Source organism: Streptomyces sp. SID12488, assembly GCF_010548275.1.
Lineage (GTDB): Bacteria > Actinomycetota > Actinomycetes > Streptomycetales > Streptomycetaceae > Streptomyces.
Window position 1 is genome coordinate 115344 of sequence record NZ_JAAGLT010000004.1, and the last position, 57671, is coordinate 173014.

A 57671-nucleotide genomic window follows, 5' to 3' on the forward strand; every position below is an offset into this window, starting at 1 on the left:
TGCCCTCGGCGGACGCCCGGGAGCCGAAGGTCGGCGAGGAGCTGGTGGCCCATCTGCGCCACACCACCACGCAGTTCGACCGGATCGTCGACCGCTGACCTACCTGGCGCGGGTTGCCCGAAAGGCCGTACACGGAGTCCGTGTACGGCCTTTAACGTGGCGCTTCCAAGCCGCGTTCGCTCAGAGCGAACGTTCGTCGTCGTCCTGTACCTGCTGACTGCCCCACTCCACCTGCGGGCCGTCGAAGTGCGCGGCGTGCCGCGGCGGATGAGCCGCTGGGCCGAGTACGAAGACGTCCTGCGCGCCGTCGAGCACGCCCCCTGACGGATCGTCGTCGCCGGCCCGGCGCACCACGTCCCGCTCCGGCATGAGGATGTCCCTGACGATCACGGCGCAGAGGTACAGCGTGCCCACCAGGTGGACGCCGATGACGAATTGGTAGCCCTCGGTGGGCAGGCCTTTGTGGGCGTCTCCGCTGGTCGTGTACGCGAGGTACATCCAGATCCCCAGGAAGTACGCGACCTCGCACGCCTGCCAGATCAGGAAGTCCCGCCATTTCGGGCGAGCCAGTACGGCGAGGGGGACCAGCCACAGCACGTACTGCGGGGAGTAGACCTTGTTGGTGACGATGAACACCGCGACGATCAGGAAGGCGAGCTGGGCGAAGCGCGGACGGCGCGGGGCGGTCAGCGTGAGTGCCGCGATGCCCGCGGCCGCCGCCAGCATCAGGAGCATCGCAAAGGTGTTGACGGTCTCAGTGGTGAACGGATTGTCCGAGTGCTGGGCGAGGACCAGCCAGAATGAACCGAAGTCGACGCCCCGTTCCTGGCTGAACGTGTAGAACTTCGACCAGCCGTCGAAGGCGAAGTACATCACCGGAAGGTTCACCGCGAACCAGGCGACGACTGCTCCACCCAGCGCCTTACCGAACGGCCGCCACTTGCCCGCGCGCCAGCACAGCAGGAGCAGGGGTCCCAGCAGCAGGAAGGGATAGAGCTTGGCGGCCGTGGCGAGCCCCAGCAGGACGCCGAAGGCGAGTGACCGGCCACGAGACCACATCAGCATCGCGGCGGCCGTCAGAGCGACCGCCAGCAGGTCCCAGTTGATGGTGGCGGTGAGCGCGAAGGCGGGTGCCAGAGCGACCAGCAGACCGTCCCAGGGGCGCCGCGCGTGCGTACGTGACACGCATACGACGATGATCGCCGCGCACACCATCAGCATCCCGGCGTTGACGAACCAGTACCACTGCTCCTGGTGCTGGATGGTCCCGCTGCCGGGCGTGAGCCAGGCGGCCACCTCCATGAACACACCGGTCAGCACCGGGTATTCGAGGTACTCCATGTCGCCGGAGATCTTGTCGAAGTACGGCACGAGTCCGTCGGCGAATCCGCGGCCCTGATAGAGGTGCGGAATGTCGGAGTAGCAGGCGTGCGTGTACTGCGTGCCGGCCCCGAAGAACCAGCCGCCGTTGTAGCAGGGTGCCTTCTGGACCAGACCGAGGGCGAACATACCGATCGCCACGAGCGCGACCACTCGTACCGGAGTCCACCAGGACGCCCCCAGTAGGGCACGCCGTCCGATGGGGCCGCCGATCAGCTCACTGCCGGCCACGGCGATCTCGTCGTCCCTGGTCGGCCGTACCGGGTCCTGCTCGCGCACGCTCGCTTGCGTCGTCTCTGCACTGGGCATGGGCGACATCCTGCCGTACGCACCTAGGAACACGCCGAGGGCCGCCGCACCTGGTCGGTGCAACGGCCCCATGTTTCACGTGAAACAACGTGAATCGGATCGGTGTTTCACGTGAAACACCCGCGCTGGGCGCTGTTTCGGCGAACCGCTCGGTCAGCCGAAGATGCCTCCGTTGTTGCCACCGTTGCCGTTCGCGTTGCCATTGCTTTCTTCGTCGCTCTCCGTGGGCGAGGGACTGGATGTCACTCCACCGTCGGTAGAGCCTTCGTTCGTGCCGCCCGTATCGGTACCGGTACCGGTCCCTCCGGTGTCATCACAAGTGACGTCGAAGGGGCCGCAGCTCTCGCTCGGCGAGGGCGAGGGGGAGGGCTCGACCTCTTCCTCGGAAGGCGTCGGGCTCGGCGGCGGAGGCGGTTCCTCCGACTCCGTGACAGAGGGCGTCGGGCTCGGCAACGGGTCTTCGTCGACGACCTCGCCGTAGGGCTGGGGAGTCGGGAAGTCCTTCACCGGCGTGCCCTTGAGCGCCTGTTCCATGTAGTCGTGCCAGATCTCGGCCGGGAACGAGGCACCGTGGATCTTCTCCTGGCCACCCGTGCCGTACATCTCCAGGAACTCACGGTTCTTGTTGGTCTCGTCGTCGTCCATCCGGAACATGCTGATCGCGGTGGACAGCTGCGGGGTGTAGCCGACGAACCAGGCCGACTTGTTGCCGTCGGTGGTACCGGTCTTACCGGCCACCTCACGGCCGGGCAGCTGGGCCGCCGTACCCGTTCCGTCGTCGACCACGGTCTTGAGGACGTCGGTGACGTTGTCGGCAACCTGGGCGGTGAACATCTGCTTGGCGTTGGCGATCTTCTCGTGCTCGAAGATCGTGCCGTCCTTACTGGTGACCGTCTCGACCGAGTACGGAGTGTTCTGCTTGCCGCTGGCCGCAAAGGTCCCGTAGGCGCCTGCCATGCGGATCGCGCTCGGGTCCGAGGTACCGATCGAGAACGACGGGAAGTCGGCGCTGGCCAGGCTGCTGTCGAGCAGGCCGGCGTCGGTGGCGGACTCCCTGACCTTGTCCAGACCGACATCCATACCGAGCTGGACGTAGGCGGAGTTGGCGGAGACCCGCATCGCCTCACGCAGGTCGACCCGGAAGCTGGGCGCGTTGTACGACTCGTCGCCGTCGTTGCGCTGCAGCCACTCCTTGTCGTCCTTGTCCTTCCAGACCGTGTTGTCGTAGTTCTTGATCTTCAGCTTGTTCTTGCCGCTGTAGATGCTGTCGGGGGAGACCTGGGTCCGCTCGTCCTGTGCCTGTGTCGCCCCCAGATCCGGATCCCGGACGCCCCACTTCATCGCTGCGGCGAGTACGAACGCCTTGAATGTCGAGCCCACCTGGGCGCCCGTCGTGTCGGCGTTGTTGGTGAAGTGCTTGGTCGCGTCCTCACCGCCGTAGACGGCCTTGATCGCGCCTGTCGTCGGATCGACGGATGCCCCGCCGAACTGGACGTACTTGTCGGTCTTCGGCCGCTTGTCGGTGTCGATGTTCGCCTTGCGAACATTCGTGACCGCCTTCTCCAACGCCTGGACCTTCTTCTTGTCGAAGGTCGTGTAGATCGAGTAGCCGCCCTGCTGCAGTTGGTTGGCGGTGATCCCGGTCTTGTCGGTGTTGTTGATGAGGTAGCCCTTGGCGAGGTCGACGAGGTAACCGACCTGGCCGCTCAGCGCGGTGTTGGAACGAGGGTTCTGCATCTTCGGGAAGGTCGTGTACTTGGCGCGCTCGACCGCGGTCATGCGCCCGTCCTTGACCTCCTCGTCGAGGATCCACTTCCACCGGTACTCGGCCCGCTTGCGGTTGGCGTCAGGGGTGGCGTTCACGGGGTCGACGGACGGCGAGCCGGCCGGGTCGTAGTACGTGGCGCCCTTCAGCACCGCGGCCAGGAAGGCGCACTCGCTGGGGTTCAGGTCCTTGGCGTTCTTGTTGAAGTACGCGCGGGCCGCTGCCTGCATCCCGTAGGAGTCGCGGCCGTAGTAGGCGGTGTTCAGATAGCCGGCCATGATCTCCCTCTTGTCGACGTTGGTGCCGACCTTGATGGAGATGAACAGCTCCTTGAACTTCCGCGTGAGCGTCTGCGACTGGTCGTCCAGCCGGGCGTTCTTCACGTACTGCTGGGTGATCGTCGAACCACCCTGTGTCTGACCACCCTTGGCCATGTTGAACAGGGCACGGGCGATGCCCATCGGGTCGACACCGCTGTCGGTCTCGAACGTCTTGTTCTCGGCCGACATCACGGCGTAGCGCATCGCCGGGGGAATCTGCTCGTAGCCGATGATCTGGCGGTTCGTCTCGCCACCGGTCGCCACCATCTGGCTGCCGTCGGCCCAGTAGTAGACGTTGTTCTGGGCATTGGCGGCCTTCGCGACGTCCGGCACGCCCACCAGGGCGTAGCCGATGCCGGCCACCGCCACCAGGCTGCCGACGAAGCCGATGAACAGTCCCGTCACCTGCCGCCACGACGGCATCCAGCGGGCGACTCCGTACTTGCCCGCGCGCGGATAGTCGATGAAGCGCTTCTTGGGCGGAGGGCCCGCCGCACGGCCTCTGCCGCGCCCGGGCCCGTTCGGGCCGTTGGGACCACCGCGACGTCCGCCGCCCTCGGGCTCTCTGCGACGTGCGCCAGTACTTCTCTGCGAGGCGCGCCGGGATTCGGCGCGGCCTCCGGACTGGCGCACTTCACCTTCCGCTCCGTAGGGACCCAACCCATAGGAATCCGATCCATAGGAGTCGGAAGGAGACTCGGTTGCGCCTCGCGGCGCCGCGCGGCGGCCGGAGGACGGGCCGCGTCGGGCCTCGGCACGTCCGCCTCCCTGCGGCTGCGGCGGTTTGCGACGGTGCTCGCTCATCGAACGATTACTCCTTGGGCAGGCGCATCCGTGCGCGCCTGGAAACGGCGACTGGTTTCCGGTCCCCCCAAAGTACGGATGCGGCCGGGTTCGCATTCATCCGTACGGCACCGAGCACGACGACGTCCCCAAACGTCACTCGGTTCCCGGTGGACTGCATGGCGCACAGACTACGCACCGTCAAAACCCGCCCAGCCCCGAAGTTCACCCCAAACCAGGCAACTTGCTTCCTACGAATCGGTGATGTGATCCCGTTCACGACCTCCCCTCTTGTCGCATGCGCAGGGCCGTTCTATCGTCTAGATGTATCGAGTCGATACATCAGCTCGGCATAAACAGTGCCGGAGACCGTCACGGTGGGACCGTGGGAGAAGGGAGGCGACGATGAGCCGGCGTGCCGGGATCCTCGAGTTCGCCATCCTCGGCCTGCTCCGCGAGTCCCCGATGCATGGCTATGAGCTGCGCAAACGACTCAATACGTCACTGGGTGTGTTCCGCGCCTTCAGCTACGGCACGCTGTACCCCTGCCTCAAGACGCTGGTCGCGAGCGGCTGGTTGATCGAGGAGCCTGGCAGTGCGCCCGAGGACGTGGTCGCCGCTTCGCTCACAGGGCGCCGCGCCAAGATCGTCTATCGGTTGACGGCGGAAGGTAAGGAGCACTTCGAGGAGCTGCTCTCACAGACGGGCCCGGACGCGTACGAGGACGAGCACTTCGCCGCTCGTTTCGCCTTCTTCGGACAGACGTCCCGCGATGTACGCATGCGCGTGCTCGAGGGTCGCCGCGGTCGGCTGGAGGAGCGTCTGGAGAAAATGGGCGCCTCTCTGGCGCGCACCCGGGAGCGCCTCGACGACTACACCCTTGAGCTCCAGCGCCACGGAATGGAGTCCGTGGAGCGCGAAGTGCGCTGGCTGAACGAGCTCATCGAGAGCGAGCGGGCCGGTCGGGACCTCAAAGGTGCCGTTTCCGGGGAGCCCGACTCGCAGGACACCACATCTGGAGCGTCGGGCGGCCTGCCCCGGTCCCGGGAGGACGACTCCCGGACCGGTCCGTCCGACGACACCGCCACGTGAGGGCCGCTCAGGTCCTCACTCGTACACACAGGGAGCAACCGAATGGGTTCCATTCGCGTAGCCGTCGTCGGCGTGGGCAACTGCGCCGCGTCACTGGTACAGGGAGTCGAGTACTACAAGGACGCCGATCCGGCGGCCAGGGTCCCGGGCCTCATGCACGTGCAGTTCGGGGAGTACCACGTCCGTGACGTGGAGTTCGTCGCCGCGTTCGACGTCGACGCGAAGAAGGTCGGTCTCGACCTCGCGGATGCCATCGGCGCCTCCGAGAACAACACCATCAAGATCTGCGACGTCCCCTCCACGGGCGTGACCGTCCAGCGCGGCCACACCCTCGACGGGCTCGGCAAGTACTACCGCGAGACCATCGAGGAGTCCGACCAGGACCCGGTCGACATCACCCAGGTCCTCAGGGACAAGCAGGTCGACGTCCTCGTCTGCTACCTCCCCGTGGGTTCCGAGGTCGCGGCGAAGTTCTACGCCCAGTGCGCCATCGACGCCAAGGTCGCCTTCGTCAACGCCCTCCCGGTCTTCATCGCCGGCACCAAGGAGTGGGCGGACAAGTTCACCGAGGCGGGCGTCCCGATCGTCGGCGACGACATCAAGTCGCAGGTCGGCGCCACGATCACGCACCGCGTGATGGCGAAGCTGTTCGAGGACCGGGGCGTGGTCCTGGACCGCACGATGCAGCTGAACGTCGGCGGCAACATGGACTTCAAGAACATGCTCGAGCGCGAGCGCCTGGAGTCCAAGAAGATCTCCAAGACGCAGGCCGTCACCTCCCAGATCCGCGACCGCGATCTGGGCGCCGACAACGTCCACATCGGCCCGTCGGACTACGTGGCCTGGCTCGACGACCGCAAGTGGGCGTACGTCCGCCTTGAGGGCCGCGCGTTCGGCGACGTCCCGCTGAACCTGGAGTACAAGCTGGAGGTCTGGGACTCCCCGAACTCCGCCGGCGTCATCATCGACGCCGTGCGTGCCGCGAAGATCGCCAAGGACCGCGGCATCGGCGGCCCGATCCTCTCCGCGTCGAGCTACTTCATGAAGTCCCCGCCAGTCCAGTACTACGACGACGAGGCACGGGAGAACGTCGAGAAGTTCATCAAGGGCGAAGTCGAGCGCTGAGCGGAGTCCAGCGCCGGTCGAGCCCCAACAGGCTTGTCGCTCCTGCCCGTCGAGGGTCCCCGGGTCATCCGCCCGGGGACCCTCCTCGTATGTGAGGCTGTGCCCCATGGCTGTCGTGCGTGACCTGCGGGTACTCCTGCGTCTGAGCAACTTCCGGCGGCTGCTCGCCGTACGGCTGCTCTCCCAGGGCGCCGACGGCGTCTTCCAGGTCGCACTCGCCGCGTACGTCGTCTTCTCGCCGGAGAAGCAGACCTCGCCGGCCGCGATCGCCTCCGCGATGGCGGTTCTGCTCCTGCCGTACTCCCTGGTCGGCCCCTTCGCGGGCGTCCTGCTGGACCGCTGGCGGCGCCGACAGGTCTTCCTGTACGGCAATCTGCTGCGCGCCCTGCTGGCCTGCGTGACGGCTGTCCTGATGCTGAGCCATGTCCCCGACTGGCTCTTCTACGTCTCCGCTCTCTGCGTCACCGCCGTCAACCGCTTCGTCCTGGCCGGGCTCTCGGCGTCCCTGCCGCGCGTGGTCGACGACGAGCGCCTGGTGATCGCCAACTCGCTCTCCCCGACAGCCGGCACCCTGGCTGCCACGGCGGGCGGCGGACTCGCCTTCGTCGTACGAATCGCCGCCTCCGGCTCGGACGCCGCGGTGGTCCTCCTGGGCGCGGCCCTCTACCTCTGTGCGTCGCTCGCCTCCCTCCGCCTCGACCGGGAACTACTCGGCCCCGAACCCGAGTTGGTGCAGCCCCGGCTGGGGGCGGCGCTCACCGGCACCGCGCGCGGTCTGGCGGCAGGTGTACGGCACCTTGCCGCACCCGGGCGCCGGGAGGCGGCCTGGTCGCTGGCCGCCATGACGCTGATGCGGTTCTGCTACGGCGCCCTGACGGTCATGGTGCTGATGCTCTGCCGGTACGCCTGGTCGGACGGCTCCGACGACGGGCTGGCCCTGCTGGGCCTCGCCGTGGGCATCTCCGGGGCGGGCTTCTTCGTCGCGGCCGTACTGACACCGTCGGCGGCCGGACGGTTCGGCCCCGGCGGCTGGATCGTGGTGTGCGCCGGAGCGGCGGCGATCCTGGTGCCCGGGCTCGGCCTGGCATTCGCCGAGGTGCCCATGCTGATCGCGGCGTTCGTCCTCGGCCTCGTCACCCAGGGCTCGAAGATCGCTACGGACACGATCGTCCAATCCTCGGTCGACGACGGCTTCCGCGGCCGGATCTTCTCCGTCTACGACGTCCTGTTCAACGTCGCCTTCGTCGGCGCGGCCGGGGTGGCGGCCCTGATGCTGCCCTCCGACGGCCGCTCGGTGCCCCTCTTGGTCACGATCGCCGTTATCTACGGGGCAATTGCTATGACTATGGCCCGCTTTGAACGTCGGTAAGTGTCACATGAAGGCCACAGAGCCTCTCTGAGGTACAGAGTTGTCAGTGGGTCCCGGTAATTTACGTGCGTCTTACTTCACGCCAAGCGCACCCATACCCAAGGGGGACCCCCGAAGTGACCACTCCGCCACAGGACCAGAACCCGAACACCCCTGCTCCCGTCGAGCCGACGGCTCCCCAGCAGCCGTACCCGCCGCACCAGGGTGGCCCGTTCCAGGGAGTTCCGGTCCCGCCGCCCGCGCCGACCAACCGCTTCAGCAAGAAGCTGCTGCGCATAGGCGTGTTCATCGTTGTCGCGATAGCCATCGCCGGCGGCAAGTGGTACTTCGGTCAGAGTGACGCGGAGACGACGTCCGTGGGCGCGTGCATGCACAACGACGGTACGGAAAAGGAGCCCGACCTCAACGAAGTCGGCTGCACCTCCAGCGACGCCCAGTACAAGGTTGTCCAGAAGTTCGACAACAGCAGCGACGCCGACAAGTGCGAGGCCGTCACGGACTCGACGATCGCCTACTACCAGCAGGGCAGTAGCCACGACGTCGTGCTCTGCCTCAAGGAAGTCTGAGCAAGCAACAGCACACATGCGCGGTGGGCGGTGTTTCACGTGAAACACCGCCCACTGTCTGTTCCGGCGCGATGTTTCACGTGAAACATCGCGCCGTTTCACGCCTCAGCCCTGCTCGGCCCACCACTCCTTGAGCGCCGCCACCGCTGCCTCTCGCTCCATCGGCCCGTTCTCAAGCCGCAGTTCCAGCAGGAACTTGTACGCCTGCCCGATCGCCGGACCGGGCCTGACGCCCAGGATCTCCATGATCTGGTTGCCGTCGAGGTCGGGCCGGATCGAGTCCAGCTCCTCCTGCTCCTGGAGCTCGGCGATGCGCTGCTCCAGGCCGTCGTACGCACGCGAAAGCGCTGCGGCCCTGCGCTTGTTCCGCGTGGTGCAGTCCGAGCGGGTCAGCTTGTGGAGGCGGTCGAGGAGGGGGCCGCCGTCACGGACATAGCGGCGAACCGCCGAGTCCGTCCATTCTCCGGTGCCGTACCCGTGGAAGCGCAGGTGGAGTTCGACCAGACGTGAGACGTCCTTCACCAGCTCGTTGGAGTACTTGAGCGCCGTCATCCGCTTCTTGGTCATCTTCGCCCCGACCACCTCGTGGTGGTGGAACGAGACCCGCCCGTCCTCCTCGAAGCGCCGCGTGCGCGGCTTGCCGATGTCGTGCAGCAGCGCGGCAATCCGGAGAACGAGGTCGGGGCCGTCCTTCTCCAGCTCGATCGCCTGCTCCAGGACGATCAGCGAGTGCTCGTAGACATCCTTGTGCCGGTGGTGCTCGTCGCGCTCCAGGCGCAGGGCCGGCAGCTCGGGCAGTACGTGGTCGGCGAGGCCGGTGTCCACCAGCAGCGTCAGGCCCTTGCGCGGGTGCGGGGACAGGATCAGCTTGTTCAGCTCGTCCCGTACCCGCTCCGCCGAGACGATCTCGATGCGGCCGGCCATGTCGGTCATGGCGGTGACGACCTCGGGGGCCACCTCGAAGTCGAGCTGGGCGGCGAACCGCGCGGCCCGCATCATCCGCAGCGGGTCGTCGGAGAAGGAGTCCTCGGGCGTGCCCGGCGTGCGCAGCACCCGCCGTGCCAGGTCCTCACGTCCGCCGTGCGGATCGATGAACACCTTCTCCGGCAGTGCCACGGCCATCGCGTTCACCGTGAAGTCACGCCGGACGAGGTCCTCCTCGATGGAGTCGCCGTACGACACCTCGGGCTTGCGCGAGGTCCTGTCGTACGCCTCCGACCGGTAGGTCGTCATCTCGATCTGGAAGCCGTCCTTCTGCGCCCCGACCGTCCCGAAGGCGATCCCGACTTCCCACACCGCGTCCGCCCAGGGCCGGACGATCTTCAGTACGTCCTCGGGGCGGGCGTCTGTCGTGAAGTCCAGGTCGTTGCCGAGCCGGTCCAGCAGGGCATCCCGGACCGAGCCGCCGACCAGGGCGAGCGCGAAGCCGGCGTCCTGGAAACGGCGGGCAAGGTCGTCGGCGACCGGGGCCACCCGCAGCAGCTCACTCACCGCGTGGTGCTGCACCTGACTCAGGGCACTGGCATTGTCTTCGTTGGCGTTCGGCACAACAGAAAAGATTACGTGGCCCGGGCGACGGCCCGCGCCTCCATAAAACGTCCACGCACTCCGCAGGGGACTCCTCCGTCAATACGCGCACATAGAGGACAGCCGGCCGGTGTTCCACGATCTTGTGGAGCAGTCCGCGGCACTTCCCCTCAGCGCGCATCGTTACCATGCGTGGACGCACATTCCGACGACCACTGACGACGAGGGACGGGCGAACGCGTGGCCGAGGCGGCAGACTTCCCGGGGCTGACTCCCTCTCCCGCGCGCCGGTGGCTCCGGCGAGCCGGAGTGCTGCTCACAGGGGCGCCCCTGCTGGCCGGTCTGCTTCAACTACCCGCCGGACAGCCCGCTTATGCCGCGGGGTCCGACCCCGTGGTCGTCTCCATCGATTCGCTCACGCCCAGCGCCCCCACGGACGGGGACACGGTGACCGTGTCCGGCACGGTGACCAACAAGGGCAAGCGTGCGGTCTCGGACGCCCATGTGGACCTGCGCGTGGGCCAGCTGCTGACCACCCGCTCGGGGATCGACGACGTCGCCGCGCGCACCGACTACGTATCGGGCGCCGACGGGACGGAGGTCGGCGGCAAGTACGTCGAGAAGTTCTCGAAGCTCACTCCGGGCGTCGCCCAGCCGTTCACCATCTCCGTTCCGGTCGACAAGCTGGACCTCGGCCAGGACGGTGTCTACGAACTCGGCGTCTCACTGTCGGGCGAGACCTCCGCCGAACCGTACGAGCGGGTGCTCGGAATCAAGCGGACGTTCCTGCCGTGGCAGCCCGAGGAGGCGGACACAAGGACACGGACGACGTATCTGTGGCCGCTGATCTCCACGGTCCACATGACGGCGGAGACCGGCCCCGGCGAGCAGCAGACGCCCGTCTTCCTCAACGACGACCTCGCCGCGGAGATCTCCCCGGGCGGACGCCTGGAGCAGATGCTCTCCCTGGGCAAGGAACTCGACGTCACCTGGGTGATCGACCCCGACCTGCTGGCCTCCGTCGACGCGATGATCGGCAGCTACGGCGTCCAGGGCGCCGACGACACCAGTACGCCCGGCACCGGTCAGGCGGTCGCCAAGCAGTGGCTCGCCGAACTCCAGGACGCCGTGGAGGGCAAGGAAGTCGTCGCCCTCCCCTTCGCCGACCCCGACCTCGCCTCCATCGCGCACAACGGCAGGAACGTCACAGGCCTGAGCCATCTCAAGAGCGCCACGGACGTCGCCGCCACAACGGTGGAGACGATTCTCCACGTCACGCCGAGCACCGACTTCGCGTGGCCGGTGAACGGCGCGCTCGACCCGTCGATCGTCAAGATCGCCACCTCGGCGGGCGCCGACAAGGTGATCGCGCGCAGCGACAGCCTGAAGGAGACCGGCGAACTGCCGTACACGCCCTCCGCGGCCCGCCCCATCGGCGGCGGCACCACGGCGGTCGTCGCGGACACGCGACTGTCCACGGCCTTCCAGGGCGACATGACGAATGCCGGCCGCTCCACCCTCGCGGTGCAGAAGTTCCTGGCCACAAGCCTGACGACCACCCTCCAGACAGACAAGCAGCGCACTGTCGTCGTCGCCCCGCAGCGCATGCCGTCCGCGAGCCAGGCCCAGACGATGGCGGAGGCGATCACCGCCCTCCAGAACTCGAACTGGTCCCAGCCCCAGGAACTCACCGCGACCGCCGACACCAAGCCGGACCCGGGCGCTACCACCAAGGTGCCTTCGGCGTACTCGAACCCCGCACTGGCCAGCCAGCAGTTGCCGGCGTCGGCGTTCACGACGACCCCGGGCTCGCAGAGCAGTATCGCGGGCACGCAGAGCATTCTCGACAAATTCAAGATCATCCTTACCGACAAGACCCGCGTGGAGACCCCCTTCGGACGGGCCATCAACCGTGAGATGTCCACGTCCTGGCGCGGTGAGCCCGCTGCGGCCGACAGTTTCCGCAACGGCGTGGAGTCGTACCTCAAGGACCTGACCGAGCAGGTCAAGCTGATCAAGAAGTCCGAGACGAAGCTCTCCGGCGGCAGCGCCACCATCCCGGTGACCGTCCAGAACAATCTCGTCCAGCCGGTCGAGAACCTCGTACTGCGGGTCACCTCGACGAACCCGACCCGGCTCAAGATCGGTGGCAACGACTACCAGGAGAAGCCCGTCTCCGTCTCCGGCGGGCACAGCCAGTCGGTGAAGTTCACCACGTCGTCCAACGCCAACGGCCCGATCCAAGTGATCGCCCAGCTGTACACGAAGGACGGTCAGAAGTACGGAGATGCTGTGCCCTTCGACGTGCGGGTCACCGAGTTCACGGCCATGGCGATGCTGGTAATCGGCGGCGGCTTCCTCCTGCTCGTACTGGCCGGCCTGCGCATGTACACCCAGCGCAAGCGCGCCGCCGCCCGGCGCTCCGAGGAGGCCGGCAACGGGCACGAGGACGAGACCACGGATGAGAACGCCGGAGCCGACGAGAACCACGACGGCACCGAGAGCCGTCCTCAGGGGGAGTCGGACGCAGCGGTGCGGGCAGACGCCACGGAGCAGCCGAGTGACCCGACTCCGAACACCGCACCGGAAAGCGCCGGCCCGTCCGGGACGGGTGAGAGAGTGGACCGTTGAGCGATGACGTCGTGGCCGGTGGGCCCGGTGAACGATGAGGTGGGGTAATCCATGAACGCGCCGTACGACGGTGACCGCGGTCAGGGCGCGGGCGACTCGGGCTCTCCCGAGGGTCCGCCGCCCGAGGACGGCCAGGTGCCGGCGCAGTCCCCCGCGGACATGTATCTCCAGGACGCCTACACCCAGGACCCGTACCGGGCCCAGGACCTCTCCGCCCAGGATCCGGTGGCCGAGGCGCTCTACGACCGCGCCGCGCATCCCCCGCCGCCGCCCGGCACCTATCAGCCGCAGCCCCCGCTCTACGGACAGCCCGCCCAGTCGCCGTACGCCCCCGACCCGCACGTGTGGGCCCAGACCCCGGCCCCCGAGCCGGACGGAGCCACGCAGTACCTGCCGTACGGCGACGATCCCCGCACCACCCAGTACGTGGGCGTCGACGCCCTGGTCTCCCAGGCCGGGGAGCAACGGCACGAGCCGGACGCTTTCGCGCATCTCTTCCGGGACCAGCAGCAGGGCGGCGGACAGGGGCCCGCGGAATCTCCGGTCGTACCCGGCCCGTCCCCCTCGCCGGCTCCCGTCCCGCGGGCCCAGGCCCCGGCGGCCGACGCCACGATGCAGCTCACCCCCCAAGCAGCGCCCGCTCCCGCCCCAGCACCGGCGGCCCCCAAGAAGGGCGGTCGGGCCACTGGCCTGCTGAAGTCGAGCGCCGTGATGGCGGCGGGCACGATGGTCTCCCGGCTCACCGGCTTCGTCCGCTCGGCGCTGATCGTGTCGGCCCTCGGCCTCGGCATGCTGGGCGACTCCTTCCAGGTCGCCTACCAACTGCCCACCATGATCTACATCCTGACCGTGGGCGGAGGCCTCAACTCGGTCTTCGTGCCGCAGCTCGTACGCGCCATGAAGGAGGACGACGACGGCGGCGAGGCGTTCGCGAACCGTCTGCTGACCCTCGTCATGTTGGCCCTCGGCGTGCTCACCGCGCTCGCGGTGTTCGCCGCGCCCCTGCTGGTCCGCGCTCTGTCGGTGGAGATCGCCGACGATCCGGCGGCCAACGAGGTCGCCGTCACCTTCACCCGATACTTCCTGCCCACGATCTTCTTCATGGGTATCCACGTCGTGATGGGGCAGATCCTCAACGCGCGCGGGAAGTTCGGCGCGATGATGTGGACGCCGGTCCTGAACAACGTCGTCATCATCGTGACCCTCGGCATGTTCATCTGGGTGTACGGCAGCGCGGCGGACTCCGGCATGGAGGTCACGACCATCCCGCCGGAGGGCCAGCGGCTTCTCGGCATCGGCGTACTGCTCGGCCTCGTGGTCCAGGCCCTCGCGATGATCCCATATCTGCGCGAGACCGGCTTCAGGATGCGGCTGCGCTTCGACTGGCGGGGCCACGGCCTCGGCAAGGCCGCGATGCTCGCCAAGTGGACGGTTCTGTTCGTCCTCGCCAACCAGGCGGGCGCTCTCGTCGTCACCCAGCTGGCCACCGCCGCCACCGGAGAGAACCCGAAGGTCAAGGGCACCGGCTTCGCCGCCTACGCCAACGCCCAGCTCGTCTGGGGTCTGCCGCAGGCCATCATCACAGTCTCCCTGATGGCCGCCCTGCTGCCGCGGCTGGCCCGCTCGGCCCACGAGGGCGACGGCGGCGCGGTCCGCGACGACATCTCCCAGGGGTTGCGCACCACCGCCGTCGCGATCGTGCCCATCGCCTTCGGCCTCGTGGCTCTCGGCATCCCGATGTGCACCCTGATCTTCGGCTCCTCGGGCACCACCGGGGCCACCAACATGGGCTTCATGCTGATGGCCTTCGCCCTCGGCCTGATCCCCTACTCCGTGCAGTACGTCGTCCTGCGCGCTTTCTACGCGTACGAGGACACCCGCACACCCTTCTACAACACGGTGATCGTGGCCGCCGTCAACGCGACGGCCTCCGCCCTCTGCTTTTTCGTGCTCCCGGCCCGCTGGGCCGTGGTCGGCATGGCCGCCTCGTACGGCCTCGCGTATGCGATCGGGGTCGGCGTCGCCTGGAACCGGCTGCGCAAGCGCCTCGGCGGCGACCTCGACGGCACCCGCGTCCTGCGGACGTACGCCCGGCTGGCCATCGCCTCGGTACCGGCCGCGCTCCTCAGCGGCGCGGCCTGCTACGGCATCGGCCACACTCTGGGCCAGGGCGTCGGCGGCTCGTTCGTCTCCCTGCTCGGCGGCGGTGCCGTCCTGCTCGGCGTCTTCTACGTCGCCGCCCGCCGTATGCGCATTGAAGAACTGAACTCACTGGTGGGTATGGTGCGCGGGCGACTGGGGCGATGAGTCTAGGGAAACCGCACAACCATCGTCCGCCACCGCGTGTCGTGCAGAGTGGCGGACTGTGGGCACAATTGGGTTTGGCGTCGGAGAGCTCGCAAAGGATGGGGAGGCAGGAGCGACGGTGGCGGAACGGAGCACGGCTGCCGTCGACGTGGCAGGCAACAGCGGCGACGAGCCGTTGACCGCGCAGGCGGACGAGTCCACGGCCGACGGCGTGGCCCAGAACCGGGAGCGGGACACGGACAACGACGAGGCACAGGGGAGCGGCGGGACCGAGAGTCCCGGAAAGGCCTCACCGCCCGAACTGCACAGCGGTCACAAACTCGCCAGGCGCTACCGCCTGGAGGAGTGCGTCACCCGTCTGGACGGATTCAGCAGCTGGCGCGCAGTCGACGAGAAGCTGCGTCGCGCCGTCGGCGTGCACATTCTGCCCGCGGACCACTCACGGGCGCGTTCCGTGCTGGCCGCGGCCCGCTCCTCGGCGCTGCTCGGCGACCCCCGCTTCGTGCAGGTCCTCGACGCCGTCGAGGAGAACGACCTCGTGTACGTCGTCCACGAGTGGCTGCCGGACGCGACGGAGCTGACCGCACTCCTGGCCGCCGGCCCGCTGGAGGCGCACGACGCCTACCAGATGGTCAGCCAGATCGCCTCCGCCATGGCAGCCGCACACCGGGAGGGCCTCGCGCATCTGCGCCTGACCCCGGGCACCATCCTGCGGAGTTCGTCCGGCCAGTGGCGCATCCGCGGTCTCGCGGTCAACGCCGCCCTGCGCGGCATCACTTCCGACACCCCGCAGCGCGCCGACACGGAGGCGGTCGGCGCCCTGCTGTACGCCTCGCTCACCCAGCGCTGGCCGTACGAGAGCGACGCCTACGGCCTGTCGGGGCTGCCCAAGGGTGTCGGTCTGATCGCGCCCGACCAGGTGCGGGCCGGAGTCCACCGCGGCCTGTCGGAACTCGCGATGCGCGCGCTCGCCAACGACGGTGCCACGGCCTCACGCCACGAGTCCGCGTGCACGACACCCGAGGAACTAGTCAAGGCGATCGGCGAGATGCCCCGCATCCGCCCGCCTGAGCCGGTGTTCACGGCCCCGCCCGACTACCAGCACACGACGTACCAGCAGGGCTCGTACGGCCGCCAGGCGCCTCGCCCGGGCCTCACCCAGCCCCTACCCACCCCGCCGCCCCCGCTGCAGAGCCGCACGGGCAAGGCGCTCAAGTGGGCCGTTTCCGCGCTGCTGATCGCCGCGCTGGGCCTGGGGAGCTGGCAGCTGGCTGACGCGCTCATCGACCGCAGCGGCTCCGACGACACCAAGCAGACCCAGACACCGGACGACAACGACAAGAACACCGACAAGGCCAAGCCGGTCACCACGCTGAAGATCCAGGGTGCGGAGGAGTACGTCGCCAAGGGCAAAGCCCAGCACCCGGGGGACGTGGACAAGACGTACGACAACGACAGCTCGACGTACTGGCGCACCGCGAGCTACACAAACGGTCCGGACATGAACCCGGCGTACAAGCCCGGCGTGGGCATCGTCTACGACTTCGGCTCGGCCAAGGAGGTCTCGGCCGCTTCAATAGGGCTCCTCTTCGGCGGAGACCACACCACGGTCACGCTGTACGCGACGGATTCATCGAGTTCGTCGGTCCCTCTGACCTCGATGACGAAGCTCGGTACGGTGACGACCAAGGACACCACCGCCAAGGTCACGGTCGCCAAGCCCGTGAAGAGCCAGTACGTGCTGGTCTGGTTCACCGCCCTGCCGTATGCATCCGGTGACTCGTTCAGCAACGCGGGCTTCAAGCAGGCCATAACAGACCTCAAATTCACGGGCTGACGATCCACCGAAGGGAAGGGGGCCCATGGCGGAAGGCGCCGCGTTCGACGGAGTGAGCGATCAGGACCTCCTCGCCCGCCATGTCGACGGTGACCCCGACGCCTTCGGTGAGATCGTCCGTCGGCATCGTGACCGGCTCTGGGCGGTGGCCCTGCGGACGCTGGGAGACCGCGAGGAGGCCGCTGACGCCGTCCAGGACGCCCTCGTGTCCGCCTACAGGGCCGCCCACACCTTCCGGGGTCAGTCGGCCGTCACGACCTGGCTGCACCGCATCACGGTGAACGCCTGCCTGGACCGCGCCCGCAAAGCCGCGTCCCGCAAGACCTCACCGGTCGACGACACCGAACGGCTGGAGCAGCTGCTCGAACCGCACGAGTCGGCGTCGGCCCCGGCCGAGCGCAACGATCTGCACCGCCAGCTCATCGAGGCGCTCGGCACCCTCCCGCCCGACCAGCGCGCCGCCCTCGTCCTGGTGGACATGCAGGGCTACCCGGTCGCGGAGGCAGCCCGCGTCCTCGACGTCCCCACCGGGACGGTGAAGAGCCGCTGCGCCCGAGGCAGAGCCAGACTGCTGCCGCTCCTCAGCCATCTCCGGCCGGAAAAGGCCGGTGGCGGCAAGGAATCGGGTGACGGACGGAACCGGACGCAGGGGACATCCGTCCCACCCGCAGCGGGACCAACGGATGCAGGGCCAAGCGATTCAGCTGCTGTGAAGGGCGGAGGTGGGCGAGCGTGACATCCACGACCGACACGGCCGGACACCCGGACGTCACGGAGATCTCCGACCTCGCCGAAGACCTGCTCACACCGTCCCGGAACGCGGACGTACGACGGCATCTGGACGAGTGTGTCCTCTGCGCCGACGTGTACGCCTCCCTGGAGGAGATCCGCGGCCTCCTCGGCTCGATGCCGAGCCCTGTGCACATGCCGGACGACGTCGTCGGCCGTATCGACGCCGCTCTCGCCGCCGAGGCTCCGCTGAACGCCCCGGTGTCGGTCGGCGCTGCCGGTGCCGTGTCCGGCGAGACCGAGGGCGCGCATGTTTCACGTGAAACATCGACTCCCGCCGAGCGACCCACAGGCCGCCCCACCGGGCACGCCCACGCTGCTAGAGGGCCCGGGCGTAAGAACAGTGCGCGACGCGGACGGCGCCGGACCGTTGTCCTGGGAACAGTCTTCACTGCTGCCGCTCTGGGGCTCGGCTCGCTGCTGATGTCCTCACTGGGCGAGGAATCCAAGCAGCCCGAGGCTGGGGGCACGAGCACGTTCTCCGGGCAGAAAGTCGAGACCCAGGTCGCCGAACTCCTCAAGGGCCAGGGCGGCAAGAGGAGCTCTGACATCGAGGGCATGCAGGCCACGGGCGGCCCCAGCACCTTGCACGTTCCGTCGGTCCCCCCCTGCATCACCAAGGGAATCGGTCGCAGCGGCACGCCCGTCCTCGGCGTCAAGGAGGGCTCCTACGACGGCACCGACGCCTATCTCGTAGTGCTCCCCGCAGCGGGCGACAACACCCGCGTCACTGCCTACGTCGTCGACTCGGCCTGTGTGCAGGAATCGTCGGCCGCTCCGGCAGAGATTCTGCTGACGCAGTCCTACGCGCGTTCCTGAGCGCGGACCCTTCGACTCCTCCCTCCGCGGTCTCCCCTACCCGGTGGCGCCCCTGTGTGCCCGGACACAGCGGGAATGCGGGCCCCGTAGGATCCGTTGGGTGGGGTGAGAGTTCTGAGAGAGGCTCCCACCGGTCGTACGAAGCCGTCCAGAAACGAGGAAACACGCCGTGAGCGACGTCCGTAACGTGATCATCATCGGCTCAGGGCCCGCCGGCTACACGGCGGCGCTCTATACCGCACGCGCGTCGCTGAAGCCGCTGGTCTTCGAGGGCGCCGTGACCGCCGGTGGTGCGCTCATGAACACCACCGAGGTGGAGAACTTCCCCGGCTTCCAGGACGGCATCATGGGTCCGGACCTCATGGACAACATGCGCGCCCAGTCCGAGCGCTTCGGCGCCGAGCTTGTCGCGGACGACATCATCGCCGTAGACCTGACGGGTGACATCAAGACCGTCACGGACACAGCGGGCATCGTGCACAAGGCGAAGGCCGTCATCGTCGCCACCGGCTCGCAGCACCGCAAGCTCGGACTGCCGAACGAGGACGCCCTGTCCGGCCGTGGCGTCTCCTGGTGTGCGACGTGCGACGGCTTCTTCTTCAAGGACCAGGACATCGCCGTGATCGGCGGCGGCGACACCGCGATGGAGGAGGCCACCTTCCTCTCCCGCTTCGCGAAGTCGGTGACGATCGTCCACCGCCGGGACACCCTGCGCGCCTCCAAGGCGATGCAGGAGCGCGCCTTCGCCGACCCGAAGATCCGCTTCGTCTGGGACAGCGAGATCGCGGAGATCCAGGGCGACCCGAAGCTCGCCGGGCTGAAACTGCGCAACCTCAAGACCGGTGAGCTGTCCGACCTGGCCGTGACGGGGCTGTTCATCGCGATCGGCCACGACCCGCGTACCGAACTCTTCAAGGGGCAGCTGGACCTCGACGAAGAGGGCTACCTGAAGGTTGACGCGCCCTCGACGCGCACCAGCCTCAACGGCGTCTTCGCTGCCGGTGACGTGGTCGACCACACCTACCGCCAGGCGATCACCGCGTCCGGCACCGGCTGCTCCTCCGCCCTGGACGCCGAGCGCTTTCTCGCCGCCCTGGCGGACAGCGAGGAGCAGGCCGAGCCCGAGAAGACCTCTGTCTGATCCCCGTTCGCCCCACCGCAGCATCGAATTAAGGAGCCCCCTGTGGCCGGCACCCTGAAGAACGTGACCGACGACTCCTTCGACGAGGACGTCCTCAAGAACGACAAGCCTGTCCTGGTGGACTTCTGGGCCGCCTGGTGCGGACCGTGCCGCCAGATCGCGCCGTCGCTCGAGGCGATTGCCGCCGAGTACGGCGACAAGATCGAGGTCGTCAAGCTCAACATCGACGAGAACCCGGGTATCGCCGCCAAGTACGGCGTGATGTCCATCCCGACCCTGAACGTCTACCAGGGTGGCGAGGTCGCCAAGACCATCGTCGGCGCCAAGCCGAAGGCCGCGATCGTGCGCGACCTCGAGGACTTCATCGGCAACTAGTCGACGCAGCAGCAGATGTTTCACGTGAAACATTGAGTGGGCCGACCCTTTCGGGTCGGCCCACTCGTTTTACCCACTCGCTTTGTGTCAGTTCTTAGAGCGGACGAAGCACCGGCTCCTTCTGCACTGCTCCCAGCAGCCGGTCGAGCGCCAGCTCCACGTCTTCCTTCCAGGAGAGCGTCGTCCGCAGTTCCAAGCGAAGCCGAGGATGCAGGGGATGGGGCCGCACCGTCTTGAAGCCCACGGCGAGGAGATGGTCCGCAGGAAGGACGCAAGCCGTCTCCTTCCAGCGAGCGTCACCGAAGGCCTCGATCGCCTTGAAGCCCCGTCGCAGAAGGTCCTTGGCGACCGTCTGCACCATCACGCGCCCCAGTCCCTGCCCCTGGTAGCCCGGCATGATGAAGGCGGTCATCAGCTGCACCGCGTCCGGCGAGACTGGACTCGTAGAGAACGCCGTGGACCGGGGAACGTAAGCCGGAGGAGCGTAGAGCACGAACCCCACCGGGTTGGCGTCGACGTAGACGACACGGCCGCAGGAACCCCAGTCGAGCAGAACGGCCGAGATCCACGCTTCCTTCTCCAGCGCGGATGTCCCCGCCTTCAGCGCGGCTTTTCCGCTGACGGGATCCAGTTCCCAGAAGACACACGCGCGACAGCGCTTGGGAAGGTCCTGAAGGTTGTCCAGCGTGAGCGGTACGAGCCGACGCCCCATGAAGGCTGTTCCTCGCTTCCTTCGCCCGCTGCGTCGCGAGCGGCTGTCAGTGCGCTCCGTTCCCTGAGCAGACTGCCGACGAACCCGCCGACGGCGCCCAGTCCCAGACCCGCGCTCACCAGTCCGGTGCGGCTCACCGTTCGCATGGCTCCCGCCTCCCCAACTCAGAGGTGCTGCCAGGTGGATCCGCCATCCCGAACGCATCGTATCCACGAAGCGATTGCATCGATACCGCCTGTAAGCAAAGAGCGGGCTGTGTCCGGTGTGCACCGGGCACAGCCCGCTCCGGCCGCCGATCGAACGGAAACCGCCCGGCCGCCTGAGGTCTCAGTCCTCCGAGTCCTCGGAGTCGTCGCCCAGAAGACTCTTCTGAAGAACCGGACCCTCTCCCGGGGCGAGAGAGCTGAGGATGCGCTCAAGGTCTTCCATCGAGGCGAACTCGACAGTGATCTTGCCCTTCTTCTGTCCCAGGTCGACCTTCACCCGTGTCTCGAAGCGGTCCGAGAGACGACCGGCGAGATCGGTGAGTGCCGGAGACACCAGGGCTCCGGCACGTGGCCCCTTGGACCTCGTAGCCGCCGTCGGCCGCGAGCCCATCAGGGTCACGATCTCCTCGACGGCCCGGACCGAGAGCCCCTCGGCCACGATCCGGTGAGCCAGCCGGTCCTGCTCCTCCGAGTCGTCCACGGAGAGGAGCGCCCGGGCGTGCCCGGCGGAGAGGACTCCGGCGGCGACACGGCGCTGAACCGGAGGCGAGAGCTTCAGCAGACGCAGAGTGTTGGAGACCTGCGGCCGGGATCGGCCAATGCGGTCCGCCAGCTGATCGTGCGTGCAGTGGAAGTCCTTGAGCAACTGGTCGTAGGCCGCCGCCTCTTCCAGCGGGTTCAGCTGAGCCCTGTGGAGGTTCTCCAGCAGCGCGTCCAGGAGGAGCTTCTCGTCCTCCGTGGCCCGCACGATCGCCGGGATCGCCTCAAGGCCCGCTTCACGGCAGGCCCGCCAGCGTCGCTCGCCCATGATGAGCTCGTAGCTGGTAGCACCCACCTGCCGGACGACGACGGGCTGGAGGAGACCGACCTCCTTGATCGAGGTGACCAGCTCTGCCAGCGCGTCCTCGTCGAACACATCACGCGGCTGTCGCGGGTTCGGCGTGATGAAGTCGATGGGCAGCTCGGCGAAGTGAGCACCGATGGGAGGTGCCGGGACCTCCCCGAATTCGTTGAATTCGTTCGACGAGGCATCCTCTGTTTCACGTGAAACAGGCGGCAGAGTGGTCACCCTCGCCGCGGCCACTCCTCGCTCGGCAGTAAGTACGGGGACCGCCGCCGGTGACGTGGAAGCGGTGCCCCCCATCGCCGGTGGCATCGGCCTGTCTCCTGTTGGTGCAGCTGGGATCAGTGCGCCGAGACCACGGCCCAACCCCCTCCGTCGCTCGCTCACTGGATACCCTCCACGATGCTCTGTTCGCTCTGTGCGCCGATGTGGGCGTGCTGCGCGTCATAGCTGACGCCGACACCCTTCAACGCGATTTCCCGGGCGGCTTCAAGGTAGGACAGGGCCCCACTCGATCCTGGATCGTAGGTGAGCACCGTCTGTCCATAGCTCGGCGCCTCGGAGATTCGGACCGAGCGCGGAATGCTCGTCCGCAGCACCTCGTCACCGAAGTGGTTGCGCACCTCGTCCGCGACCTGGGACGCGAGGCGCGTCCGGCCGTCGTACATGGTGAGCAGGATCGTCGTTACTTGAAGGTCACGGTTGAGATGGGCCCGCACCAGATCGACGTTGCGCAGCAGCTGGCCCAGGCCTTCCAGTGCGTAGTACTCGCACTGGATCGGGATGAGCACCTCTGCACCGGCGACCAAAGCGTTGACCGTCAGCAGACCGAGCGAGGGCGGGCAGTCGATGAGGATGTAGTCCAGAGGCTGCTCATACGCCTGGATCGCTCGCTCGAGCCGGCTCTCTCGTGCCACCAGTGACACAAGCTCGATCTCCGCACCGGCGAGATCGATGGTGGCGGGTGCACAGAAGAGGCCCTCGACGTCGGGGACCGGCTGAACGACTTCCGAGAGTGGTCTGCTGTCGATCAACACGTCGTAGATGGAAGGAACATCGGCGTGATGGTCGATCCCCAGAGCCGTGGAAGCGTTGCCCTGAGGGTCGAGGTCCACGACCAGGACGCGAGCCCCGTGCAGGGCCAGCGAGGCGGCGAGGTTGACGGTTGTCGTCGTCTTCCCCACTCCGCCCTTCTGGTTGGCGACCACCATGACGCGGGTCCGCTCCGGCCGTGGCAGGCCCTCGCCGGCCCGCCCCAGAGCCTCCACCGCCAATTGGGCAGCACGACCGATGGGAGTGTCGTCCATCGGGGGCGGTGTTTCACGTGAAACATCCTCCCCAATCGACTCGGTTCGGGGACCGGGGACCGGATCGGTCATCGGTCCCGCGATGTTGGCGTTGGACCGCAAGGATTCACTCTCCTCGACTTCAGGCTCGCAATGCACAGAGCCTGCCATGCCTTCGGGGTCGTGAACCAGTGAGGCCTGGTGTTCTGTGGAGAAATCCACCTCTGTGGACAACTCCGTTACCTCTCCGGGTGAACCGAGAGGCTTTCGGTCGCGGGGTGCGGCCGCGGCCCGGCCGCGGCTGATGATGCCGTGCAGCAGTGAGCGACGTTTCACGTGAAACAAGATGCCCAGCTATGAGCTCCCTGGCCGCGCGACACTCCGAGATGCGTAGGTTAGGCAGCTTGTGTGGAGTACGTCTCGTCCTCAGGACGGATCAACGAACGGGAAGATCAGCGCCGACGTCGTACCCGCCCCGTCCGGGCCGCCTTGGCCCGCTTCGCCGCGAACCGCACTCCGCCGGGACTCTCCCCGACCACGACCCGCACGACGGTCGACAGCGGGTCCACCACACCCTCACCCACATGCAGGATGGACGTCTCGACCGCCCCGAGCTTGCTCAGCGCCGTGGCCGAGGCCTTCAGCTCCTCCTCGGCGGTGTCCCCCTTGAGCGCCAGCATCTCCCCGTACGGACGCAGCAAAGGAATGCCCCAGGTGGCCAGACGGTCCAGCGGGGCCACGGCACGTGCCGTCACCACATGAACCGGCTGGAGCGTCCCCATGACCTCTTCCGCACGGCCACGAACGACCGTCACATGGTCCAGGCCCAGCAGCTCGACGACTTCGCTCAGGAAGTTGGTCCGCCGCAGCAGCGGTTCGAGCAACGTGATCTTCAGGTCCTCCCGGACCAGCGCCAGTGGGATACCGGGCAGGCCGGCGCCCGAACCGACATCGCACACCGTCACGTTCTCCGCCACGACCTCGGAGAGCACCGCACAGTTCAACATGTGCCGCTCCCACAGGCGGGGCACCTCACGCGGGCCGATCAGACCACGCTGCACGCCGGCCTCAGCGAGCAGTTGCGCGTATCGGACCGCGTCCGCGAAGCGATCGCCGAACACCTCGCGCGCCTGCTCGGGCGCCAGGGGGAGCTCCGCTGCCTCCGTCACGGGGACCGTCCTTCCGTACCGCATGAGCGCACTGGGCGCTGATCACCAGGACTACAGGGACTGGAGCTGTCGAAGACCGCACAAGGGCGGACAGGGGGCCGACAGCTGCCGGGAACTACAGGCTGACAAAGTTCGGCCCCGTCTGCGCAACAGACGGGGCCGGAGGGACCTACGTACCGATCAGGCGGGAAGGACGACGACGAAGCGCTGGGGCTCCTCGCCCTCGGACTCGCTCCGCAGGCCTGCGGCCTTCACCGCGTCGTGCACGACCTTGCGCTCGAACGGGGTCATCGCCTTCATCTTGACGGGCTCGCCGGAGCTCTTGACCTCGGCCGCGGTCTTGGCGCCCAGCTCCGAGAGCTCCTCACGCTTCTTGGCGCGGTAGCCCGCGATGTCGAGCATCAGCCGGCTGCGGTCCCCGGTCTCCCGGTGCACGGCCAGGCGCGTGAGCTCCTGGAGGGCCTCCAGTACCTCGCCGTCCCGGCCGACCAGCTTCTGCAGATCTCGGCCGCCGGCGTCACTGATGATCGAGACAGCAGCGCGGTCGGCCTCGACGTCCATGTCGATGTCGCCGTCGAGGTCGGCGATGTCCAGCAGACCCTCGAGGTAGTCCGCCGCGATCTCGCCCTCCTGCTCCAGGCGGGACAGGGTGTCTACACCCTCGGCTGCGGCGGAGGTGGTGGTGCCTTCCGTCACGGGATGGACTCCTTCTTACTTCTTGGACGGGGACTTGGGGCGCTGCGGACCCTTGCGCTGTCCTGACTGGGCCTTGCTGCGGGTACCGGACGCGGACTTGGAGCCGGCCTGCTTGGCAGCTCCTCCGGCCGGCTTGGCGTCCTCGGGCTCGCCGGACTTGCTCAGCGACACCGTGGAGGTGTCCGGCTCGGCACCGCCTGCCGCCCTGGTGCCCGACTGACGCTGGGACTTACTCTGGCGCTTGGGCTGCTGGCGCTTGGCGGTGGCGCCGGCGGGCGTACCATCCTCGGTCTCGGCGATCTCCGGGTTCACGCCCTTCGTCACCGTGCCGTCGGGCTGGGCCGCGAGGCCCGCCTTGTTCAGACCGTTGATGAACTTGCGCTCGAACTCGTTGCGGTCACGGCCCTTGGCGACGATGGCCTTCACGACGGCACGCTCACCACGGCTGCGGGTCTTGCCGTGCTGCGTGACGTGCTTGTGGAGGCGCTCCAGGTGAGCGGCCTGCGCCTTGCTGCCCGGGGTCGGGTTGTTGCGGATGACGTACATCTGCTGGCCCATGGTCCACACGTTGGTGGTCAGCCAGTAGACGAGGACACCGACAGGGAAGTTGATGCCGAAGACGGCGAACATGACCGGGAAGACGTACATCAGCATCTTCTGCTGCTGCATGAACGGGGTCTTCACCGTGGTGTCGACGTTCTTCAACATCAGCTGGCGCTGCGTGTAGAACTGCGACCCCGACATCAGGACGATCATGATCGCGGTGACAACGCGGACGTCGGTGATCGAGGCACCGAGCGCCTCCACCTTCGACGCGCTCTCGGTGAACTTCGCGGCCAGCGGAGCGCCGAAGATGTGCGCCTTCCGCGCACTCTCCAGCAGCTCGGCGTTGATGACGCCGATCTTGTCGCCCGAGGCGATGCCGTTGAGCACGTGGTACAGGGCGAAGAAGAACGGCGACTGCGCCAGGATGGGAAGGCATGAGGAGAGCGGGTTGGTGCCCGTCTCCTTGTACAGCTTCATCATCTCTTCGGACTGACGCTGCTTGTCGTTCTTGAAGCGCTCCTGGATCTTCTTCATCTCGGGCTGCAGCGTCTGCATGGCCCGGGTCGCCTTGATCTGCTTCACGAAGAGCGGGATCAGGCAGATGCGGATCAGGATCACCAGGGACACGATGGACAAGCCCCAGGCCCAGCCGGTGTCAGGCCCGAAGATCGCGCCGTACACGCTGTGGAACTGGACGATGACCCAGGAAACGGGTGTCGTGATGAAGCTGAAAATGCTGGCAATCGTGTCCACTAATCATGCTCCTTGGACATGGGACGGGGTCTCGGCGGCCGGACTCGAAGGACTCTGTCCCTCGATGGCCGCGCCGGCGGCGGAGGTCCCGCCCTTGCGTGCATGCCAGGTGTTGCGCAGCATTTCGTGCCACCGCGGACGCTTGCGCGGCGGGACATGGTCCACACCACCGAGCGACCACGGGTTGCACCGCAGGATGCGCCAGGCGGTCAGTGCCGTCCCCTTGACCGCACCGTGCCGGTCGATGGCCGTATGGCCGTAGTGGGAGCACGACGGGTAGTACTTGCACACGGGCCCGAGCAGCGGACTGATCGTCCACTGGTACAGCTTGATCAGAGCCAGTAGCGGGTACTTCATCGCGCGCCCCCTCCCAGCAGCCGCTGCAGAGCGGCGTCCAGGTCTCGGGCCAGCTGTGCATGGTCGGCGTCGCCCGCGCCGGGCAACGCTCGTACGACTACCAGGCTACCGGGGGGCAGCCCGGCGACTCGGTCGCGCATCAGGTGGCGAAGCCTGCGCTTCACCTTGTTGCGGACGACCGCGTTGCCGACTGCCTTGCTGACAACGAAACCCGCACGCGTCGGGGGAGCGCTCTCCCCAGGCGCGTGCGGGTCCGTGGTACCGCTACGAAGATGGACGACGAGGAGCGGACGGCCGGCCCGGCGGCCCCGTCGTACCGCGGTCGCGAATTCCTCGCGCCGCCTCAGCCGATGCTCGGTAGGCAGCACGACGTCATGACCTGATCAGGATCAGGCGGACAGGCTCGCGCGACCCTTGCCACGGCGGTTCGCGAGAATCGCGCGACCGGCACGGGTACGCATCCGCAGGCGGAAGCCGTGGGTCTTGGCGCGGCGACGGTTGTTCGGCTGGAAGGTGCGCTTGCTCACTCGGGGGCTCCAGAAAGAATCGGTAGATACCGGGGTGCCGTCTTGGCTGTCACCGTGCGCCCACGAGTAGCTCGCTTACGCCCGATTGCACCGCTCCCGATCACTGAAGGGTGCCCTGGTAGGAGCACTCGTACGTGATCTATGCCCATCGGAGGCAGGCGGCAGCAGCCATCGACAACTCGACCTGGTCACGGTACGCGGGGCTACGCCATCCGGTCAAACCAGCACCCTGGGTCCGACACTATCCACAGCCTGGGGACAACAACTTGAACCGCACCCGTCGCCCTGACTACCGTGGCCGGACTCCCTATCGCCCGTCCCACCCGAAGTACATCCCGATACGTCCCAGAACCACACGTTCGTGGGACCCGTGAGAGAGCGTGCCCTGTGGCTGACGTACCTGCCGATCTTGCCGCAGTGTGGCCACGAGTGCTGGAACATCTCCTCGGTGAGGGCCGTGGACAGGGCGTCGAGGTGAAGGACGAGCGCTGGATCAGGCGCTGCCAGCCGCTGGCCCTGGTCGCGGACACCGCACTGCTCGCCGTACCGAACGAATTTGCGAAAGGCGTGCTGGAAGGCCGCCTGGCGCCGATCGTCAGCGAGACACTCAGCCGCGAGTGCGGCCGGCCGATCCGCATCGCGATCACCGTGGACGACTCCGTCGGCGAGCAGCCCGCGCCCTCCGCCCCGCCGCAGTCGCGCTACGAGGAACCCGAGCACCCGCCGGCCCGCGACCCGTACCAGGGGTACGGCCGCCACCGCGCCGACGACCACTCCCAGACGCGCGACGGCCAGCAGCCCTCCCACGCGGACCAGCTCCCCACCGCCCGCCCCGCCTACCCGTCCGAGTACCAGCGCCCCGATCCCGGCGCCTGGCCCCGGCCGACCCAGGACGACTACGGCTGGCAGCAGCCCCGGCTCGGCTTCCCGGAACGCGACCCGTACGCGTCACCGTCCTCGGACTACCGCCCGCAGCCACCGCGCGACCGCTCACCGTACGAGCAGCAGCGTTCCGACTACGAGCAGCAGCGAGGCGACTACGGACAGCCGCGCTCGGAGTACGAGCAGCGCGCCGGCCGCCGCGACCTGTCGGACTCCCCGTCCAACGGCGGTCACGACCACCGGGGCGGCCCCGGAGGCTCCGTGCGCCCCGGCGGCGGCGCACCCGGCTCGCCGGCTTCGCGGCAGACCCCGGCACCGGGCCCCGGCGAGCCGACCGCACGCCTCAACCCCAAATACCTGTTCGACACGTTCGTCATCGGGGCGTCGAACCGTTTCGCCCACGCGGCGGCCGTCACCGTCGCCGAGGCACCCGCGAAGGCGTACAACCCTCTCTTCATCTACGGGGAGTCGGGACTCGGCAAGACGCACCTGCTGCACGCCATCGGGCACTACGCGCGCAGCCTCTATCCCGGCACGCGCGTGCGATATGTGAGCTCGGAGGAGTTCACCAACGAGTTCATCAACTCCATCCGCGACGGCAAGGGCGACAGCTTCCGCAAGCGCTACCGCGAGATGGACATCCTGCTCGTCGACGACATCCAGTTCCTCGCGGACAAGGAGTCGACGCAGGAGGAGTTCTTCCACACCTTCAACACGCTCCACAACGCCAACAAGCAGATCGTGCTGTCCAGCGACCGGCCGCCGAAGCAGCTGGTCACGCTGGAGGACCGGCTGCGGAACCGTTTCGAGTGGGGCCTGATCACCGACGTCCAGCCGCCCGAGCTGGAGACGCGGATCGCCATCCTCCGTAAGAAGGCGGTCCAGGAGCAGCTCAACGCTCCGCCGGAGGTCCTGGAGTTCATCGCCTCCCGCATCTCGCGCAACATCCGCGAGCTGGAGGGCGCGCTGATCCGGGTGACGGCGTTCGCGTCGCTCAACCGGCAGCCGGTTGACCTCGGCCTCACGGAGATCGTCCTCAAGGACCTGATCCCGGGCGGCGAGGACTCGACCCCCGAGATCACCGCGCCGGCCATCATGGCGGCGACCGCCGACTACTTCGGCCTCACGGTCGAGGACCTCTGCGGCAGCTCACGCGGCCGTCAGCTGGTCACGGCCCGGCAGATCGCCATGTACCTGTGCCGCGAGCTCACGGACCTCTCGCTCCCGAAGATCGGCGCGCAGTTCGGTGGCCGCGACCACACGACCGTCATGCACGCCGACCGCAAGATCCGCGCCCTGATGGCCGAGCGCCGCTCCATCTACAACCAGGTCACCGAGCTGACCAACCGCATCAAGAACGGCTGACAGCAGCGCGGTCACGGCACCGAAGCGCCCCCAGGACACGTCCTGGGGGCGCTTCGACGTTCTCCGGCGGCTCCCCGAGGGGTGCCGGCCGGTTCCCCCGCCGGTTTCTGCGCGCGTCGGGCGTTGCCGTACTGCAACCCAGTGTTCGAACGCGCGCCGAGTTACGGCCACCCTCCACAGATTCGGTGACTTTCTCGCGTCCACACCCTGGGGACCCAGAAGTTGTCCAGACTGTGTCCACAGGCCGGGCTGGTGATAGACCATCAGACCAGGTCAGGTGGTTGTGGATTGGTGGACAAAAGATGTCCACAGGCTGTGGACAAAGAAATGATCCACAGGCTGTGCACGGAGTTGTCCACCGGCAGCCCACAGGCTGCGGCCCGTTGTCCCCAGCGATCACCGGCTTCTCCACACCTCTGTCCACTGTTCGGCAACACAACGGGCCTGCTCACCACGTCGAGTGAAAGGCGTCACATCGAGCTGCCTGGTTGGGCTGTGGGAAACGTGGGTAAAGCTGGGGACGGCGCTGGGGAGAAGTACCCCCCGCCTGTGCATGGAGTGTGCAGAACTTTCTGTTCTCCACAGAGAGGCCTGGTTATCCACCGCCTCCGCCCACAGGGTCAGTGGACAAAATTTGCCGCCTGAGCTGCGAAAACGGGGTTATCCACGGTATCCACAGCCCCTACTACTACTGACAACTTGAGAGAGCTGGATATCCGTTTCGAAGTGGGTCCTGTGCACAACTCGCTCTTGGCAGCCCGGCTGTCCCTCGTCACGACTTGACCCGAGAGGCACCTACTGTCAGTGCTGTGCGTCAGACTGTTCCCCGGTGTCCTTCCCAGCACAGGGACCGACGACACCGAGACAGACGACGAAGCCAGGCAGGCCGAGAAGCGCCGGCAACAGCAGGAGGCGGCAACAGTGAAGATCCGGGTGGAACGCGACGTACTCGCGGAGGCAGTTGCCTGGGCGGCGCGCAGCCTCCCGGCCCGTCCACCGGCCCCTGTCCTCGCCGGCCTCCTGCTGAAGGCCGAGGAAGGCCAGCTGAGCCTGTCGAGCTTCGACTACGAGGTCTCCGCGCGGGTGTCGGTCGAGGCCGAGGTCGAGGAGGAGGGCACGGTCCTGGTGTCCGGCCGACTCCTCGCGGACATCTGCCGCGCCCTTCCCAACCGCCCGGTGGAGATCTCCACAGACGGTGTACGGGCGACGGTGGTGTGCGGCTCCTCCCGCTTCACCCTCCACACGCTGCCTGTGGAGGAGTACCCGGCGCTGCCGCAGATGCCGACCGCGACCGGCACGGTGCCCGGTGAGGTCTTCGCCTCCGCCGCCGCCCAAGTGGCCATCGCGGCCGGCCGTGACGACACGCTGCCCGTCCTCACCGGTGTGCGCATCGAGATCGAGGGCGACAGGGTGACGCTGGCCTCGACCGACCGCTACCGCTTCGCGGTCCGCGAGTTCCTGTGGAAGCCGGAGGACCCGGAGGCGTCCGCGGTGGCCCTGGTGCCCGCCAAGACGCTCCTGGACACCGCCAAGGCGCTTACGAGCGGCGACAGCGTGATCCTGGCGCTGTCCGGCTCGGGCGCGGGCGAGGGCCTCATCGGTTTCGAGGGCGCCGGCCGGCGCACGACGACGCGTCTGCTGGAGGGCGACCTCCCGAAGTACCGCTCGCTGTTCCCGACGGAGTTCAACTCCATCGCCGTGATCGAGACCGCCCCCTTCGTGGAGGCCGTCAAGCGTGTGGCCCTGGTGGCCGAGCGGAACACCCCGGTGCGGCTCAGCTTCGAGCAGGGTGTGCTCATCCTGGAGGCCGGTTCCAGCGACGACGCACAGGCTGTGGAGAGGGTCGACGCCCAGCTGGAGGGCGACGACGTGTCGATCGCCTTCAACCCGACGTTCCTGCTGGACGGCCTGAGCGCCATCGACTCCCCGGTCGCCCAGCTCTCCTTCACGACGTCCACGAAGCCCGCGCTGCTCAGCGGCAAGCCGGCGGTGGACGCCGAGGCGGACGAGGCGTACAAGTACCTGATCATGCCGGTGCGTCTCAGCGGCTGAGTCTTCTGACCGACTGATCAGCTCCGACGAGGAACATCGCAGGTGGGGGCATACGTTTGAGCGCGTATGCCCACGGATGTGCGTGACCGTCCGGGTTTAGGCTCGGACGTGGGTACGAGCAACAGGAGTGCCCTCATGCCACGTCGCAACCTAAGGAACAACTGATGGAGCTCGGTCTCGTCGGCCTCGGCAAGATGGGCGGCAACATGCGCGAGCGGATCCGCCGCGCAGGTCTCACCGTCATCGGATACGACCGCAACCCGGATGTATCCGATGTGCACAGCCTCAAGGAGCTTGTGGACGGGCTCAGCGCCCCGCGGGTGGTGTGGGTGATGGTCCCGGCCGGTGCCCCGACCCAGTCCACCGTCGACGAGCTGGCCGAGCTGCTGGAGCCCGGTGACGTCGTGGTGGACGGCGGCAACTCGCGCTGGACGGACGACGAGAGGCACGCCGAGGAGCTGGCGGCCAAGGGCATCGGCTTCGTCGACTGCGGTGTCTCCGGCGGCGTCTGGGGCCTGGAGAACGGCTATGCGCTGATGTACGGCGGCGCCGCCGAGCACATAGCCAAGGTGGAGCCGGTCTTCGAGGCCCTCAGGCCCAAGGGCGAGTTCGGTGCGGTGCACGCGGGCAAGGTGGGCGCCGGGCACTTCTCGAAGATGGTCCACAACGGCATCGAGTACGCCATGATGCAGGCCTACGCCGAGGGCTGGGAACTGCTGGAGAAGGTCGACTCCGTCACGGACGTGCGCGAGGTCTTCCGGTCCTGGCAGGAGGGCACCGTCATCCGCTCCTGGCTGCTCGACCTGGCGGTGAACGCCCTCGCGGAGGACGAGCACCTGGACAGGCTGCGCGGGGTCGCCGCGGACTCCGGGGAGGGCCGCTGGACCGTGGAGGCCGCCATCGACCACGCGGTTCCACTGCCCGCGATCACCGCGTCGTTGTTCGCGCGGTTCGCGTCCCGGCAGGACGACTCCCCGCAGATGAAGATGATCGCGGCGCTGCGCAACCAGTTCGGCGGCCACGCGGTCGAGTCGAAGTAGTCCACAGGGCCGCTCAGCGGTCCACGAGTCCGGGGGAGGTCGGCGAACGACCATGCACGTCACGCATCTGTCGCTGGCCGACTTCCGTTCGTACGCCGGGGTCGAGGTCCCGCTCGAGCCGGGCGTCACCGCGTTCGTGGGCCCCAATGGCCAGGGCAAGACCAACCTCGTGGAGGCGGTCGGCTATCTCGCCACGCTGGGCAGCCACCGGGTCTCCTCGGACGCGCCCCTGGTCCGCATGGGCGCCGACCGGGCGATCATCCGGGCGCAGGTCAAGCAGGGTGAGCGGCAGCAGCTGGTGGAGCTGGAGCTGAACCCCGGCCGGGCGAACCGCGCCCGCATCAACAGGTCGTCGCAGGTCAGGCCGCGTGACGTGCTGGGGATCGTACGGACGGTGCTGTTCGCGCCGGAGGATCTCGCCCTGGTGAAGGGTGACCCGGGTGAGCGGCGGCGGTTCCTCGACGAGTTGATCACCCTGCGCTCCCCGCGGATGGCGGGTGTGCGCTCCGACTACGACCGGGTCCTCAAGCAGCGCAACACGCTCCTCAAGTCGGCGGCGCTGGCCCGGCGGCACGGCGGTCGCACGATGGATTTGTCGACCCTCGACGTGTGGGACCAGCATCTCGCGCGCGTGGGGGCCGAGTTGCTGGCCCAGCGGCTCGACCTGATCTCCTCGATCCAGCCGCTGGCCGACAAGGCGTACGAGCAGCTGGCGCCGGGCGGTGGTCCGCTCGCCCTGGAGTACAAGCCGTCGGCGCCGGGTGAGGCACACGCGCGTGAAGAGCTGTACGAGCAGCTGATGGGGGCTCTGGCCGAGGTGCGCAAGCAGGAGATCGAGCGGGGTGTCACCCTCGTGGGGCCGCATCGGGACGATCTGCATCTCAAGCTCGGGCAGCTGCCCGCCAAGGGGTACGCGTCCCACGGTGAGTCGTGGTCGTACGCGCTGGCGCTGCGGCTGGCCTCGTACGACCTGCTGCGGGCCGAGGGCAACGAGCCGGTGCTGGTCCTCGACGACGTGTTCGCGGAGCTGGACACCCGGCGCCGGGAGCGGCTGGCCGAGCTGGTGGCGCCCGGCGAGCAGGTGCTGGTGACGGCCGCGGTCGACGACGACGTACCGCACGTACTGGCGGGGGCGCGGTACTCGGTGTCGGACGGGGCGGTGGAGCGCGTATGACGGCCGACCGGTCCGCGTCCGGGCAGAGCCCCGATGACACGTCTGTGTCCCCGGTATCCCCCAAGGCCGTCCCCGAGCCCTCCGGGGTGGATCTCGCGCGGGTGGCTCTCAGGGCGGCGAAAGAGGCGGCACGCGCGCGTGGGGACGCGGCCCAGCAGAAGAAGCAGTCACGGCGCGGGGGTGGTCTGCGTTCCGGTTCGGGTCGTGACGGACGTGATCCCATGGCGCTCGGGGCGGCGATCAACCGGCTGGTGACGGAGCGCGGGTGGGAGGCGCCGGCCGCGGTGGGCGGGGTGATGGGCCGCTGGCCGGAGATCGTCGGCGAGGACCTGGCCAATCACTGCGAGCCGGAGTCGTACGACGAGGACGAGCGGGTGCTGACCGTGCGTTGCGACTCGACGGCGTGGGCGACGAACGTACGGCTGCTCGCGCCGCAGCTGGTCGCACGGCTGAACGAGGATCTCGGGCAGGGCCGGGTGCGGCTGATCAAGGTGCTCGGCCCCCATGGCCCGGTCCGCCGTTTCGGCCCGCTGCGGGCGCCCGGGAGCGTTGGTCCCGGTGACACCTACGGGTGAGCCCCGCCACTCCCTGTAGGTGAGCTGTGTCACATGGAAAGTGTGGCGGGGGCGTGCGGACGGTGGTGCGCGCGTTCGCGAATCTCTCCTTGACTCCCCGGTAGCCAAGGGTTGACACCCGGAAGCGCTGAGTGCCACTCCAAGCCCCTTGGAGCCCCGCTCCGCATATGGGGACTCGGGAGAGACCGGTTGCGGGCGGCACATGCGGACTCAGGTACCGGCAAACCCCCATCACTGTCGGCGCTACCGGTAGACTGGGAGCTAATCCCGCCCCATTGGAGGGGACCACCGGGAAATGGTGTGCACCGCTGACTAAGGCTTACCAACGCAACACGCCGCAGCCGCTCCGGCCAATCGTCGGGAGCTTGGCTTGTGCTGTGCCAGAAAGGGCGCTTCGTGGCCGATTCCGGCAACCCCAACGAGAACATCCCGTCCACCGACGACGCCGGCGCGACCGTCGAGGCGATCTCCATGAACGGCGAGGTCACCGCCTCGTACGACGCCAGCGCCATCACCGTCCTCGAGGGTCTGGACGCGGTCCGCAAGCGACCCGGCATGTACATCGGTTCGACCGGTGAGCGTGGTCTGCACCACTTGGTGCAGGAGGTCGTCGACAACTCCGTCGACGAGGCGCTGGCCGGTCACGCGGACACCATCGACGTGACGATCCTCGCCGACGGTGGCGTACGCGTCATCGACAACGGCCGGGGCATCCCGGTGGGCATCGTCCCGTCGGAGGGCAAACCGGCCCTCGAGGTCGTGCTGACGGTGCTGCACGCGGGCGGCAAGTTCGGCGGCGGCGGCTACTCGGTCTCCGGCGGTCTGCACGGCGTCGGTGTCTCCGTCGTGAACGCCCTGTCCAGCAGGGTCGCGGTCGAGGTCAGGACGGACGGCCACCGCTGGACGCAGGAGTACAAGCTGGGCGTCCCGACGGCCCCGCTGGCCCAGCACGAGGCCACGGCCGAGACCGGCACGTCGGTCACCTTCTGGGCCGACGCCGACATCTTCGAGACGACCGTGTACTCCTTCGAGACGCTCTCGCGGCGCTTCCAGGAGATGGCCTTCCTCAACAAGGGTCTGACGATCAACCTCACGGACGAGCGTGAGGTGGCGAAGGCCACGACCGGGGCGGACGAGGCGGGTGCCGACGAGAAGGACGAGGTCAGGACCGTCTCGTACCACTACGAGGGCGGCATCGTCGACTACGTGACGTACCTCAACTCCCGTAAGGGAGACGTGGTGCACCCGACCGTCATCGACCTGGAGGCGGAGGACAGGGAGAGGAGCCTGTCCCTCGAGGTCGCGATGCAGTGGAACAGTGGTTACACGGAGGGTGTGTACTCCTTCGCGAACATCATCCACACGCACGAGGGCGGTACGCACGAGGAGGGCTTCCGGGCCGCGTTGACCTCGTTGATCAACAAGTACGCGCGCGACAAGAAGCATCTTCGCGAGAAGGACGACAACCTCACGGGTGACGACATCCGCGAGGGTCTGACGGCGATCATCTCGGTCAAGCTGGCGGAGCCCCAGTTCGAGGGTCAGACCAAGACCAAGCTGGGCAACACCGAGGCGAAGACCTTCGTGCAGAAGGCGGTCTACGAGCACCTCAACGACTGGTTGGACCGCAACCCGAACGAGGCCTCGGACATCATCCGCAAGGGCATCCAGGCGGCCACCGCGCGCGTGGCGGCCCGCAAGGCCCGTGACCTCACCCGTCGCAAGGGTCTGCTGGAGACCGCGTCCCTGCCGGGCAAGCTGTCCGACTGCCAGTCGAACGACCCCGTCAAGTGCGAGATCTTCATCGTCGAGGGTGACTCCGCCGGCGGTTCGGCCAAGTCCGGCCGCAACCCTCAGTACCAGGCGATTCTCCCGATCCGGGGCAAGATCCTCAACGTCGAGAAAGCCAGGATCGACAAGATCCTGCAGAACCAGGAGATCCAGGCGCTGATCTCCGCCTTCGGTACCGGGGTCCACGAGGACTTCGACATCGCGCGGCTGCGCTATCACAAGATCATCCTGATGGCGGACGCCGACGTCGACGGGCAGCACATCAACACCCTGCTGCTGACCTTCCTGTTCCGCTTCATGCGCCCGCTGGTCGAGGCCGGACACGTGTTCCTCTCCCGTCCTCCGCTGTACAAGATCAAGTGGGGCCGGGACGACTTCGAGTACGCGTACTCGGACCGTGAGCGCGACGCGCTGATCGAGCACGGTCGGCAGAACGGCAAGCGCACCCGGGACGACTCGGTCCAGCGCTTCAAGGGCCTCGGTGAGATGAACGCCGAGGAGCTGCGCATCACGACGATGGACCAGGAGCACCGGGTCCTCGGCCAGGTCACGCTCGACGACGCCGCGCAGGCCGACGACCTGTTCTCGGTCCTGATGGGCGAGGACGTCGAGGCGCGCCGCGCGTTCATCCAGCGCAACGCCAAGGACGTCCGCTTCCTCGACATCTGAGTCGGTCTCAGCTGACCGCACCAGAAAGGATCTTCACCAGCAATGACCGACGAGACGCCTCTTTCCCCCACTGGTCCGGGCACGCCCGAAGAGGGCCAGATCACGCTGCGAGTCGAGCCCGTCGGGCTCGAGACCGAGATGCAGCGCTCGTACCTCGACTACGCGATGTCCGTCATCGTGTCGCGCGCGCTGCCCGACGTACGGGACGGTCTCAAGCCCGTCCACCGCCGTGTCCTGTACGCCATGTACGACGGCGGCTACCGGCCCGAGAAGGGCTTCTACAAGTGCGCCCGTGTCGTCGGTGACGTCATGGGTACCTACCACCCGCACGGCGACTCCTCGATCTACGACGCGCTGGTCCGTCTCGCGCAGCCGTGGTCGATGCGGATGCCGCTGGTGGACTCCAACGGCAACTTCGGTTCCCCGGGCAACGACCCGGCCGCCGCCATGCGGTACACCGAGTGCAAGCTGAAGCCGCTGTCCATGGAGATGGTCCGTGACATCGACGAGGACACCGTCGACTTCACGGACAACTACGACGGCCGGAACCAGGAGCCGACGGTTCTGCCGGCGCGCTTCCCGAACCTGCTGATCAACGGCTCGGCGGGCATCGCGGTCGGTATGGCGACCAACATCCCGCCGCACAACCTCCGCGAGGTCGCGTCCGGCGCCCAGTGGTACCTGGAGAACCCCGAGGCCTCCCACGAGGAGCTCCTCGACGCCCTGATCGAGCGGATCAAGGGCCCGGACTTCCCAAGTGGTGCCCTGGTGGTGGGCCGTAAGGGCATCGAGGAGGCGTACCGCACGGGCCGTGGCTCCATCACGATGCGCGCGGTCGTCGACGTCGAGGAGATCCAGAACCGCCAGTGCCTGGTGGTCACCGAACTCCCCTACCAGGTCAACCCGGACAACCTCGCGCAGAAGATCGCCGACCTGGTGAAGGACGGCAAGGTCGGCGGTATCGCCGACGTCCGCGACGAGACGTCGTCCCGTACGGGGCAGCGCCTGGTCATCGTCCTGAAGCGGGACGCGGTCGCCAAGGTCGTGCTGAACAACCTCTACAAGCACACCGACCTGCAGACGAACTTCGGCGCGAACATGCTGGCGCTGGTGGACGGCGTACCGAGGACCCTGTCCCTGGACGCGTTCATCCGGCACTGGGTGACGCACCAGATCGAGGTCATCGTCCGGCGTACGCGGTTCAGGCTGCGCAAGGCCGAGGAGCGCGCGCACATCCTGCGTGGCCTGCTGAAGGCCCTGGACGCCATCGACGACGTCATCGCGCTGATCCGGCGCAGTGACACCGTCGAGATCGCGCGCGAGGGCCTGATGGGCCTCCTGGAGATCGACGAGATCCAGGCCAACGCCATCCTCGAGATGCAGCTGCGCCGACTGGCGGCTCTGGAGCGCCAGAAGATCGTCGCCGAGCACGACGAGCTGCAGGCGAAGATCCGCGAGTACAACGCGATCCTGGCCTCGCCCGTGCGCCAGCGGGGCATCATCAGCGAGGAACTCGCCGCGATCGTCGAGAAGTTCGGCGACGACCGTCGCTCCAAGCTGGTTCCGTTCGACGGTGACATGTCCATCGAGGACCTGATCGCCGAAGAGGACATCGTCGTCACGATCTCGCGCGGCGGCTACGTCAAGCGGACCAAGACCGAGGACTACCGCTCGCAGAAGCGCGGTGGCAAGGGCGTACGCGGCACGAAGCTCAAGGAAGACGACATCGTCGACCACTTCTTCGTGTCGACCACCCACCACTGGCTGCTGTTCTTCACCAACAAGGGCCGTGTCTACCGCGCGAAGGCGTACGAGCTGCCCGACGCCGGTCGTGACGCGCGTGGCCAGCATGTCGCCAACCTGCTGGCCTTCCAGCCGGACGAGGCGATCGCGGAGATCCTCGCGATCCGCGACTACGAGGCGGCGCCCTACCTGGTGCTGGCCACCAAGGGCGGTCTGGTGAAGAAGACGCCTCTGAAGGATTACGATTCCCCGCGTTCGGGCGGTGTCATCGCGATCAACCTCCGTGAGACGGAGGACGGTTCCGATGACGAACTGATCGGAGCAGAACTCGTTTCGTCCGAGGACGATCTCCTGCTGATCAGCAGGAAGGCACAGTCGATCAGGTTCACGGCGACGGACGACGCGCTGCGTCCGATGGGCCGTGCCACCTCGGGTGTCAAGGGCATGAGCTTCCGTGAGGGAGACCAGTTGCTCTCGATGAATGTTGTTCGACCCGGTACGTTCGTGTTCACTGCTACCGACGGCGGGTATGCGAAGCGGACCAACGTCGACGAGTACCGCGTCCAGGGGCGTGGCGGCCTGGGTATCAAGGCTGCCAAGATCGTCGAGGACCGCGGTTCTCTCGTCGGTGCGCTGGTGGTCGAGGAGACCGACGAGATCCTCGCCATCACGCTCTCGGGCGGTGTGATTCGTACGCGGGTCAATGAGGTCAGGGAGACGGGCCGTGACACCATGGGCGTCCAACTGATCAACCTGGGCAAGCGCGATGCCGTGGTCGGCATCGCACGTAACGCCGAGGCGGGAAGCTTGGCCGAGGCGGTCGACGGCGAGGAAGCCGTGGACGAGTCGGCCGAGGGTACCGCGACCATCGGCACGGACGAGGGCGATCAGTCCTCGCCGGAGTAGCGCGAGGAGTGAGTCATCGTGAGCGGAGCCACGGGCGCCGGTTCGTCCGGCAGTTCGTCCGGTCCCTCGACCGGTTCGGACAAAGACGGCGGCGGTCGTGGCTCCGCCGCGCGTGCGACCGATGGGCAGCAGGGTGCGAGGGACGCGCAGAGCGCGACAGATCCGCACACGACCAACCTGCAGGCCATCAAGCCGCGTACGACCGGCAAGGGCTCGCCAGACACACATGGATCCCAGGGATCCCAAGGATCCCAGGGGGGAACCGTGACGGACGCCAGAGGTCCGCAGACCCAGCAGTACGGGGTCGGCAAGGGCCCGGGAGCCCTGGGCGCCATGCCGGGGGCGGAACCCTCCGCGCAGCGCGCGCCCGCGCCGCCGCAGCAGTCGCCGTTGCCCGGCGAGCGGCAGCCGCAGCAGCCCGCGGGGCCCTACCACCCGCCGCAGGCCTACCCGTCGGCCGCTGCTCCGGCAGTCCCTGCGGCCCCGGTCCAGGCGCCCGCGCAGTCTCAGGCCCACAGTCCGGCGGGGGCCGTACGGCGCCCGCGTACGGGGGCGAGCACCCTGCCCCGTACGCGCAAGGCACGTCTGCGCGTGTCCAAGGCCGACCCGTGGTCGGTGATGAAGGTCAGCTTCCTGCTGTCGATCGCGCTGGGCATCTGCACGATCGTGGCGGCGGTGGTCCTGTGGATGGTCATGGACGCGATGGGCGTCTTCTCGACGGTCGGCGGCACGATCTCGGAGGCCACGGGGTCGAACGAGTCGAACGGCTTCGACCTCCAGTCCTTCCTGTCCCTCCAGAACGTCGTGTTGTTCACGTCGGTCATCGCGGTCATCGACGTCGTCCTCGCGACGGCGCTGGCGACGCTCGGCGCGTTCATCTACAACCTCTCCGCGGGCTTCGTCGGCGGTATCGAGCTGACGCTCGCCGAGGACGAGTGAACTGAGCAGTGAGCCGGTGAAGTGCAGGTGAGGGGCGTCCTCGAACGCCCCTCGGCCGGCGCCCGACTATCGATTTTGGGACTGGCCGCGTCGTGCGCTAATCTTCAGAGGTCAGCGCGCGGGACATACACCGCAGAGCGCGGCGGGGCTATAGCTCAGTTGGTTAGAGCGCATCCCTGATAAGGATGAGGCCACAGGTTCAAATCCTGTTAGCCCCACAGTGAAAAGAACCCCAGCCAGAGATGGTTGGGGTTCTTTCGTCTGTCCTGGTGCTTCTCCGTGTGGCTTTGTACGCAAGTTCGCCGCTACATGGGGAGGGGATCACACGAGGATCATGCGAGGCATGCGTGGGCTGTCCCGCGAGCGGGGTCAGGATGGCGGCTGGGCCGCCGTCTCGGCGTCCGTGCCGGTCTCCTGGCCGGTTTCCGTCTCGGCGTCCGTGTCCGCGGGTGAGCGGTGGCGGCAGCTCGGGGAGGAGCCGTGGGCCTCGGCTCGGATGCGCTGCTTCATCGTGGGGGGCAGTGAGCGGGCGTAGGACCAGGCCCAGTCGGCTGTTGGTACCACCGCGGGGGCGGTGCAGTTGCGCGCCGGGTGGCTCTCGGCTACCGCCGCGGTGGCGGTCGTCGTGATCAGGCCGAGCGTCGTGCAGAGCGCCAGGAAGGCGGTGACGACGACGGTCCACAGCTTCATGACCTTGTTCTGGGCCATTGCCCCTCACTTTCAGGTTGGGCGATTTGCGTACTTTCCTCATGATGTGTATGGAGGCTGCGAAGTGGTGGACCGACGCCCGTGGCGCGTCGATCTTCAGATGAACACCACTCGGATGGGTGCAGGAGGGGTGAAAGGCGAAAGAGAGGGCGGAAAACGGGGTGCAGTAGGGCGAATAGTCACGGTACGTGGAGATGTGATCACCCTCCGATCGGAGCGGTGTCGTCCGCTTCTACTGCTGTATGCCGGGGGGGAGTTGGGGGCCGGCGCAGGTCACCGATCGGTCTCGGTCGAAGGGTATAGTCGGCCTCCAGAGGTCCCCTACGTCAAGGAAAGACGAGGTCGCACGGTGAAGAAGCTTCTCCTGGTCGCACTGGCCGCCATCGGCGGGCTCCTCGTGTACCGCCAGATCCAGGCGGATCGCGCCGAGCAGGACCTGTGGACGGAGGCGACCGACTCCGTGCCCACGGGTTCGTGAGTATCGACAGCAGTCTGTGAACAGACCCCGGCCGCCGACGCGGTCGGGGTTTTGTGTTGTCGGGGTCGGCGGCCGGGGTGGTGGACAGTTCGCCGCCGCGAACGAAGTGATTGCTGGGGCGAATTGAATACCTTGGGGCGGGTTGATTCGGGCGCTCGTACGAATTGAGGGCGTGCAGGGACGCCCGGCGGGGCAGGATGGGCGACGGTCCGGGCAGAGACTGTGCCCGGGTGCGGCGCGGACGGTGGACGGCTCGGGCACGGCGGGGCATGACGAGGGGTGGCGCGTGATGGGGCGGCGCACGGTGCGTGGCGCGGTCGTGGCGGCGGTGCTGTGCGCTGTGGTGGGCATGGGGGCGGGCCCGGGGGCAGTCTCCGAGGCGGTCGCCGCGCCGGACGCGTACGCGTACGACTTCGCCGAGGGCGCCCAGACCGTCGAGGGCGCCGCGAGCACCACGGACGCTGTGGGACTCGAACCCGGCGGGACCTACCGCACCACCCTCCCGGTCAACGGAAGGATCTACTTCCGCCTCGCACTTGACGCCACGTCGAACGCGTACGTCTCCGCCACCGCCGTCCCCAGACAGGGCGCCACGGTGTCCTCCTCCGACGGCGTCAAGGTGGACGTGCAGGACGCCGACGCCCGCTCCTGCTCGTACGACAGCACACGCTTCGGGGCCTCCCGCAGCCCGCACCCGGTCGCCGCCTGGGCGTCACGCGTGACCGACGGCGAGACGACGGGGTGTCAGGAAGCCGGTACGTACTACGTGGTCGTGGACCGCATCGACTCGGCGGGCTCGTCGTCGGGCGACTGGGAGCTGGAGCTGACGTACGTGTCGGAGCCGGGCCTCGTGAGCAAGGCGGCGACGACCGCTCCCGAGTCACCCGAGTCCTGGGACTCCGCCGCGCCCGACCCGCTCCCCGGCGACGCCGTCCGCCGCGAGGGCGGCGGCGGCTTCGCCACGGCCGTCCCGGTCGGGCAGGGAGTCTGGCAGGACGACATCACGCCCGGCGAGACGCTTTTCTACCAGGTGCCGGTCGACTGGGGGCAACAGCTCAATGCGGTTGTCGAACTGGGCAGTTCCAGCAGTGGTTCCAGCGCCGGGTACGTCAGCAGCGCGCTCGTCATGTCCCTCTACAACCCCGCGCGCGGGTACGTCGACGACGAGGGCCTCGTCTATGACGGCAGCCAGAGCTCGGCCGCCCTCGATCCGCTGCCACCCGTCGACTACGCCAACCGTTACGGCGTCGGCGACCGGATGAGCGGGATGCGCTTCGCCGGCTCCTACTACCTCGTCGTCCATCTCGCCGAGCAGGTGACGGAACGATTCGGCGCGGGGCCGTACGGGCTGACGCTGCGAGTGCAGGTGAGCGGTACGGCACAGGACGCCCCCGGGTATCTGGGGCAGTCCGTGCCCCGGGACACCTTCGCGGTCACGGCACAGGACCGGGCGTCGGCCGGCGGATGGACGTCCGGCGTGGTGGCCGGCGGTACGGGAGCCGACGGGGCTGACCGGAGCCGCGGGGGCGGTGGCGCCGCGATGCGGGTCGTCGCGGTGAGCGGCATCGGGGCGGGGAGCGCGCTGGTCCTGGTCCTGGGACTGTGGACGGTGGTCGCTCGGCGGCGGGCCGCACGCGCCTAGCTCAGATGCGAAACAGGGCCCAGAAACCTACGGCGTAGCAGGCCAGGGCGAGGAACAGGACCGGTATCGCCACCTTCGCGGGCGGACCGGGGCGACGCTGACGGCGCCGGCCGCGGTGCTGCGGAACCGCCTGCGGGGAGAGCGCGACCTGCGTGGACCGGGCGGCGTAAGCAGAGGACGAGGCGTACGCGTCCTGCCGCAGCGTCGGAGTCGCAGTCGCGGTCGGGGTCTGGGTGGCCGTCCGGGGTGTGTGCGGCTGGGGGGAGTGCACATGCGCGGGCTCGAAAGCCGGGGTCCCGAAGGACGGGACTTCGAAGGGCGGGGGCACGTGGACCGCGGCCGGCGCCGGGAGCGGGACAGCCGTGGGGGGAGTGGGAGGCTGCGCCGGCCGGTGGTGGGCGTGCTCGTGCTGCGGTGTGCCGGAGTGGACGGTGACTTGGGGAGGGGGCAGGTGGAAGCTCCCCGTGTCCGACATGCTGGACGGCTGGGGCGGGATTACTGCCGGGGGGTGAGGGGGCCGCGGAGGTGTGGCGTCCGGCTGGGGCGGGGCGCCGTTCCGCTGAGCGGGGTGAGCGGGGGGAGCCGGGTAGGCCGGCTGAGCTGATGAAGCCTGCGGTCCCTGTTCGAAAGCGCCCGCGCTGTCCGGCCCCGGAGGACGGCCCGGTACGGAATCGGCTCCGGGCCGGATCGGGGCCTCACCGGAGGAATGCCAGGATTGCCCGGCACCGGAACCGGTGCTTGAGGGCGTGGGGTCCTTGACCGGCCTGGCGGGCACGGCACCCGTACCTGGACCTGACGGCGGGGAGATGCTTCCCGGTGCCGGCCTGAGTCCCGGTCCTGTGCGCGTGCCGCCGGTCGCCGGGCCGGTGGGCGTGCCGTCCGGGTTCGGTTCGCGGTACGGGTCGTAGCGGCGGGCTGCTCCCGGGCCGGTCTCCATGCCCGCGTGCGGGCCGTCCGGCTCGTCGCGTCCGGCGCCGGTGTCCGGCCTGCCTGTGGCTTCGGCGGTGCGTGCGCCGCCTTTCGTGGTCACGCCCGGGGCCGGTTTGAGGGGGCCGGTCGGGGCGAAGCCCTTGGGGAGGGACCCGAGTTGGTCGAAGATCTCGATCAGTTCGTCGTCGGGGCCGGGCTCGGGCAGGAGTTCGGCGGCCTGGGCGAGGGCCTTGCGCGCGCCCGTGGCGGTGCGGAACCGCGCCTGCGGGTCCGGTTGCAGCAGGGTGGCCACGACCTGCCAGAGCGGCTCGGGTATGCCCTGCGGGGCGCTGGGCGTGCCGTGCGCCGCGAAGTACTCGATGAGGGCCTTGGAGTCCGGCTTGGCGCCCTCCAGGAGATAGAGCGCGACCAGGCCCACGGCGAACAGGTCGGAGGGGAAGTCCGGGTCCGCGCCCAGCATTTGCTCGGGGGCGAAGTAACCGGGCGTGCCCACCACGTAGTCGGTCTCCGTCAGTCGGGGCTCGCCCAGCCGCATCGCGATGCCGAAGTCGGACAGCCGCAGCCGCGGACGACCCGTGCCTGTCGCTTCGAGCAGCACGTTGGCGGGCTTGATGTCCCGGTGGACGACGCCTTCCGCGTGCACGGCGGCGAGGCCGGAGAGGAGCTGGTCGATGAGGGTGCAGACGAACGCGGGCGGCAGGGGGCCGTAGTCGGCGATCAGGTGGACGAGCGAGCCTCCGGCGACCAGATCCATGGTGAACAGGACCTTGTCGTCGTCGGCGGCCCAGCTGGCCGGGGCGAGGACATGCGGGTGGTCTATCCGCAGGGCCTGCTCACGGACGAAGCGCAGCAGTGAGTGGGCGTCGCTCTGCTGCAGGACCTTGGCGGCCACATACCGGCGGCGGCGGTGGTCCCAGGCGCGCCAGACCGCGCCGACTCCCCCACGCCCGATCGGATCGGCCAGTTCGTACCGGCCGGCGAAGACCTCACCCATGGCTCTGCGTCGATCCCCCTTCGGATCACCGCTCGGTCGGTTCCGGACCGGCGGGTGGTACGGCCCCTCCTACCCCACTCAGGAGCCCGCTGTCACCCTGCTCACCCAGAACCTGTCTCCATACCTGTTTCCCTGCCCGCCTGCCTTTGCCGCTGTCCGCCCCCCGGGGTTCATGTCGTGGCCTGCGTGCTCCGCTTGTCCGAGCCTGGTCTCGTGCGCCCGCCCCGCTTGTGCCCCTGAGCCGTAGCCCGGCCGCCGAACCCCCGGTCGGCGGCCGGGCCGGCGGCTCAGCTCTGGTGGGACTGGTAGTGCGTCACGGCGTCAGAGGTGCGGCCCGCGCCGTACACCCGGAGGAACTCTGCCAGTTCCGGGTGGGTCGAGGCGAGAGTGTCCGCCGCGTCGATGATGTCCCCGGCGGCGGACACCGAGCGCAGCAGCGACTGGATCTCGCGGACCACCCGCTTGACCGTGGGCGCCCCCGAACTCGTCGTCGACTGCGTGGTGTTGCTGAGCACCGATCCCCCCTGCGACTTCTTGATCTCGTCCATCCGCTCGGTCGCCTCGGCCGCGCTGACGCTGCCGTCCGCGACCTGACCGGCCAGATCCTGCAGCAACTGCACGCGCTGCACCACTGCCGGATTGCCGATCTTGGCCCGCTGGCCGCTCATGAGCTGTGACAGCATCGGCGCGGACAGCCCCAGTACCCCCGCGAGACGAGCCTGGTTGAGTCCAAGATCGTCGATGAGCTTACGGAAGAGCGCCCCCAGCGGCTCCCCGTACCAGTTCCGCTGAAGCTCCCGCGCTCTTGCGGTGGCTTCCTGCTGTGCGGCATCCATTGCGTCTCCCCATCGCTTCCCCAAATACCGCGGTTCGCTGTAGCGAACCACGTCGAGCATCTTACGGAGAGTGGTCGTCGACGGGGACCCCCAATCCTTTTGCGAGATACCGGGGGTGACCCGGTACTCTTGTCGTCGGCGCCCACCAGTACCTGGTTGTTCTGGGCGGACGCCTTCCATTCGGGGCCTTAGCTCAGTTGGTAGAGCGCTGCCTTTGCAAGGCAGATGTCAGGAGTTCGAATCTCCTAGGCTCCACATCTGAAATGCCCTCTGAACTGCGGAAACGCGGTCCAGAGGGCATTTTTTCGTAACGCTCGGTCTCCTGGTGCCCGGTGTTGACCGCGTGTGGTGTGCGAGGCCGTGGTCCCGGGTGGAACGGGCTCGGCCACGCCCCTCCGAGACGCGGAAGGACGTGGCCGGGACGAGTGCTTCTGCCGTACTCGTGTCAGAGGCTGCTCAGTGGATGCTCTCCCCCGGCTCTCATCCTGCGAGGAACAGGGGAGTTGAGGCCGTCGTACGGACGGCTGTCGCCCCACCCGGTGGTGCCTCCCGGGCATTGGAGGTAGGGCTGGCCACACCCCCGGTTGGGGAGCACGCGTCATCGTTTCCCTGAGCGCGCGACGGCATCGTTGAACCCGGTTGATCCCCGTGATCCACAGAGGTTCACAACCCGCCGCCCGTAAGGAAACCGCCGTGAAGTCGCTGCTCCCGTCGAAGCCCAGGACGACCGGCGACGCGCTGTGCACAGAGGTGTCCGGCACGGTGGAGGCAACCGGTGCCTCTCCCGGGCCGCTCGCCTCCTTCGCGCGGTTCGTTCTGTGCGGCGGTGGCGTCGGACTCCTCTCCAGCGGTGCCGTGGCGCTGCTCGCCGCGACGATCCCCTGGGCGCTGGCGAACGCGCTGATCACGGTCGCCTCGACCATCCTGTGCACCGAACTCCACGCCCGCTTCACCTTCGGGGCCGGCCGACGTGCCGGATGGCGCCAGCACTGGCAGTCGGCGGGCTCGGCCACCGCCGCCTACATCGTCACCTGCGTCGCGATGTTCGCCCTGCACCTGCTCCAGTCCTCGCCGGGCATGCTGACCGAGCAGATCGTCTACCTCAGCGCCTCCGGCCTCGCCGGCATAGGCCGATTCCTCGTCCTGCGCCTGTTCGTCTTCGCCGTAGGCCGGAACAAGCCGGTCCGCCGCGACATCCGCCGGACACCGGCCCTGAGGAGCATCGGCGGTCTGAGGGTGAGCACCCGGCTGGCCGTCTCGGCTGTCTCCTGACGAGGGGACGCCGCCGGAGGATCGCCGCCGACGGTGTTTCACGTGAAACACCGTCCCGCCACCTCACGCCGTCATGTTTCACGTGAAACATCGCTGTGGGGCGGGAAGTCCTCAGACTTCCCGCCCCACAGCGATGTCATGAACGGCAACGGCACCACACATGAACCGTCAGCGGTGGTTGTCGTCGTCCTCCGCAGCCTCCGACTCGGCCTCCTTCACCTGGACCTCGGGATCCAGGACCGACTGACCAGTGCCGTCCACGGACGTCAGGCGGCCCGCCTCGGGAACCTCGGTCGCGGCAGGCGGCTCGACCAGCCAGTCGGGGTTGGCCTGCTTGTCCCACCACTTCCACGCGGCAAAGGCGCCGCCGGCCAAAATGCCCGCCATGGCCAGCCCCTTGGCGAGCCGGCCGGCCCGGGCCCGCCGCTGGTGCTTGCGGGCCAGCTTCCTGATCTCCTGCGGTGTGACCTGACCGCGCAGCGCGGCCAGTGCGGCGGCACCGCGGGCGGCGGCTTCCTCTCGTACGGGTCCGGCTGCCGCGACCGCGCGCTCCACGCGCGGCGCGGTGTAGTTGGCGGCCTGGCGGGCGGCCTTGGCGGTACGGGCGGCGGCTTCATGGGCGGCGTGGTCGACCTTCGGCGGCACATGGGTACGGGCCTGCTCCAGCCGCGGCGCGAGATGCGCGCCGTACTGGACACGGGCCTGTTCCGCAGCCTGGGACACCTTGGGCGCAAGCCGTACGCGTGCCTCGTGTGCGTACTGAGTGGCCCTGTCCTTGGCCGTGTCGGCGTAGGGAGCCACCACGTCCGCGGCGTGCAGGACGCTGTCCTTGGCCGAGCCGGTAGCGGCACGCACGCTGTCAATGCGGGTCACGGGTTCCTCCTCGTCGGTGGCGTACGGTTATCGACTCTCCACCCTTTTACGGATCATGCCCGGCAATACGTCGTGAGGCATGTGAGGGCGGGCATCCGGGTCAGGGACGGCCGAACGCGCGGGACTGCCGGTACCGAACCGATCGCATGTGACAGCGGATGACGATCACATGCAATAGCGATGAATTCAGGGCATCGGGAGCTTGTCGTCGACAATGCCACGGATCGCGGCGCCATGTCCCCGTCCCGTGCCTACTCGGCCGGTTTTCTCCGAAGCGGCGAAGCGCGAGCGAATATGCCGGATTCTCGCGCGGAGGATGGCGCCGGGCGATGCTCGGCGTGGACCGTGCGAGGATCTGGGAGGCACAAGAGGACAACGGAAGGCAGATCGTGGCTGAGCAGCTCTACGCCACCCTGAAGACCAGTCACGGCGACATCGAAGTCCGGCTCCTGCCGAACCACGCGCCCAAGACGGTCCGGAACTTCGTCGAACTCGCCACCGGCGAGCGTGAGTGGACGAACCCGAGCACGGGGACGAAGTCCAGGGACAAGCTCTACGACGGCACGGTCTTCCACCGGGTGATCCGCGGGTTCATGATTCAGGGCGGTGACCCGCTGGGCAACGGCACCGGTGGGCCCGGCTACCAGTTCGAGGACGAGTTCCACCCGGACCTCCGCTTCGACAAGCCGTACCTGCTGGCCATGGCCAACGCCGGACCGGGCACCAACGGTTCGCAGTTCTTCATTACCGTCTCCCCGACGGACTGGCTGTCCCGCAAGCACAGCATCTTCGGTGAAGTCACCGACGCGGCCAGCCAGAAGATCGTGGACACCATCGCGACCGCGTCGACCAACCCGCGCACCGAACGCCCGGTCAACGACGTCGTCATCGAGTCGGTCGTCATCGAGACGCGCCAGGGCTGAGACCCCAGAGCCCTCCCACAGCCTCTTTTCCCCGGGGATCGCAGTGATCCCCGCAGGGAAAACTCAGGGAACCAAACGCCCCGCCCATCCGTAAGGATGTGCGGGGCGGTGCACTGCACGGACGACGCATCGACGGAACGACGGATCGACGTATTTGGGGGACCCCATGGATCAGGCGCCAGGCAGCCCGCCGGGACCGCAGGACGCCCAGAGCCTGCCCACCTGCTACCGCCACCCGGACCGCGACACGGGCATCCGCTGCACCCGCTGCGAACGCCCGATCTGCCCCGAGTGCATGGTCAGCGCCTCCGTCGGCTTCCAGTGCCCGGAATGCGTGCGCAACGGCTCCGGCACGGGACACGCGCCCGACGCCTCCCGGCCGCGCACCCTGGCCGGCGGCACCGTCACGGCCGACCCCAGGCTCCTCACCAAGATCCTCATCGGCCTCAACGTCGCCGTCTTCTTGCTCCAACTGTCGATCGGCGACGACTTCACGCAACGCTTCGAACTCGTCGGCAGCGCCTACTACGAGAGCTACGGCTCGCTGGAGGGCGTCGCGGAGGGACAGTGGTACCGGCTGCTCACGTCGATGTTCCTGCACGGCAGCCCCATGCACATCATCTTCAACATGCTCAGCCTGTGGTGGATCGGCGGACCCCTGGAAGCCGCTCTCGGCCGCGCCCGCTACCTCGCGCTGTACCTGGTCTCCGGCCTCGCGGGCAGTGCGCTGACGTATCTGATCGCCGCCCAGAACCAGCCGTCGCTCGGTGCCTCCGGTGCCATCTTCGGCCTCTTCGGCGCGACCGCCGTCCTGATGCGCCGCCTCAAGTACGACATGCGGCCGATCCTCGCCCTGCTGGTGATCAACCTCATCTTCACCTTCGGGATGAGCAACATCGCCTGGCAGGCCCACATCGGCGGTCTGGTCGGCGGCGTCGTCATCGGCTACGCCATGGTCCACGCCCCGCGCGAGCGCCGGTCCCTGGTCCAGTACGGCGTCTGTGGAGTGGTCCTGGTCGCGGTGGTCGTCATGACCCTGATCCGCACGGGCCAGCTCGTCTAGCAGCCCGTTCAGCCCGTTCAGCCCATCCCGCCTGTCACTGAGTGCCTGTTGTCCACAGTCCGTGGCCCTGCCTGTGCACAGTGTGCGGGAACAGCTGTGCCCCCTGTCACCGACTGGAGTTTTCCCAGGTCAGGCAGGGGGCGAACAAGCTTGCGATTACCGGTGTGCCAGTCGTACCAGCGTCAACACTCGCTGAGTTATCCACAGATCGTCGTCTTTTCCCCAGGCGGGGTGTGGAAAATGCTACCTGTCTGTGGATAACTCAGCGAAAGGCCCTGGGGAGAGCCCTACTTCCACTGCGTGGAGACACCGAATCCGGCGGCGATGAAGCCGAAGCCCACCACGATGTTCCAGTTGTCTAGTGAGTCGATCGGCAGCTTGCCGTCGGTCACATAGAACAGAACGATCCAGGCCAGGCCGATGAGGAACATGGCCAGCATGACCGGTGCGACCCAGCCGCGGGTGTTCAGTTTGATGGCCGTCGCCTGCTTGGCGGGCGGCGGCGTGTAGTCGGCCTTCTTGCGGATACGTGACTTCGGCACGAGGGTCTCTCCTGTCGATGCGCTGCGTGGCCGCGCAGGTAACTGGGTCGGGCTCCGGGGCAGCGTACAAGGGGAGTCCTGGTGCTCCCCCGGGCGTCCGTTAGCGTAGTGCTTCCGCGGCGCCGAAGGAGATAAGGGTACGTTGAGCAATTCTGCCGACTCTCCCGGGAGGGATCCCAGTCCTACCCGTAACCGCCGATTCCGCCCGGTGCGGGTGCTCACTGTGGGGGTCTTCGCCCTCGCGGGGCTGATTTTCTTCACGAGCTTCGACACCGCCAAGGGCACGAACATCCGCACGGACGCCTCCCTGCTGAAGCTTTCGGACCTCATCCAGGACCGCAGTCACAAGAACGGCCGGCTCGACGAGTCCCTCGCGGCCCTGCGTGACGACGTCGAGGCGCTCGCTGAGCGCGACGACGGCAGCACCGAGGCCGAGGACGCCAGGCTGGCGGCGCTGGAGAAGGCCGCAGGCACCCAGAAGCTCAAGGGTGAGGCGCTCACGGTCACCCTCAACGACGCCCCGCCGAACGCCACCGCGAAGCTCCCGGGTTACCCCGAGCCGCAGCCCGACTATCTGGTCATCCACCAGCAGGACCTTCAGGCCGTCGTGAACGCCCTGTGGCAGGGCGGGGCCAAGGGCATCAAGGTCATGGACCAGCGCCTGATCTCCACCAGCGCGGTCCGCTGTGTGGGCAACACCCTGATCCTCCAGGGCCGCGTCTACTCACCCCCGTACAAGATCACGGCGATCGGCGACCCGGAGAAACTGAGGAGCGCGCTCACGGCGTCCAAGGCGATCCAGAACTACATGGTGTACGTCAACGTCTACGGGCTCGGCTGGCAGGTCGACGAGGACGGGACGGTGACTCTGCCCGGTTACTCGGGCACAGTGGACCTGCACTACGCGAAGCCTGTGGAGTAGCTGGAACAGCGGCTGAAGCAGCCGGTAGCTCATCGCTGGGGGGCCTGTGTCGGTGCGCGTGATCATCAGGACGGTCAGCGAACTGTGCGTCACGGTGGGCACGGTGATCGTGCTCTTCGTCGTGTACGTGCTGTTCTGGACGGGCGTGAAGGCCGACGACGTCATGGGCGACCAGATCCACCAGTTGCAGGAGCAGTGGTCCAAGGGCGCGGTGACGCAGGCGCCACCGGCGACGCCGGCCAACCCTGCGGGCACCACGAGTCCGACGAGTACGACGACCGGAGCGAAGCCTCCCGGGCCCTATACCTCGGGAAAACCCTTCGCGATCATGTACATCCCGAGGCTTGGTTTCACGTGGAACAAGCCCGTGCTCGAGGGCACCAGGACGAACACCCTGAAGAAGGGCCTCGGTCACTACGCCACCACCGCGCGGCTCGGCCAGCAGGGCAACTTCTCGGTCGCCGGCCACCGGCGTACGTACGGCGATCCGTTCAAGGACTTCCCGAGGCTGCGCCGTGGGGACGCGGTGGTGCTGACGGACGGGACGACGTGGTTCACGTATCGGATCGACAAAGGCCCCTACAAAACCGTGCCCACGGACATTGAGGTGATCGACCCTGTGCCACGTAAGAGCGGGTACACGCATCCGGGTCGCTATCTCACGCTGACCACGTGCGATCCGGAGTGGGGACACAGTCATCGGCTGATCGTCTGGGCGCACCTGGATTCCACACAGCCTGTGGAGGCCGGGAAACCCGCGGCGCTGCGCCGTTAATCTGGTGAGGTACGGCGTGAGTCCGGTGCCGCGAGTCGGGTGCCGTGGGCGACGGAAGGGACGGCATGTACGGCTGGATCTGGCGGCATCTGCCGGGGAACGCGTGGGTGAGGGCGTTGCTCTCCCTCGTGCTGGCGCTGGCGGTTGTCTACGTGCTCTTCCAGTACGTCTTCCCGTGGGCCGAGCCTCTCCTCCCCTTCAACGATGTGACGGTGAACGACCAGTGAGCGCACGGATTCTCGTCGTCGACAACTACGACAGCTTCGTCTTCAACCTGGTCCAGTACCTGTACCAGCTGGGCGCCGAGTGCGAGGTGCTGCGCAACGACGAGGTGTCGACGGCGCACGCGCAGGACGGCTTCGACGGTGTGCTGCTGTCGCCGGGCCCGGGTACGCCCGAGGAGGCCGGCGTGTGCATCGAGATGGTCCGCCACTGCGCGGCCACCGGGGTGCCGGTGTTCGGTGTCTGTCTGGGCATGCAGTCGATGCAGGTGGCGTACGGCGGTGTGGTGGACCGTGCGCCCGAGCTGCTGCACGGCAAGACGTCCCTCGTGGAACACGAGGGCAAGGGCGTCTTCGCGGGTCTGCCGAGCCCCTTCACGGCGACCCGCTATCACTCCCTGGCGGCGGAACCGGATACGGTCCCGGCCGAGCTCGAGGTGACCGCGCGTACGCACGACGGCATCGTCATGGGCCTCAGGCACCGCGAGCTTCCCGTCGAGGGTGTGCAGTTCCACCCCGAGTCGGTGCTGACGGAGCACGGTCACCTGATGCTGGCCAACTGGCTGGTGGAGTGCGGTGACCGGGGCGCGGTGGCGAGGTCTGTGGGGCTCGCCCCGGTGGTGGGCAGGGCCTCGGCGTGACCGCCGTGCGCCCCGAGCGCGAGTCCGGTTCCGCCTACGGCGGAGACACCGGCGACCAGGGAACCTCGTACGGGCAGCAGCAGCCGTACGGGGTGCCGGGCGCGTTCGAGGCGGCGGTGGACGGCCTGGCGGATCCGCTGAGCGATCCGTTGCCGGGCCAGCGGAACGATCCGCCTGCTCCGGCTCCTGCGCCTCCGTCGGCTGCGCGGGGTCGGCGGAGGCGGCGCAGTCATGCGCGGCCCTATGACGCCTCGGCCGAGCAGGGTGCGGCGGAGCACCGGGACCCCGGACCCGAGTCGGGGTACGAGGCACGGGGGTACGCGCAGGACTGGCAGGTGGGGGTGTACGAGGAGCAGGTGCCGTACGCGCCTCCCGCGGCCTCTCCGGTGACGCCTCCCGCGCGCCCAGCTGTCGTCCCCCCGCCCGTCGACGAGGAGACGGTGGCGCTGCGGCTGGCGGACCTGCCTGCCGATCTGCGTCCCGAGGCGCCGCGAATAGGTGGCGAGGTCTCGACATCCGCAGGGGCCCCGGCCTCCCCACAGGCCGCAGGCGCCTCTGGGGGCCCTTCTGTGGCCGGTGGGCGGGCAGCGCGCCGGAAGGCCGCCAAGGCCCGTCACGGGCGCCCTGAGGGCCCACAGGAGGCATCGGAGGGCGTGGCCGCCGAGACGGTGGCGGAGGGAGCGCCCCTCTCGCGGATCGCGGCGCGGCAGGCGGCGCGGGCGCAGAAGCCGGGCATGGCGGTGATGGCGAGCCGGGCGGTCGGTGAGGTGTTCATCACCACCGGCGTACTGATGCTGCTGTTCGTGACCTATCAGCTGTGGTGGACGAACGTACGGGCGCACGCGCAGGCCGGGAACGAGACGCACAGCCTCCAGGACGACTGGGAGAGCGGGAAGCGTACGCCGGGGGTGTTCGAGCCCGGGCAGGGCTTCGCCATCCTGGACATCCCCAAGCTGGACGTGGTGGTGCCGATCGCCGAGGGCACCAGTAAGAAGCAGGTGCTGGACCGGGGCATGGTCGGGCACTACGCGGAGGGCGGCCTCAACACGGCGATGCCGTCCGCGGCGACCGGCAACTTCGGGCTCGCGGGCCACCGCAACACGCACGGTGAGCCGTTCCGGTACATCAACCGGCTGAAGAAGGGCGACGCGATCGTCGTGGAGACGCAGGACAAGTACTACGTCTACAAGATGGAAGCGATCCTGCCGGTCACGTCACCGAGCAACACGAGCGTGCTGAACCCGATTCCGACCGGCTCGGGTTTCACCAAGCCCGGCCGCTACATCACCCTCACGACATGCACGCCGGAGTTCACGAGCAAGTACCGGATGATCGTGTGGGGCAAGATGGTCGAGGAACGGCCGCGCAGCAAGGGCAAGCCGGATGCGTTGCTGCAGTAGTTGTTGCAGCGGTGGTGGCGGTGGCGGGCTCGTGCAGTAGCAGTTAGGGCAGATGAAGAGTGGCAGCGACGACGGACCACGACGAGCAGACCGCCGACGCCCCGGTTTCCCCGTCGCCGGCCCGCGCGCGGAGGCCGGTCGGCAAACTGGCCACCGCGGTGAGCCTCTTGGGTGAACTCCTCATCACGGCCGGCCTGGTGCTGGGCCTGTTCGTCGCGTACTCGCTCTGGTGGACGAACGTCGTCGCGGACCGCGAGGCGGACAAGCAGGGCGACGAGGTACGCGACCACTGGGCCGACGCGAACTCGGGCCCGGGCGCCCTGGACACCAAGGACGGCATCGGCTTCCTGCACGTCCCGGCGATGAGCAACGGCGAGGTCCTGGTCAAGAAGGGCACGTCGTCGAAGGTCCTCAACGACGGCGTGGCCGGCTACTACATGGACCCGATCAAGTCCGCGCTCCCGCAGGCCAAGCAGGGCAACTTCACCCTGGCGGCCCATCGGGACGGCCACGGCGCCAAGTTCCACAACATCGACAAGTTGAAGAAGGGCGACCCGATCGTCTTCGAGACGAAGAACGACTGGTACGTCTACAAGGTCTACGACACCCTTCCGGAGACCTCGAAGTACAACGTCCAGGTACTGTCCGCGATCCCGAAGGAATCGGGGAAGCGGAATCCCGGCCGCTACATCACGCTGACGACCTGCACGCCGGTGTTCACGTCGGAGTACCGGTACATCGTGTGGGGGGAGCTGGTTCGGGTGGAGAAGGTGGACTCGAAGCGGACGGTGCCGGAGGAGTTGCGGTGAGGTGACGGAGTTCCTGCAAGGAACTCCGTCACCTAGCATGACGAAGGCCCGAAGCCGCAACTATCCTTTGCGGCTTCGGGCCTTTGCTGCGCTATGCCGTGGTTACTCCAGGATCTTCAGCACTGCTCCGGCACTCCACTCCTCCAGCAGCCCACGGTGTACGGCGGTGATGCCGCCGTCGGCGGCGATGCTCAGGGCCTCAGAGGTGAAGGGGCAGGTCGCCACGTAGAGGGCTACTTCCGCGGCGTACAGCACCTTGGCCGAGCCGACGAACTTCTGGACGTCGGGGCTGGTGATGTTGAGGTAGGGCGCGAACCTCTTGCACTGGACGACGAGTCGTCGCCCGTCGGCTGTGAGCGCGATGATGTCGACGCCCCGGTCGCCCTGACCGCCTTGTACGACGACGTTCGTACACCCGTCGCGGCGCAGCAGCTTGGCGATGTGGCGTTCGAACGTGCGGCCGTTCATGGCGTCCATGAAGGCCATGACTCCGGGGAGGGGGCGGCCCTCGTACGGGCTTTCGAGCCTCTGCAGCCGGGCATGGTGGTGCCGGAGCCGCTGCTCGACTCGCTGGACGCCGGCCCGCAGGGCGAGCAGTTCCCTGCGGTGCTCGCCCGACGTTTCGATGAGGGCGTTGAACATCGGGACGACGGTCTTGCCGAGGATGTGGGTGATGCGTTGGTCGATGCGGTCGTCGAGGGAGGCGACGTCCTTCTGGACAGAGTTATCCACAGGCTGGTTGCGTGCCAGGTGCTCCATGTCCAGGAGGTACACACGCACCTGACGTGCGACTTCGCTGTCACGGAGGAGCATGGCGACGTTGAGGACGGCCCGGCGGGAGAAGAGAGCGAGGTTGCGTGTGCGGGACTGGACCCCACTGAGCTCCTTAAAGGAGCTCAGTTCTGAACCTGTCAAAACCCGATAGCCGCTGGCTCGCAGTTCCGCGTCGTGGTCGAGGACGAGGGAGCGGATGGCCTTGATGCCGACCTGGAAGTACGTCGCCACCATCGCCGTGGTCACATGCATCCCGTCCGGCAGCAGCGACAGCGCCTTCACCCTGTCGAGCACGTCCGTACGTTCGAGCGCGCTGTCTCGCAGTGCTTTCGACTCCAGCAGTGCCGTTTCGTTGATCACGTTCCGTTTCTCCTCAACTCGTCGGATTTTCCTCACCCGTCCAACGAGTTCAGGTATATGAAGTTCTGGTCGGATTTCGCACATGGGTATGAGTGAGCCCCGACGCCTTTTGTAGGTGCCGGGGCTCACTCGTGTGACAGGCGGGGTCAGCCGAAGAGGCCGCCGTTGTCGTTGTCGCCGTTGTTTCCACCGTTGTTGCCGTTGCCGTTGCCGAAACCGACGCTCTGGAGCGTGATCTGGGTGTTCCCCGGGTCTTCGACCTCGGTGTCCCGCTGCGGGTCCTGGCCGGTGACGAACGCGGTGTCGCTCTGGTCGCTGCCCTGGGTGAACTGGATCTGGGTGAAGCCGGCCGCCTGGAGGGTCTGCTTGGCCTGTCCCACGGTCTGTCCGACGACGTTCGGGACCTTGGTCTTCTGCTCCTCGGCCTTCTTGCCGATCTGGATGGTCACCTTGGAGCCCGGGTCGGCCTGTGTGTTGGCCTGCGGTGAGGTCGCGATGACCTTGCCGTCCTGGTTGTCGTCGTCGGTCGGGACCTCCGTGCACTCGCCGACGAGGTCGTTGTCCGCCATCTGCTGCTTGGCGGTGTCACAGTCCTTGCCGGTGACGTCCGGGACCGTCGACTTCTTTTCCTCCTTGGCGACGGTGAGGGTGATCGTCGTGCCCTTCTCCACCTCGTCGCCGACATCCAGAGACTGTTCCAGGACCTTCCCCGGGTCCTCGGGGGATTCCTTGGTCACCGTCTTGACGTCGAGCTGGTACTTGTCGCCCTCAAGTTCCTTCGTGGCGTCGTCGACGTTGTCGCCGAGCACGCTCGGTACGACCACCTTCGGCGCCCCGGTCGAAACCACCAGCGCGATCGTGTCGTTCTTCTTCACGTCGACGCCAGCCGCGGGCACCTGGGAGCAGATGTTGCCCTTGGGCTCGTTCTCGCAGGGCTTGTCGGTGAACGTGAGCTTCAGCTCGACGTTCACCGCCGCCTGCTGCGCGTCCTTCTTGGACTGGCTGACGAAGTTGGGGTTCTTGAAGGCGCTGTCGTTCACGGCCTGGCCGTCGAACACCCACTTGCCGATCAGGATCGCGCCCACCAGCACCAGCACGCCCGCCACGGCCAACAGGATCGTCGAGGTGTTCGACTTCTTCG

Annotated in this window: 50 protein-coding genes and 2 tRNA genes (2 of these 52 cut by a window edge); 33 read left to right on the forward strand and 19 right to left on the reverse strand. The window is 67.8% G+C overall.

Going from position 1 to position 57671, the window contains the following annotated elements:
• On the forward strand, nucleotides 1–98 hold the 3' end of the coding sequence (locus G3I56_RS08680) for an alanine racemase (RefSeq protein ID WP_164315897.1). Its footprint begins 937 nt before the window's first position; only the last 98 of its 1035 coding nucleotides appear in the window; its start codon lies off the left edge, out of view; the stop codon is at nucleotides 96–98.
• A gap of 82 nt (nucleotides 99–180) precedes the next feature.
• Here G3I56_RS08680 and G3I56_RS08685 read toward each other — a convergent pair whose 3' ends face one another.
• Both G3I56_RS08685 and G3I56_RS08690 read right to left on the reverse strand, forming a co-directional pair.
• A complete protein-coding gene (locus G3I56_RS08685) occupies nucleotides 181–1689 on the reverse strand; it encodes a glycosyltransferase 87 family protein (protein ID WP_203689478.1) in 1509 nt (502 codons plus the stop codon).
• Between the two features lie 153 nt (nucleotides 1690–1842).
• The gene (locus G3I56_RS08690; RefSeq protein WP_164408310.1) at nucleotides 1843–4578 is read right to left on the reverse strand and encodes a transglycosylase domain-containing protein; all 2736 of its coding nucleotides are present in this window, start codon (nucleotides 4576–4578) and stop codon (nucleotides 1843–1845) included.
• 384 nt (nucleotides 4579–4962) lie between these two features.
• On the opposite strand from G3I56_RS08690, the gene G3I56_RS08695 reads away from it, so the two are divergent.
• From G3I56_RS08695 to G3I56_RS08710, 4 genes are all read left to right on the forward strand, one after another.
• Nucleotides 4963–5649 carry a PadR family transcriptional regulator gene (locus G3I56_RS08695; protein ID WP_164408311.1) on the forward strand — a complete coding sequence of 229 codons (687 nt, stop codon included), beginning with the start codon at nucleotides 4963–4965 and terminating at the stop codon, nucleotides 5647–5649.
• 42 nt (nucleotides 5650–5691) lie between these two features.
• The gene (locus tag G3I56_RS08700) at nucleotides 5692–6774 is read left to right on the forward strand and encodes an inositol-3-phosphate synthase (protein WP_164408312.1); all 1083 of its coding nucleotides are present in this window, start codon (nucleotides 5692–5694) and stop codon (nucleotides 6772–6774) included.
• Nucleotides 6775–6880: 106 nt separating this feature from the next.
• Nucleotides 6881–8143, forward strand: coding sequence for an MFS transporter (locus G3I56_RS08705; RefSeq protein ID WP_164408313.1), 1263 nt, complete (start codon nucleotides 6881–6883; stop codon nucleotides 8141–8143).
• Nucleotides 8144–8259: 116 nt separating this feature from the next.
• The gene (locus tag G3I56_RS08710; RefSeq protein ID WP_164408314.1) at nucleotides 8260–8709 is read left to right on the forward strand and encodes a hypothetical protein; all 450 of its coding nucleotides are present in this window, start codon (nucleotides 8260–8262) and stop codon (nucleotides 8707–8709) included.
• Between the two features lie 105 nt (nucleotides 8710–8814).
• Here G3I56_RS08710 and G3I56_RS08715 read toward each other — a convergent pair whose 3' ends face one another.
• Nucleotides 8815–10257 carry a CCA tRNA nucleotidyltransferase gene (locus tag G3I56_RS08715; RefSeq protein ID WP_164408315.1) on the reverse strand — a complete coding sequence of 481 codons (1443 nt, stop codon included), beginning with the start codon at nucleotides 10255–10257 and terminating at the stop codon, nucleotides 8815–8817.
• A gap of 219 nt (nucleotides 10258–10476) precedes the next feature.
• Between G3I56_RS08715 and G3I56_RS08720 the strand changes: the two genes are divergently transcribed.
• From G3I56_RS08720 to trxA, 7 genes are all read left to right on the forward strand, one after another.
• Nucleotides 10477–12867: a DUF6049 family protein gene (locus G3I56_RS08720; protein WP_164408316.1), complete on the forward strand. Its 2391-nt coding sequence runs from the start codon at nucleotides 10477–10479 to the stop codon at nucleotides 12865–12867.
• Between the two features lie 51 nt (nucleotides 12868–12918).
• Entirely contained in the window at nucleotides 12919–15174 is a 2256-nt protein-coding gene (murJ, locus tag G3I56_RS08725; protein ID WP_164408317.1) for a murein biosynthesis integral membrane protein MurJ, read from the forward strand.
• A 118-nt stretch (nucleotides 15175–15292) separates the two neighbouring features.
• The gene (locus G3I56_RS08730) at nucleotides 15293–17011 is read left to right on the forward strand and encodes a protein kinase family protein (RefSeq protein WP_164408318.1); all 1719 of its coding nucleotides are present in this window, start codon (nucleotides 15293–15295) and stop codon (nucleotides 17009–17011) included.
• A gap of 25 nt (nucleotides 17012–17036) precedes the next feature.
• Nucleotides 17037–17747 carry an RNA polymerase sigma factor SigM gene (gene sigM, locus G3I56_RS08735; RefSeq protein WP_164408319.1) on the forward strand — a complete coding sequence of 237 codons (711 nt, stop codon included), beginning with the start codon at nucleotides 17037–17039 and terminating at the stop codon, nucleotides 17745–17747.
• Nucleotides 17744–18619 (forward strand): hypothetical protein, encoded by an 876-nt coding sequence (locus G3I56_RS08740; RefSeq protein WP_164408320.1) that lies wholly within the window; start codon nucleotides 17744–17746, stop codon nucleotides 18617–18619. The genes sigM and G3I56_RS08740 overlap by 4 nt, the downstream gene beginning before the upstream one ends.
• Nucleotides 18620–18788: 169 nt before the next feature.
• A complete protein-coding gene (gene trxB, locus G3I56_RS08745) occupies nucleotides 18789–19760 on the forward strand; it encodes a thioredoxin-disulfide reductase (RefSeq protein WP_164408321.1) in 972 nt (323 codons plus the stop codon).
• 42 nt (nucleotides 19761–19802) lie between these two features.
• On the forward strand, nucleotides 19803–20135 hold the full coding sequence (trxA, locus tag G3I56_RS08750) for a thioredoxin (RefSeq protein WP_164408322.1): 333 nt from the start codon (nucleotides 19803–19805) through the stop codon (nucleotides 20133–20135).
• Nucleotides 20136–20229: 94 nt separating this feature from the next.
• Here the strand turns inward: trxA and G3I56_RS08755 are convergent, their stop codons facing one another.
• The 9 genes from G3I56_RS08755 to rpmH all read right to left on the reverse strand — a co-directional run bounded on the left by G3I56_RS08755 (nucleotide 20230) and on the right by rpmH (nucleotide 27231).
• The gene (locus G3I56_RS08755; RefSeq protein WP_164408323.1) at nucleotides 20230–20847 is read right to left on the reverse strand and encodes a GNAT family N-acetyltransferase; all 618 of its coding nucleotides are present in this window, start codon (nucleotides 20845–20847) and stop codon (nucleotides 20230–20232) included.
• Between the two features lie 327 nt (nucleotides 20848–21174).
• A complete protein-coding gene (locus G3I56_RS08760) occupies nucleotides 21175–22284 on the reverse strand; it encodes a ParB/RepB/Spo0J family partition protein (RefSeq protein ID WP_164408324.1) in 1110 nt (369 codons plus the stop codon).
• Nucleotides 22281–23354: an AAA family ATPase gene (locus tag G3I56_RS08765; protein ID WP_164408513.1), complete on the reverse strand. Its 1074-nt coding sequence runs from the start codon at nucleotides 23352–23354 to the stop codon at nucleotides 22281–22283. The genes G3I56_RS08760 and G3I56_RS08765 overlap by 4 nt, the downstream gene beginning before the upstream one ends.
• A 281-nt stretch (nucleotides 23355–23635) precedes the next feature.
• On the reverse strand, nucleotides 23636–24352 hold the full coding sequence (rsmG, locus tag G3I56_RS08770) for a 16S rRNA (guanine(527)-N(7))-methyltransferase RsmG (RefSeq protein ID WP_164408325.1): 717 nt from the start codon (nucleotides 24350–24352) through the stop codon (nucleotides 23636–23638).
• Between the two features lie 180 nt (nucleotides 24353–24532).
• Nucleotides 24533–25048, reverse strand: a complete 516-nt coding sequence (locus tag G3I56_RS08775; RefSeq protein WP_164315879.1) for a R3H domain-containing nucleic acid-binding protein — start codon at nucleotides 25046–25048, stop codon at nucleotides 24533–24535.
• A gap of 15 nt (nucleotides 25049–25063) precedes the next feature.
• Nucleotides 25064–26347 carry a membrane protein insertase YidC gene (gene yidC / locus G3I56_RS08780; protein ID WP_164408326.1) on the reverse strand — a complete coding sequence of 428 codons (1284 nt, stop codon included), beginning with the start codon at nucleotides 26345–26347 and terminating at the stop codon, nucleotides 25064–25066.
• A 3-nt stretch (nucleotides 26348–26350) separates the two neighbouring features.
• Nucleotides 26351–26704, reverse strand: coding sequence for a membrane protein insertion efficiency factor YidD (gene yidD, locus G3I56_RS08785; RefSeq protein ID WP_164408327.1), 354 nt, complete (start codon nucleotides 26702–26704; stop codon nucleotides 26351–26353).
• A complete protein-coding gene (gene rnpA / locus G3I56_RS08790) occupies nucleotides 26701–27072 on the reverse strand; it encodes a ribonuclease P protein component (RefSeq protein ID WP_164408328.1) in 372 nt (123 codons plus the stop codon). Before rnpA ends, yidD begins: the two co-directional genes overlap by 4 nt.
• A 21-nt stretch (nucleotides 27073–27093) precedes the next feature.
• Entirely contained in the window at nucleotides 27094–27231 is a 138-nt protein-coding gene (gene rpmH / locus G3I56_RS08795) for a 50S ribosomal protein L34 (protein ID WP_006381191.1), read from the reverse strand.
• A gap of 387 nt (nucleotides 27232–27618) precedes the next feature.
• On the opposite strand from rpmH, the gene dnaA reads away from it, so the two are divergent.
• From dnaA to G3I56_RS08840, 9 genes are all read left to right on the forward strand, one after another.
• A complete protein-coding gene (gene dnaA / locus G3I56_RS08800; RefSeq protein ID WP_164408329.1) occupies nucleotides 27619–29478 on the forward strand; it encodes a chromosomal replication initiator protein DnaA in 1860 nt (619 codons plus the stop codon).
• A 921-nt stretch (nucleotides 29479–30399) separates the two neighbouring features.
• Nucleotides 30400–31530, forward strand: a complete 1131-nt coding sequence (gene dnaN / locus G3I56_RS08805; protein WP_164408514.1) for a DNA polymerase III subunit beta — start codon at nucleotides 30400–30402, stop codon at nucleotides 31528–31530.
• 164 nt (nucleotides 31531–31694) lie between these two features.
• Nucleotides 31695–32570: a phosphogluconate dehydrogenase (NAD(+)-dependent, decarboxylating) gene (gene gnd, locus G3I56_RS08810; RefSeq protein WP_164408330.1), complete on the forward strand. Its 876-nt coding sequence runs from the start codon at nucleotides 31695–31697 to the stop codon at nucleotides 32568–32570.
• Between the two features lie 52 nt (nucleotides 32571–32622).
• Nucleotides 32623–33744, forward strand: coding sequence for a DNA replication/repair protein RecF (gene recF, locus G3I56_RS08815; protein ID WP_164408331.1), 1122 nt, complete (start codon nucleotides 32623–32625; stop codon nucleotides 33742–33744).
• Nucleotides 33741–34319, forward strand: coding sequence for a DciA family protein (locus G3I56_RS08820; RefSeq protein WP_203689481.1), 579 nt, complete (start codon nucleotides 33741–33743; stop codon nucleotides 34317–34319). Before recF ends, G3I56_RS08820 begins: the two co-directional genes overlap by 4 nt.
• Nucleotides 34320–34715: 396 nt before the next feature.
• Nucleotides 34716–36779, forward strand: coding sequence for a DNA topoisomerase (ATP-hydrolyzing) subunit B (gene gyrB / locus G3I56_RS08825; RefSeq protein ID WP_343239904.1), 2064 nt, complete (start codon nucleotides 34716–34718; stop codon nucleotides 36777–36779).
• 42 nt (nucleotides 36780–36821) lie between these two features.
• Entirely contained in the window at nucleotides 36822–39428 is a 2607-nt protein-coding gene (gene gyrA / locus G3I56_RS08830) for a DNA gyrase subunit A (protein ID WP_164408333.1), read from the forward strand.
• A gap of 18 nt (nucleotides 39429–39446) precedes the next feature.
• Entirely contained in the window at nucleotides 39447–40367 is a 921-nt protein-coding gene (locus G3I56_RS08835; RefSeq protein ID WP_164408334.1) for a DUF3566 domain-containing protein, read from the forward strand.
• Between the two features lie 144 nt (nucleotides 40368–40511).
• A tRNA-Ile gene (locus G3I56_RS08840) sits at nucleotides 40512–40585 on the forward strand.
• 151 nt (nucleotides 40586–40736) lie between these two features.
• Here G3I56_RS08840 and G3I56_RS08845 read toward each other — a convergent pair.
• Nucleotides 40737–41075, reverse strand: a complete 339-nt coding sequence (locus G3I56_RS08845) for a DUF6344 domain-containing protein (protein ID WP_164408335.1) — start codon at nucleotides 41073–41075, stop codon at nucleotides 40737–40739.
• Between the two features lie 349 nt (nucleotides 41076–41424).
• On the opposite strand from G3I56_RS08845, the gene G3I56_RS43675 reads away from it, so the two are divergent.
• Both G3I56_RS43675 and G3I56_RS08855 read left to right on the forward strand, forming a co-directional pair.
• Entirely contained in the window at nucleotides 41425–41553 is a 129-nt protein-coding gene (locus G3I56_RS43675) for a DLW-39 family protein (protein WP_003999697.1), read from the forward strand.
• Between the two features lie 289 nt (nucleotides 41554–41842).
• Nucleotides 41843–43195, forward strand: coding sequence for a hypothetical protein (locus G3I56_RS08855; protein ID WP_203689483.1), 1353 nt, complete (start codon nucleotides 41843–41845; stop codon nucleotides 43193–43195).
• 1 nt (nucleotide 43196) lies between these two features.
• Here G3I56_RS08855 and G3I56_RS08860 read toward each other — a convergent pair whose 3' ends face one another.
• Both G3I56_RS08860 and G3I56_RS08865 read right to left on the reverse strand, forming a co-directional pair.
• Nucleotides 43197–45119, reverse strand: a complete 1923-nt coding sequence (locus G3I56_RS08860) for a serine/threonine-protein kinase (RefSeq protein WP_164408337.1) — start codon at nucleotides 45117–45119, stop codon at nucleotides 43197–43199.
• A 287-nt stretch (nucleotides 45120–45406) separates the two neighbouring features.
• Nucleotides 45407–45955: a hypothetical protein gene (locus tag G3I56_RS08865; protein WP_055528159.1), complete on the reverse strand. Its 549-nt coding sequence runs from the start codon at nucleotides 45953–45955 to the stop codon at nucleotides 45407–45409.
• Between the two features lie 182 nt (nucleotides 45956–46137).
• Between G3I56_RS08865 and G3I56_RS08870 the strand changes: the two genes are divergently transcribed.
• Both G3I56_RS08870 and G3I56_RS08875 read left to right on the forward strand, forming a co-directional pair.
• Nucleotides 46138–46210, forward strand: a tRNA-Ala gene (locus G3I56_RS08870).
• 495 nt (nucleotides 46211–46705) lie between these two features.
• Nucleotides 46706–47227 (forward strand): GtrA family protein, encoded by a 522-nt coding sequence (locus G3I56_RS08875; protein ID WP_164408517.1) that lies wholly within the window; start codon nucleotides 46706–46708, stop codon nucleotides 47225–47227.
• A gap of 168 nt (nucleotides 47228–47395) precedes the next feature.
• On the opposite strand, the gene G3I56_RS08880 is transcribed toward G3I56_RS08875, so the two are convergent.
• A complete protein-coding gene (locus tag G3I56_RS08880; protein WP_164408338.1) occupies nucleotides 47396–48100 on the reverse strand; it encodes a DUF5324 family protein in 705 nt (234 codons plus the stop codon).
• Nucleotides 48101–48489: 389 nt separating this feature from the next.
• On the opposite strand from G3I56_RS08880, the gene G3I56_RS08885 reads away from it, so the two are divergent.
• Together G3I56_RS08885 and G3I56_RS08890 are read left to right on the forward strand one after the other, a co-directional pair.
• A complete protein-coding gene (locus tag G3I56_RS08885; RefSeq protein WP_164408339.1) occupies nucleotides 48490–49023 on the forward strand; it encodes a peptidylprolyl isomerase in 534 nt (177 codons plus the stop codon).
• Between the two features lie 166 nt (nucleotides 49024–49189).
• Entirely contained in the window at nucleotides 49190–50086 is an 897-nt protein-coding gene (locus G3I56_RS08890; protein ID WP_164408340.1) for a rhomboid family intramembrane serine protease, read from the forward strand.
• Nucleotides 50087–50373: 287 nt separating this feature from the next.
• On the opposite strand, the gene crgA is transcribed toward G3I56_RS08890, so the two are convergent.
• The gene (gene crgA, locus G3I56_RS08895) at nucleotides 50374–50628 is read right to left on the reverse strand and encodes a cell division protein CrgA (protein WP_164315848.1); all 255 of its coding nucleotides are present in this window, start codon (nucleotides 50626–50628) and stop codon (nucleotides 50374–50376) included.
• A 142-nt stretch (nucleotides 50629–50770) separates the two neighbouring features.
• On the opposite strand from crgA, the gene G3I56_RS08900 reads away from it, so the two are divergent.
• The 6 genes from G3I56_RS08900 to G3I56_RS08925 are packed head-to-tail and all read left to right on the forward strand — an operon-like array spanning nucleotide 50771 to nucleotide 55396.
• The gene (locus tag G3I56_RS08900) at nucleotides 50771–51550 is read left to right on the forward strand and encodes a DUF881 domain-containing protein (RefSeq protein ID WP_203689487.1); all 780 of its coding nucleotides are present in this window, start codon (nucleotides 50771–50773) and stop codon (nucleotides 51548–51550) included.
• Between the two features lie 52 nt (nucleotides 51551–51602).
• The gene (locus tag G3I56_RS08905; RefSeq protein ID WP_164408342.1) at nucleotides 51603–52325 is read left to right on the forward strand and encodes a class E sortase; all 723 of its coding nucleotides are present in this window, start codon (nucleotides 51603–51605) and stop codon (nucleotides 52323–52325) included.
• 44 nt (nucleotides 52326–52369) lie between these two features.
• Complete coding sequence (locus tag G3I56_RS08910) at nucleotides 52370–52552, forward strand: hypothetical protein (RefSeq protein ID WP_164315836.1); 183 nt, start codon at nucleotides 52370–52372, stop codon at nucleotides 52550–52552.
• On the forward strand, nucleotides 52549–53187 hold the full coding sequence (locus G3I56_RS08915; RefSeq protein ID WP_164408343.1) for an aminodeoxychorismate/anthranilate synthase component II: 639 nt from the start codon (nucleotides 52549–52551) through the stop codon (nucleotides 53185–53187). Before G3I56_RS08910 ends, G3I56_RS08915 begins: the two co-directional genes overlap by 4 nt.
• A complete protein-coding gene (locus G3I56_RS08920; protein WP_164408344.1) occupies nucleotides 53184–54587 on the forward strand; it encodes a class E sortase in 1404 nt (467 codons plus the stop codon). Before G3I56_RS08915 ends, G3I56_RS08920 begins: the two co-directional genes overlap by 4 nt.
• 59 nt (nucleotides 54588–54646) lie before the next feature.
• Nucleotides 54647–55396 carry a class E sortase gene (locus tag G3I56_RS08925; RefSeq protein WP_164408345.1) on the forward strand — a complete coding sequence of 250 codons (750 nt, stop codon included), beginning with the start codon at nucleotides 54647–54649 and terminating at the stop codon, nucleotides 55394–55396.
• Between the two features lie 102 nt (nucleotides 55397–55498).
• Here G3I56_RS08925 and G3I56_RS08930 read toward each other — a convergent pair whose 3' ends face one another.
• Together G3I56_RS08930 and pknB are read right to left on the reverse strand one after the other, a co-directional pair.
• Nucleotides 55499–56530, reverse strand: a complete 1032-nt coding sequence (locus G3I56_RS08930; protein WP_164408346.1) for a restriction endonuclease — start codon at nucleotides 56528–56530, stop codon at nucleotides 55499–55501.
• A gap of 146 nt (nucleotides 56531–56676) precedes the next feature.
• Nucleotides 56677–57671, reverse strand: partial view of a Stk1 family PASTA domain-containing Ser/Thr kinase gene (gene pknB, locus G3I56_RS08935; protein ID WP_164408347.1) — the final stretch only. 1012 nt of this gene lie beyond the right edge of the window; the window shows 995 of its 2007 coding nt (coding positions 1013–2007); its start codon lies beyond the right edge, outside the window; it ends in the stop codon at nucleotides 56677–56679.

What these genes read in the sequence shown, in the direction of transcription:
- G3I56_RS08705 (WP_164408313.1), top strand. Translation starts at nt 6,881, where the DNA reads ATGGCTGTCGTGCGTGACCTGCGGGTACTCCTGCGTCTGAGCAACTTC.
- G3I56_RS08695 (WP_164408311.1), top strand. Translation starts at nt 4,963, where the DNA reads ATGAGCCGGCGTGCCGGGATCCTCGAGTTCGCCATCCTCGGCCTGCTC.
- yidD (WP_164408327.1), bottom strand. Translation starts at nt 26,704, where the DNA reads ATGAAGTACCCGCTACTGGCTCTGATCAAGCTGTACCAGTGGACGATC.
- G3I56_RS08845 (WP_164408335.1), bottom strand. Translation starts at nt 41,075, where the DNA reads ATGGCCCAGAACAAGGTCATGAAGCTGTGGACCGTCGTCGTCACCGCC.
- G3I56_RS08690 (WP_164408310.1), bottom strand. Translation starts at nt 4,578, where the DNA reads ATGAGCGAGCACCGTCGCAAACCGCCGCAGCCGCAGGGAGGCGGACGT.
- G3I56_RS08700 (WP_164408312.1), top strand. Translation starts at nt 5,692, where the DNA reads ATGGGTTCCATTCGCGTAGCCGTCGTCGGCGTGGGCAACTGCGCCGCG.
- murJ (WP_164408317.1), top strand. Translation starts at nt 12,919, where the DNA reads ATGAACGCGCCGTACGACGGTGACCGCGGTCAGGGCGCGGGCGACTCG.
- recF (WP_164408331.1), top strand. Translation starts at nt 32,623, where the DNA reads ATGCACGTCACGCATCTGTCGCTGGCCGACTTCCGTTCGTACGCCGGG.
- G3I56_RS08890 (WP_164408340.1), top strand. Translation starts at nt 49,190, where the DNA reads ATGGATCAGGCGCCAGGCAGCCCGCCGGGACCGCAGGACGCCCAGAGC.
- G3I56_RS08765 (WP_164408513.1), bottom strand. Translation starts at nt 23,354, where the DNA reads ATGGCAGGCTCTGTGCATTGCGAGCCTGAAGTCGAGGAGAGTGAATCC.
- G3I56_RS08685 (WP_203689478.1), bottom strand. Translation starts at nt 1,689, where the DNA reads ATGCCCAGTGCAGAGACGACGCAAGCGAGCGTGCGCGAGCAGGACCCG.
- gyrA (WP_164408333.1), top strand. Translation starts at nt 36,822, where the DNA reads ATGACCGACGAGACGCCTCTTTCCCCCACTGGTCCGGGCACGCCCGAA.
- G3I56_RS08755 (WP_164408323.1), bottom strand. Translation starts at nt 20,847, where the DNA reads ATGGGGCGTCGGCTCGTACCGCTCACGCTGGACAACCTTCAGGACCTT.
- G3I56_RS08820 (WP_203689481.1), top strand. Translation starts at nt 33,741, where the DNA reads ATGACGGCCGACCGGTCCGCGTCCGGGCAGAGCCCCGATGACACGTCT.
- G3I56_RS08865 (WP_055528159.1), bottom strand. Translation starts at nt 45,955, where the DNA reads ATGGATGCCGCACAGCAGGAAGCCACCGCAAGAGCGCGGGAGCTTCAG.
- sigM (WP_164408319.1), top strand. Translation starts at nt 17,037, where the DNA reads ATGGCGGAAGGCGCCGCGTTCGACGGAGTGAGCGATCAGGACCTCCTC.
- G3I56_RS08860 (WP_164408337.1), bottom strand. Translation starts at nt 45,119, where the DNA reads ATGGGTGAGGTCTTCGCCGGCCGGTACGAACTGGCCGATCCGATCGGG.
- G3I56_RS08855 (WP_203689483.1), top strand. Translation starts at nt 41,843, where the DNA reads ATGGGGCGGCGCACGGTGCGTGGCGCGGTCGTGGCGGCGGTGCTGTGC.
- gnd (WP_164408330.1), top strand. Translation starts at nt 31,695, where the DNA reads ATGGAGCTCGGTCTCGTCGGCCTCGGCAAGATGGGCGGCAACATGCGC.